This is a genomic window from Streptomyces sp. NPDC058470 (genome assembly GCF_042721055.1).
Classification (GTDB): Bacteria; Actinomycetota; Actinomycetes; order Streptomycetales; family Streptomycetaceae; genus Streptomyces.
The window spans coordinates 90,489-144,975 of record NZ_JBHXMF010000006.1 but is presented as its reverse complement, the minus strand read 5'-3'; the positions used below and the strand labels follow the sequence as shown (position 1 = coordinate 144,975).

Annotated in this window: 51 protein-coding genes and 4 pseudogenes; 32 read left to right on the top strand and 23 right to left on the bottom strand. The window is 70.5% G+C overall.

Annotated elements, in window-relative coordinates:
- Positions 1–264: 264 nt before the first annotated feature.
- Positions 265–531 (bottom strand): hypothetical protein, encoded by a 267-nt coding sequence (locus ACFWP7_RS06625; RefSeq protein WP_384377000.1) that lies wholly within the window; start codon positions 529–531, stop codon positions 265–267.
- Between the two features lie 311 nt (positions 532–842).
- Here ACFWP7_RS06625 and ACFWP7_RS06620 point away from each other — a divergent pair, with 311 nt between their 5' ends.
- The 9 genes from ACFWP7_RS06620 (at position 843) to ACFWP7_RS06580 (ending at position 9,784) form a co-directional block, all read left to right on the top strand.
- Positions 843–1,130 carry an ArsR family transcriptional regulator gene (locus ACFWP7_RS06620; protein ID WP_384376997.1) on the top strand — a complete coding sequence of 96 codons (288 nt, stop codon included), beginning with the start codon at positions 843–845 and terminating at the stop codon, positions 1,128–1,130.
- A gap of 281 nt (positions 1,131–1,411) precedes the next feature.
- On the top strand, positions 1,412–1,906 hold the full coding sequence (gene crcB, locus ACFWP7_RS06615) for a fluoride efflux transporter CrcB (RefSeq protein WP_384376994.1): 495 nt from the start codon (positions 1,412–1,414) through the stop codon (positions 1,904–1,906).
- Positions 1,903–2,277, top strand: coding sequence for a fluoride efflux transporter CrcB (gene crcB, locus ACFWP7_RS06610; RefSeq protein WP_384376991.1), 375 nt, complete (start codon positions 1,903–1,905; stop codon positions 2,275–2,277). The genes crcB (ACFWP7_RS06615) and crcB (ACFWP7_RS06610) overlap by 4 nt, the downstream gene beginning before the upstream one ends.
- A 72-nt stretch (positions 2,278–2,349) precedes the next feature.
- Positions 2,350–3,183 (top strand): undecaprenyl-diphosphate phosphatase, encoded by an 834-nt coding sequence (locus tag ACFWP7_RS06605; RefSeq protein ID WP_384376988.1) that lies wholly within the window; start codon positions 2,350–2,352, stop codon positions 3,181–3,183.
- A gap of 118 nt (positions 3,184–3,301) precedes the next feature.
- Positions 3,302–3,979, top strand: a complete 678-nt coding sequence (locus ACFWP7_RS06600) for a FadR/GntR family transcriptional regulator (RefSeq protein ID WP_384377198.1) — start codon at positions 3,302–3,304, stop codon at positions 3,977–3,979.
- A gap of 118 nt (positions 3,980–4,097) precedes the next feature.
- On the top strand, positions 4,098–5,120 hold the full coding sequence (locus ACFWP7_RS06595) for an asparaginase (protein WP_384377195.1): 1,023 nt from the start codon (positions 4,098–4,100) through the stop codon (positions 5,118–5,120).
- Between the two features lie 773 nt (positions 5,121–5,893).
- The gene (locus ACFWP7_RS06590; RefSeq protein WP_384376985.1) at positions 5,894–6,817 is read left to right on the top strand and encodes a glutaminase; all 924 of its coding nucleotides are present in this window, start codon (positions 5,894–5,896) and stop codon (positions 6,815–6,817) included.
- A gap of 145 nt (positions 6,818–6,962) precedes the next feature.
- Positions 6,963–8,351 (top strand): polyprenol phosphomannose-dependent alpha 1,6 mannosyltransferase MptB, encoded by a 1,389-nt coding sequence (gene mptB, locus ACFWP7_RS06585; RefSeq protein ID WP_384376982.1) that lies wholly within the window; start codon positions 6,963–6,965, stop codon positions 8,349–8,351.
- Positions 8,348–9,784: a glycosyltransferase 87 family protein gene (locus tag ACFWP7_RS06580; RefSeq protein WP_384376979.1), complete on the top strand. Its 1,437-nt coding sequence runs from the start codon at positions 8,348–8,350 to the stop codon at positions 9,782–9,784. Before mptB ends, ACFWP7_RS06580 begins: the two co-directional genes overlap by 4 nt.
- A gap of 11 nt (positions 9,785–9,795) precedes the next feature.
- On the opposite strand, the pseudogene ACFWP7_RS06575 reads toward ACFWP7_RS06580, so the two are convergent.
- From ACFWP7_RS06575 to ACFWP7_RS06565, 3 genes and pseudogenes are all read right to left on the bottom strand, one after another.
- Positions 9,796–10,692: pseudogene (locus ACFWP7_RS06575) on the bottom strand (D-alanyl-D-alanine carboxypeptidase family protein); the annotation flags it as partial.
- 89 nt (positions 10,693–10,781) lie between these two features.
- Positions 10,782–11,921, bottom strand: coding sequence for a transcription termination factor Rho (rho, locus tag ACFWP7_RS06570; protein WP_384376976.1), 1,140 nt, complete (start codon positions 11,919–11,921; stop codon positions 10,782–10,784).
- A gap of 304 nt (positions 11,922–12,225) precedes the next feature.
- Positions 12,226–13,083: a class I SAM-dependent methyltransferase gene (locus ACFWP7_RS06565; RefSeq protein WP_384377192.1), complete on the bottom strand. Its 858-nt coding sequence runs from the start codon at positions 13,081–13,083 to the stop codon at positions 12,226–12,228.
- Positions 13,084–13,208: 125 nt separating this feature from the next.
- On the opposite strand from ACFWP7_RS06565, the gene ACFWP7_RS06560 reads away from it, so the two are divergent.
- Complete coding sequence (locus tag ACFWP7_RS06560) at positions 13,209–13,979, top strand: nuclear transport factor 2 family protein (RefSeq protein WP_384376973.1); 771 nt, start codon at positions 13,209–13,211, stop codon at positions 13,977–13,979.
- A 96-nt stretch (positions 13,980–14,075) separates the two neighbouring features.
- Here the strand turns inward: ACFWP7_RS06560 and ACFWP7_RS06555 are convergent, their stop codons facing one another.
- Positions 14,076–15,665 carry an alpha-amylase family glycosyl hydrolase gene (locus ACFWP7_RS06555; protein ID WP_384376970.1) on the bottom strand — a complete coding sequence of 530 codons (1,590 nt, stop codon included), beginning with the start codon at positions 15,663–15,665 and terminating at the stop codon, positions 14,076–14,078.
- A gap of 54 nt (positions 15,666–15,719) precedes the next feature.
- On the opposite strand from ACFWP7_RS06555, the gene ACFWP7_RS06550 reads away from it, so the two are divergent.
- The 3 genes from ACFWP7_RS06550 (at position 15,720) to ACFWP7_RS06540 (ending at position 19,340) form a co-directional block, all read left to right on the top strand.
- Complete coding sequence (locus ACFWP7_RS06550) at positions 15,720–16,820, top strand: methyltransferase domain-containing protein (RefSeq protein WP_384376967.1); 1,101 nt, start codon at positions 15,720–15,722, stop codon at positions 16,818–16,820.
- A 281-nt stretch (positions 16,821–17,101) separates the two neighbouring features.
- Positions 17,102–17,896, top strand: a complete 795-nt coding sequence (locus tag ACFWP7_RS06545; protein ID WP_384377189.1) for an acyl-CoA thioesterase — start codon at positions 17,102–17,104, stop codon at positions 17,894–17,896.
- A complete protein-coding gene (locus ACFWP7_RS06540) occupies positions 17,886–19,340 on the top strand; it encodes an MFS transporter (protein ID WP_384376964.1) in 1,455 nt (484 codons plus the stop codon). The genes ACFWP7_RS06545 and ACFWP7_RS06540 overlap by 11 nt, the downstream gene beginning before the upstream one ends.
- A gap of 104 nt (positions 19,341–19,444) precedes the next feature.
- Here ACFWP7_RS06540 and ACFWP7_RS06535 read toward each other — a convergent pair whose 3' ends face one another.
- The 3 genes from ACFWP7_RS06535 to ACFWP7_RS06525 all read right to left on the bottom strand — a co-directional run bounded on the left by ACFWP7_RS06535 (position 19,445) and on the right by ACFWP7_RS06525 (position 23,004).
- Positions 19,445–20,266 (bottom strand): alpha/beta fold hydrolase, encoded by an 822-nt coding sequence (locus tag ACFWP7_RS06535; protein WP_384376961.1) that lies wholly within the window; start codon positions 20,264–20,266, stop codon positions 19,445–19,447.
- A 667-nt stretch (positions 20,267–20,933) separates the two neighbouring features.
- The gene (locus tag ACFWP7_RS06530) at positions 20,934–21,659 is read right to left on the bottom strand and encodes a GntR family transcriptional regulator (protein ID WP_384376958.1); all 726 of its coding nucleotides are present in this window, start codon (positions 21,657–21,659) and stop codon (positions 20,934–20,936) included.
- 178 nt (positions 21,660–21,837) lie between these two features.
- The gene (locus ACFWP7_RS06525) at positions 21,838–23,004 is read right to left on the bottom strand and encodes a serine hydrolase domain-containing protein (RefSeq protein WP_384376955.1); all 1,167 of its coding nucleotides are present in this window, start codon (positions 23,002–23,004) and stop codon (positions 21,838–21,840) included.
- A gap of 194 nt (positions 23,005–23,198) precedes the next feature.
- On the opposite strand from ACFWP7_RS06525, the gene ACFWP7_RS06520 reads away from it, so the two are divergent.
- Positions 23,199–24,239, top strand: coding sequence for a phosphatidylinositol-specific phospholipase C domain-containing protein (locus ACFWP7_RS06520; protein ID WP_384376952.1), 1,041 nt, complete (start codon positions 23,199–23,201; stop codon positions 24,237–24,239).
- A 16-nt stretch (positions 24,240–24,255) separates the two neighbouring features.
- Here ACFWP7_RS06520 and ACFWP7_RS06515 read toward each other — a convergent pair whose 3' ends face one another.
- Positions 24,256–25,221, bottom strand: a complete 966-nt coding sequence (locus ACFWP7_RS06515; protein WP_384376949.1) for an acetylxylan esterase — start codon at positions 25,219–25,221, stop codon at positions 24,256–24,258.
- A gap of 309 nt (positions 25,222–25,530) precedes the next feature.
- On the opposite strand from ACFWP7_RS06515, the gene ACFWP7_RS06510 reads away from it, so the two are divergent.
- Positions 25,531–26,424: a universal stress protein gene (locus tag ACFWP7_RS06510; RefSeq protein WP_384376946.1), complete on the top strand. Its 894-nt coding sequence runs from the start codon at positions 25,531–25,533 to the stop codon at positions 26,422–26,424.
- Here ACFWP7_RS06510 and ACFWP7_RS06505 read toward each other — a convergent pair.
- Positions 26,403–26,844, bottom strand: a pseudogene (locus tag ACFWP7_RS06505) (oxidoreductase); the annotation flags it as partial. The gene ACFWP7_RS06510 and the pseudogene ACFWP7_RS06505 overlap by 22 nt on opposite strands.
- 331 nt (positions 26,845–27,175) lie before the next feature.
- Between ACFWP7_RS06505 and ACFWP7_RS06500 the strand changes: the two are divergent.
- Together ACFWP7_RS06500 and ACFWP7_RS06495 are read left to right on the top strand one after the other, a co-directional pair.
- On the top strand, positions 27,176–28,096 hold the full coding sequence (locus tag ACFWP7_RS06500) for an NADP-dependent oxidoreductase (protein ID WP_384376944.1): 921 nt from the start codon (positions 27,176–27,178) through the stop codon (positions 28,094–28,096).
- Entirely contained in the window at positions 28,093–28,785 is a 693-nt protein-coding gene (locus ACFWP7_RS06495) for a GNAT family N-acetyltransferase (protein WP_384376941.1), read from the top strand. The genes ACFWP7_RS06500 and ACFWP7_RS06495 overlap by 4 nt, the downstream gene beginning before the upstream one ends.
- 34 nt (positions 28,786–28,819) lie before the next feature.
- Here ACFWP7_RS06495 and ACFWP7_RS06490 read toward each other — a convergent pair whose 3' ends face one another.
- A complete protein-coding gene (locus ACFWP7_RS06490; RefSeq protein WP_384376938.1) occupies positions 28,820–29,308 on the bottom strand; it encodes a MarR family winged helix-turn-helix transcriptional regulator in 489 nt (162 codons plus the stop codon).
- A 274-nt stretch (positions 29,309–29,582) separates the two neighbouring features.
- Between ACFWP7_RS06490 and ACFWP7_RS06485 the strand changes: the two genes are divergently transcribed.
- The 3 genes from ACFWP7_RS06485 to ACFWP7_RS06475 all read left to right on the top strand — a co-directional run bounded on the left by ACFWP7_RS06485 (position 29,583) and on the right by ACFWP7_RS06475 (position 33,077).
- Positions 29,583–30,356, top strand: coding sequence for a putative protein N(5)-glutamine methyltransferase (locus ACFWP7_RS06485; RefSeq protein WP_384376935.1), 774 nt, complete (start codon positions 29,583–29,585; stop codon positions 30,354–30,356).
- 129 nt (positions 30,357–30,485) lie between these two features.
- The gene (locus tag ACFWP7_RS06480; RefSeq protein WP_384376932.1) at positions 30,486–32,501 is read left to right on the top strand and encodes an FAD-dependent oxidoreductase; all 2,016 of its coding nucleotides are present in this window, start codon (positions 30,486–30,488) and stop codon (positions 32,499–32,501) included.
- Between the two features lie 30 nt (positions 32,502–32,531).
- Positions 32,532–33,077: a PadR family transcriptional regulator gene (locus ACFWP7_RS06475; protein ID WP_384376929.1), complete on the top strand. Its 546-nt coding sequence runs from the start codon at positions 32,532–32,534 to the stop codon at positions 33,075–33,077.
- Positions 33,078–33,134: 57 nt separating this feature from the next.
- Here ACFWP7_RS06475 and ACFWP7_RS06470 read toward each other — a convergent pair whose 3' ends face one another.
- Together ACFWP7_RS06470 and ACFWP7_RS06465 are read right to left on the bottom strand one after the other, a co-directional pair.
- Positions 33,135–33,668 carry a hypothetical protein gene (locus ACFWP7_RS06470; RefSeq protein ID WP_384376926.1) on the bottom strand — a complete coding sequence of 178 codons (534 nt, stop codon included), beginning with the start codon at positions 33,666–33,668 and terminating at the stop codon, positions 33,135–33,137.
- Positions 33,669–33,883: 215 nt separating this feature from the next.
- Positions 33,884–34,861, bottom strand: a complete 978-nt coding sequence (locus tag ACFWP7_RS06465; protein ID WP_384376923.1) for a fibronectin type III domain-containing protein — start codon at positions 34,859–34,861, stop codon at positions 33,884–33,886.
- A gap of 410 nt (positions 34,862–35,271) precedes the next feature.
- On the opposite strand from ACFWP7_RS06465, the gene ACFWP7_RS06460 reads away from it, so the two are divergent.
- Positions 35,272–35,973: a glycoside hydrolase family 75 protein gene (locus ACFWP7_RS06460; RefSeq protein ID WP_384376920.1), complete on the top strand. Its 702-nt coding sequence runs from the start codon at positions 35,272–35,274 to the stop codon at positions 35,971–35,973.
- A gap of 27 nt (positions 35,974–36,000) precedes the next feature.
- Here ACFWP7_RS06460 and ACFWP7_RS06455 read toward each other — a convergent pair whose 3' ends face one another.
- The 4 genes from ACFWP7_RS06455 to ACFWP7_RS06440 all read right to left on the bottom strand — a co-directional run bounded on the left by ACFWP7_RS06455 (position 36,001) and on the right by ACFWP7_RS06440 (position 39,070).
- The gene (locus ACFWP7_RS06455; protein ID WP_384376917.1) at positions 36,001–36,435 is read right to left on the bottom strand and encodes a PTS-dependent dihydroxyacetone kinase phosphotransferase subunit DhaM; all 435 of its coding nucleotides are present in this window, start codon (positions 36,433–36,435) and stop codon (positions 36,001–36,003) included.
- A complete protein-coding gene (gene dhaL / locus ACFWP7_RS06450; RefSeq protein ID WP_384376914.1) occupies positions 36,428–37,027 on the bottom strand; it encodes a dihydroxyacetone kinase subunit DhaL in 600 nt (199 codons plus the stop codon). Before dhaL ends, ACFWP7_RS06455 begins: the two co-directional genes overlap by 8 nt.
- 46 nt (positions 37,028–37,073) lie before the next feature.
- Positions 37,074–38,066, bottom strand: a complete 993-nt coding sequence (gene dhaK / locus ACFWP7_RS06445) for a dihydroxyacetone kinase subunit DhaK (RefSeq protein WP_384376911.1) — start codon at positions 38,064–38,066, stop codon at positions 37,074–37,076.
- Positions 38,067–38,698: 632 nt separating this feature from the next.
- Positions 38,699–39,070, bottom strand: coding sequence for a winged helix-turn-helix transcriptional regulator (locus tag ACFWP7_RS06440; protein ID WP_384376908.1), 372 nt, complete (start codon positions 39,068–39,070; stop codon positions 38,699–38,701).
- Positions 39,071–39,153: 83 nt separating this feature from the next.
- Between ACFWP7_RS06440 and ACFWP7_RS06435 the strand changes: the two genes are divergently transcribed.
- Positions 39,154–40,062, top strand: coding sequence for an NAD(P)-dependent oxidoreductase (locus ACFWP7_RS06435; RefSeq protein WP_384376905.1), 909 nt, complete (start codon positions 39,154–39,156; stop codon positions 40,060–40,062).
- Positions 40,063–40,271: 209 nt separating this feature from the next.
- Here ACFWP7_RS06435 and ACFWP7_RS06430 read toward each other — a convergent pair whose 3' ends face one another.
- Positions 40,272–41,180: a DUF3152 domain-containing protein gene (locus ACFWP7_RS06430; protein ID WP_384376902.1), complete on the bottom strand. Its 909-nt coding sequence runs from the start codon at positions 41,178–41,180 to the stop codon at positions 40,272–40,274.
- Positions 41,181–41,341: 161 nt separating this feature from the next.
- On the opposite strand from ACFWP7_RS06430, the gene ACFWP7_RS06425 reads away from it, so the two are divergent.
- The 5 genes from ACFWP7_RS06425 (at position 41,342) to ACFWP7_RS06405 (ending at position 45,701) form a co-directional block, all read left to right on the top strand.
- Positions 41,342–42,040 carry a response regulator gene (locus ACFWP7_RS06425; RefSeq protein ID WP_384376899.1) on the top strand — a complete coding sequence of 233 codons (699 nt, stop codon included), beginning with the start codon at positions 41,342–41,344 and terminating at the stop codon, positions 42,038–42,040.
- Positions 41,937–43,601, top strand: a complete 1,665-nt coding sequence (locus tag ACFWP7_RS06420) for a sensor histidine kinase (protein WP_384376896.1) — start codon at positions 41,937–41,939, stop codon at positions 43,599–43,601. Before ACFWP7_RS06425 ends, ACFWP7_RS06420 begins: the two co-directional genes overlap by 104 nt.
- Positions 43,598–44,116, top strand: coding sequence for a hypothetical protein (locus tag ACFWP7_RS06415; RefSeq protein ID WP_384376893.1), 519 nt, complete (start codon positions 43,598–43,600; stop codon positions 44,114–44,116). The genes ACFWP7_RS06420 and ACFWP7_RS06415 overlap by 4 nt, the downstream gene beginning before the upstream one ends.
- 140 nt (positions 44,117–44,256) lie before the next feature.
- Complete coding sequence (locus tag ACFWP7_RS06410) at positions 44,257–44,679, top strand: PPOX class F420-dependent oxidoreductase (RefSeq protein WP_384376890.1); 423 nt, start codon at positions 44,257–44,259, stop codon at positions 44,677–44,679.
- A gap of 131 nt (positions 44,680–44,810) precedes the next feature.
- Positions 44,811–45,701: an NAD(P)-dependent oxidoreductase gene (locus tag ACFWP7_RS06405; protein WP_384376887.1), complete on the top strand. Its 891-nt coding sequence runs from the start codon at positions 44,811–44,813 to the stop codon at positions 45,699–45,701.
- 83 nt (positions 45,702–45,784) lie between these two features.
- On the opposite strand, the gene ACFWP7_RS06400 is transcribed toward ACFWP7_RS06405, so the two are convergent.
- Together ACFWP7_RS06400 and ACFWP7_RS06395 are read right to left on the bottom strand one after the other, a co-directional pair.
- Positions 45,785–46,480 carry a type 1 glutamine amidotransferase domain-containing protein gene (locus ACFWP7_RS06400; protein WP_384376884.1) on the bottom strand — a complete coding sequence of 232 codons (696 nt, stop codon included), beginning with the start codon at positions 46,478–46,480 and terminating at the stop codon, positions 45,785–45,787.
- Between the two features lie 157 nt (positions 46,481–46,637).
- Positions 46,638–47,225, bottom strand: a complete 588-nt coding sequence (locus ACFWP7_RS06395) for a PadR family transcriptional regulator (protein WP_384376881.1) — start codon at positions 47,223–47,225, stop codon at positions 46,638–46,640.
- A 102-nt stretch (positions 47,226–47,327) separates the two neighbouring features.
- Here ACFWP7_RS06395 and ACFWP7_RS06390 point away from each other — a divergent pair, with 102 nt between their 5' ends.
- The 3 genes from ACFWP7_RS06390 (at position 47,328) to ACFWP7_RS06380 (ending at position 49,460) form a co-directional block, all read left to right on the top strand.
- On the top strand, positions 47,328–47,720 hold the full coding sequence (locus tag ACFWP7_RS06390; RefSeq protein ID WP_384376878.1) for a nuclear transport factor 2 family protein: 393 nt from the start codon (positions 47,328–47,330) through the stop codon (positions 47,718–47,720).
- Between the two features lie 57 nt (positions 47,721–47,777).
- The gene (locus ACFWP7_RS06385; RefSeq protein WP_384376875.1) at positions 47,778–48,152 is read left to right on the top strand and encodes a ferredoxin; all 375 of its coding nucleotides are present in this window, start codon (positions 47,778–47,780) and stop codon (positions 48,150–48,152) included.
- A 129-nt stretch (positions 48,153–48,281) separates the two neighbouring features.
- A complete protein-coding gene (locus ACFWP7_RS06380) occupies positions 48,282–49,460 on the top strand; it encodes an acyl-CoA dehydrogenase family protein (RefSeq protein ID WP_384376872.1) in 1,179 nt (392 codons plus the stop codon).
- Here ACFWP7_RS06380 and ACFWP7_RS06375 read toward each other — a convergent pair.
- Both ACFWP7_RS06375 and ACFWP7_RS06370 read right to left on the bottom strand, forming a co-directional pair.
- Positions 49,417–49,935: a hypothetical protein gene (locus ACFWP7_RS06375; RefSeq protein WP_384376869.1), complete on the bottom strand. Its 519-nt coding sequence runs from the start codon at positions 49,933–49,935 to the stop codon at positions 49,417–49,419. The two genes, ACFWP7_RS06380 and ACFWP7_RS06375, sit on opposite strands and share 44 nt — an antisense overlap.
- A gap of 558 nt (positions 49,936–50,493) precedes the next feature.
- Positions 50,494–51,342: a patatin-like phospholipase family protein gene (locus ACFWP7_RS06370; protein WP_384376866.1), complete on the bottom strand. Its 849-nt coding sequence runs from the start codon at positions 51,340–51,342 to the stop codon at positions 50,494–50,496.
- A gap of 83 nt (positions 51,343–51,425) precedes the next feature.
- Here ACFWP7_RS06370 and ACFWP7_RS06365 point away from each other — a divergent pair, with 83 nt between their 5' ends.
- A complete protein-coding gene (locus tag ACFWP7_RS06365; RefSeq protein WP_384376863.1) occupies positions 51,426–51,986 on the top strand; it encodes a TetR family transcriptional regulator in 561 nt (186 codons plus the stop codon).
- 185 nt (positions 51,987–52,171) lie between these two features.
- On the opposite strand, the pseudogene ACFWP7_RS06360 reads toward ACFWP7_RS06365, so the two are convergent.
- Positions 52,172–52,927: pseudogene (locus ACFWP7_RS06360) on the bottom strand (IS5 family transposase); the annotation flags it as partial.
- A gap of 784 nt (positions 52,928–53,711) precedes the next feature.
- On the opposite strand from ACFWP7_RS06360, the pseudogene ACFWP7_RS06355 reads away from it, so the two are divergent.
- Positions 53,712–54,487 (top strand): annotated as a pseudogene (locus ACFWP7_RS06355) (PE family protein); the annotation flags it as partial.

Here is a 54,487-nt window from a genome sequence, read left to right as displayed (position 1 = left end):
TACTTGAGCGTGCAACTAGTGCAGTTGCATCCAGTTCTGATGCGGTCCCAGGGTCGGCGGATGGCGGCGAGGGCGGGGGTGGCCGCGGTGGCGGCGGGGGAGTCGTCGAAGTCGCCGGCCGACACGTCCTCGGGGACCCGGCGGCCGGCCTTGCGCCGCGCGGCCAGGGCGCCCTGAGTGACGTACTCGGCCTGACCGTCGAGAAGTTCTCGCCGCCGCTGCAGGGCGACCACGTCCCGATCACCGGCCCGGACGGCTCCTCACTCACGTCTCCACCCGTCGCGATCCGCCGGTCGTGTTGCACGGCATCTTGATCTGGTCGGTGGTGAAGATGCCGCGTTGGGCGGTGGTGGCACTGCAGTAGTACTGCCACTGGCCGTCGAAGGCCGCACCGGAGGCGGCGCCCGCCGTCGGCTCGGAACCTGTGGTCGCCGGGCCGGTCGGCCCCTTCGGTGCGGTGGGGAGTTGCTGGGGCTGCTGCGCGGACCTGTTATCGATGTCGGTCGACTCGACGGGCACGGCCGCGGCCATACGCTCGGGGGTCCAGTACCGCGCCGTACGGGCTGCGGCGGCAGCGGGAACCGGTGTGTGCGACCGACTCGGCGGCGGAGGCGATCAGCGAGGGCTGCGCTTCCGCGGCCGCCGTGGTGACGGAGGAGAGAGGAACAGGACTGCGGCGAAGCCCACAGCCAGGGAACATCTGTGACGCCGACGGCATCCAGCGGCAGCCGGACCCGGGCTTTCCCGGCGGCGTTCGGCCTTCGCGAGCGTCGCCGAAGCCCGTGCGCGTCGCCCCGGGCTGCGGGACAGTGGCGGGAGACCGCCGTGACGGAGGGGACGAGATGCTGAAGTTTCCCGTCAGTGGGCAACGCCTGGAGATCCTGGAGTGGCTGCGCGACCCCGTGGCGCACTTTTCTCCGCAGCGGCACGGCGACCTCGTCGAGGACGGCGTCACCCCGGCGACCCTCGCCGCCAAGCTCGGTGTGCGCCGTGCCGTCGCGCGCACCCACCTCGACCTCCTTGCCGGGATCGGGCTGCTGCGCACCAAGAAGATCAGACGTCGCACCTACTACCGCCGTGACGAGTACCGCATCGCCGAGGTCAGTCACTTCTTCGAGAAGGGCTGGTAGGAGCCGCCCGTTTCACGGCTCCTGCCGGGTGTGCGGGGCCGGTCGCCCCGGCGTTACGCTGTTCACCGGCCGTGATCTTGTCTCGCGGCGCGGCGGTGGGGCCCGCCGTACCCGAACCGCGGCGCGACAGAGCCGCCAACGGTCCCTGCTTGCGAACGAGCGTGCTCGGGTAACCGGGCCCCGGCGAGTAGGAGACGTACGCACATGACAGCCCGGCGACAAGACGCGAGCAGGCGTACGCACGTGACGGCCCCGCGACAAGAGCCAGCAGGCGTACGGACATGACAGCCCCGGGACAAGAGCGAGCCGACCGGGCCGGGATGCCCGCACGGCAGGTGTCCCCGTGGCAGGGCCAGGGACCGGTCGTCGCGACGGTCGCGCTGGGTGGCGCGATCGGCGCCACGGCCCGCTACGCCGTGTCGCTGCTGTGGCCCTCCCCGGCGGGCGGATTCCCCTGGACCACATTCTGGGTCAATGTCGTCGGCTGCGCGGTGATCGGTGTCTTCATGGTGGCTGTCACCGAGGTGTGGGCGGTTCACCGGCTGGTGCGGCCATTCTTCGGCACCGGGGTGCTGGGCGGCTTCACCACGTTCTCGACGTACGCCGTCGACATCCAGAAACTGCTCGACGAGGGCAATCCCGCGACCGGCCTCGCCTACCTCGCCGCGACCCTGCTCGCCGCGCTCGCAGCGGTATGGCTGGCGATGGTGGCGTCGCGTCGCGCCCTGGTGTGGAAGCGGCGACGAGCAGGCGAGGAAGGTAAGAACTGGTTGTGAACTGGCTGCTGGTGATCATCGGTGCCGTGGTCGGCGCGCCCCTGCGTTATCTGACCGACCGCGCGGTGCAGTTCAGGCACGGCACGGCCTTCCCCTGGGGCACCTTCACCGTCAACGTCAGTGGCTGTCTGGTCCTCGGCGTCCTGACGGGCGCGGCCTCGGCGGGCCATGCCTCCTCCCACCTGCAACTCTTGATCGGCACGGGCCTGTGCGGGGCGCTGACCACGTACTCGACGTTTTCGTACGAGACGCTGCGGCTGAACGAGACGGGCGCCGGGTTCCTCGCCGTCGCGAACGTGGTCGCGAGCGTCATGGCGGGCCTCGGGGCGGCGTTCGCGGGGGTTTCGTTCGCGGAAACTGTGTGGTCCTAGGCGACGGGCGAGCGCCCGCGCGTAGTAAGACTGTCTACAGCACTGTCGACCAACTCCCCAGAACTGGATCCCATGAGCGTCATCAACGTCGGGCAGGCCGTGGTCCTCGGAGTCGTCGAGGGGGTGACCGAATTCCTCCCCGTCTCCTCGACCGGCCACCTCAAGATCACCGAGGGGCTGATGGGTATCCCCGTCGACGACAACGCGGTGGTCGGCTTCTCGGCGGTCATTCAGGTCGGCGCGATCGCCGCCGTCCTCGTGTACTTCTTCAGGGACATCGTGCGGATCGTCTCCGCCTGGGGGCGTGGCCTGCGCCACCGCGAGGAGCGCTACCACCACGACTACAAGTTCGCCTGGTGGGTCATCTACGCGACCATCCCGATCGTGATCGTGGGCCTGGCGGCGAAGCCGCTCATCGAGGGGCCGCTCGCCTCGCTGTGGGTGGTCGCGGCCTCGCTGATCGTCGGCAGTGGCGTGATGTGGGCGGCGGACCAGATGGGCCGGCACAAGCGCGGCGAGGACGACACCACGTTCAAGGACGCGATGCTGGTCGGCTGCTCCCAGATCCTCGCCCTGCTCTTCCCGGGCTTCTCGCGCTCCGGCGCCACCATGTCCACGGCGCTCATCCTCGACCTCGACCGCGTCGCCGCCACCCGGCTCTCCTTCTTCCTCGGCATTCCCGCCCTGACCGGCGCCGGGCTGTACGAGCTGAAGGACGCCCTGGGTACGGGTGTCGGCGCCGCCCCGCTCGCCGTCGGCACGCTCGTCTCCTTCGTGGTCGCGTACGGCTCCATCGCCTGGCTGCTGAAGTTCATCGCCAGGCACTCCTTCAACGCCTTCGTGATCTACCGGCTCGTGATCGGCGTCGCACTGTTCGGCCTGCTCGGAGCGGGTGTGCTCAGCTGAGGCCGCCCGGGTGAACCCTTCCGCCGGTTGACAGCCGTCTCCTCTTCCGCGGAGGATCACCCTCGTGAACCTGTCAGACAGCCAGACAGGTGGTTCGGTGCCGCGGCGCGTCAGCGCCATGGAAGCGGTGCTCACCCACCTGCGCGGCGCCATCGAGCGCGGCGAGTACGCCATCGGCGACAAGCTCCCCTCCGAGGCGGAGCTCTGCCGCCGTCTGGAGGTCAGCCGCCCCGTGCTCCGCGAGGCGCTGCGGGCCCTGCAGGTGATGGGTCTGACCGTGTCCCGTACTGGCAAGGGCACCTTCGTCCTCGCCCACGCCGTCGAGGAACCCACCTTCGGCGACTACGCGGCAGGCGACCTCCTCGAAGTGCGCCGTCATGTCGAGATCCCCGTCGCCGGATACGCGGCGCTGCGCCGTACCCCGGAGAACCTCGACCAGCTCACCCATCTCCTGGCGCGCATGGAGGGGGAGACCGACACCACCGCGTGGGTGGCGATGGACACGGTCTTCCACATCGCCGTCGCCGAGGCCTCCCAGAACCCGGTCTTCCGCAAGGTCATCGAGGAGATCCGGGACGCACTGGCCCGCCAGTCGGCCTTCCTGAACGAACTCGGCGGCCGCCGTGAGCAGTCCAACCGCGAACACCGGGCGATCGTCGAGGCGCTGGTCGACGGAAGCGAGCACGACGCCGTGGAGGCCATGTCCCATCACCTCGACCGCGTCGAGACCACCCTCACCTCCATCGTGCATCCCGAGCGCGCGGACACCCCCAGGAAAGGCGGACCCGAGGCGTGAGCAAGCGGTCCCTGAAGCAGGAAACACCGGCGACGGCAGGCCATGTCGACGCCGGCCGGTACGGAGTGCGCACCCGGTTCCTTGGGATACCTACCGGAGCGGGCCCGTGAACCGGCCCATGCAGTACGGCAGTTCCCTCGCGGCGGCACCGGTGATCCGCGAGCCCCTGCACGCGCCCGTCGCCCATCTCGTACGCGGCGGGGTCATCGAAGGCATCCACTACGGCTCGGTGGTCGTGCTGGCCGCCGACGGCACCGTGGAGCTCCAGATCGGCGACATCGAGGCCGCCTTCTATCCGCGCTCGGCGGTCAAACCCTTCCAGGCGGCGGCGATGCTGAGGGCCGGGCTGCCGCTCGACGGCGAGCTGCTCTCGCTGGCCGCGGCCAGCCACTCCGGCGAGGAACGCCATCTGGCCGGGACCCGGCGGATCCTGGAGCTGGCCGGACTGACGGAGGACCGGCTGCGCAACGTCCCGGACCTGCCGTTCGACCCCGTCGTACGCGAGGCTTGGATCCGCGAGGGACGACTGCCCTCGCGGCTCGCGCAGAACTGCTCGGGCAAGCACGCCGCCATGCTGTACACGGCCAAGCTCAACGGCTGGTCGCTCGACGACTACCTCGACCCCGCGCACCCGCTCCAGCAGGCCATCGCGGAGGTCGTCGAGGACCTCACCGGACAGGCGATCGCACGGGTGACCGTCGACGGCTGCGGCGCGCCCCTGTTCTCCGTCTCGCTGCACGGACTCGCGCGGGCCGCGGCAGGGATCACCACCGCGGCCCCGGGCACCCCCGAGGCGCAGGTGGCCGACGCGATGCGCGAGCACGCCGAGATGGCATCCGGCTCAGGGCGCGACGTCGCCGCGCTGATGCGGGCCGTACCGGGGCTGCTCAGCAAGGACGGCTTCGAAGGCGTCCAGTTCGCGGCGCTGCCGGACGGCCGGTCCGTCGCCGTGAAGATTGCCGACGGCGCCGACCGGGCGCGGATCCCCGTGACCGCGGCTGCCCTGGCCCGCGCGGGAGTCGACCCGGCCGCCCTTGCCGGGTTCGGCGGTGCGCCGCTCCTCGGGGGTGGTGTGGTGGTCGGTCACATCCGCGCTGTGCGTGCGCTCGATCCGCTTTCGGCACGTGACATGTGCGCCTGAGCACTGTGTGAGGAGGGTTGTGGGGCGGGTGCGGGCCTGTTGTGGTTGGTCGCGCAGTTCCCCGCGCCCTCTTGGGGCGGCTGCCTCGTGGCCCGCGCCGGGGGCGGCCAGGTCGCCCTTGCCGAGCGGTGCGCCGCTCCTCGGGGGTGGTGTGGTGGTCGGTTGCATCCGCGCTGTGCGTGCGCTCGATCCGCTTTCGGCGCGTGACATGTGCGCCTGAGTGCTGTGTGAGGAGGGTTGTGGGGCGGGTGCGGGCCTGTTGTGGTTGGTCGCGCAGTTCCCCGCGCCCTCTTGGGGCGGCTGCCTCGTGGCCCGTGCCGGGGGCGGCCAGGTCGCCCTTGCCGAGCGGTGCGCCGCTCCTCGGGGGTGGTGTGGTGGTCGGTTGCATCCGCGCTGTGCGCGCGCTCGATCCGCTTTCGGCGCGTGACATGTGCGCCTGAGCGCGGCGCGAAGGGGACTTTGGGGCGTGCAGGCCCGCTGTCTCTTGCCTCCGCCTCTGTGCCTCACTCCCGCCGGCGCCGGCACGCGGTGCCGATCACGCCCGGGCGGGGCTTCTCGTCGTACGCCTTGATGCTGGACGGAGACCGCAACCGGCCCCGGAGGTGTCGAACTCGGCCTGGAGAACGGCCTGTTGCCCGCCGAACGCCCTGCGGATGCGTTCCGTCCCGAGGCACTCGCGGGCAGCGGTACCCGAAGGCCACCTCGCAGACACCGTCCTGCGGGCGGTCCGAGCCGCTGAGCACCAGGACCGGCCGCGCGGCACAATAGTGATCATGTCCCCGTCGCTGACCTTTCAGCCGGTCCTGGAACGCATCGCCGTCGAGATCGCGCAGACTCCCGGGCGCGGGCGGCCCGCCGACTACATCCCGGCGCTCGCCGCCTGCGACCCCCGCCGCTTCGGCATGGCCGTCGCCGAGCTCGACGGCACGGTGTACGGCGTGGGGGACTGGCGTCAGCCGTTCTCCACGCAGTCCATCACCAAGGTCTTCACCCTCGCCCTCGATCTGGCCCGTGAGGGCGACGAGTTGTGGGAGCACGTCGGCCGCGAGCCCTCCGGCAACGCCTTCAACTCCCTGGTGCAGTTGGAGTACGAGAACGGCATCCCGCGCAACCCGTTCATCAATGCGGGCGCCCTCGTGGTCACCGACCGGCTCCAGACCCAGACCGAAGACGCGGCAGGGTCCCTGCTCGCGTTCCTGCGCGCCGAGAGCGGCAACCAGAGCCTCGACTTCGACAAGGAGGTCGCCGCCTCCGAGGCCGCGCACGGCGACCGCAACGCGGCCCTCGCCCACTTCATGGCGTCGTACGGCAATATCGACAACCCCGTTCCGGTGCTGCTTGACCAGTACTTCCGGCAGTGCTCGATCGAGGCCTCCTGCGCCGATCTGGCGCTGGCCACCGGATTTCTGGCCAGACACGGCATCCGGTCCGACGGTTCCCGGCTGCTCACTCAGAGCCAGTCCAAACAGGTCAACGCGGTGATGCTCACGTGCGGCGCCTACGACGCGGCCGGCGAATTCGCGTACCGCGTGGGGCTGCCGGGCAAGAGCGGTGTCGGCGGCGGGATCATCGCGGTCGTACCGGGACGTTGCACGCTGTGCGTGTGGAGTCCGGGCCTCGACCAGCGCGGCAACTCCGTGGCGGGCGTCGCGGCACTCGACCGTTTCACGACGCTGACAGGGGTGTCCGTCTTCTGATCAGGCACCGCGACGGGGCTGTCCGCGCCAGGAACCGGCTCCCGTCGCGCGCGTCTCACACGGAGGTCACGCATAGGCCGCCGTACGGAGGGAAGTACGTCGCTTTACGGTCACCCGGCGTTGACACGCTTTCCGAGTGTTGGCCATGGCCTTTCCCGTCGATCTCCGCCGCTGTCAGGCTCTCGGTCTGGCCGGCTCCGCCTTTCTCGCTTTGGGGGGTGAGACGGCCGGAGCCCTGCCCGTGCGGGAGTTCCTCGCCCCCGAGTCCGCCGAGGCCGTACTCGGCCTGGTCGGCGTGTACTTCGGCGTCGTCCTGCTGATAGCGGCGTGGGCGCTCCTCGGCACCGTCGTACGCGGCCCCGAACCGCCGACTCCGCGCTCCCTGCTGCTCGTTCTGGCCGTCTGGGCGGCGCCGCTGCTGCTCGCGCCGCCGCTGTTCAGCCGGGATGTGTACAGCTACCTCGCGCAGGGCGCGATGGTCGACGCGCACATCGACGTGTACGCGCACGGACCCGCCCAGCTCGGCGGTCCACTCGCCGACGAGGTGGCGCCGGTGTGGCAGCAGAGCACGACGCCGTACGGCCCGGCCTTCCTCGCCGTCGCCTCCGCGCTGTCCGGACTCACGCGCGGGGAGATCCCCGCCGGACTGCTCGGCATGCGCCTGGTCGCGCTGCTCGGCGTCGCGCTGATGGCGGCGGCGCTGCCCCGCCTCGCCCGGCACAGCGGTGCGGATCCGGCCGCCGCGCTGTGGCTGGGCGCTCTCAACCCCCTCGTCCTGCTGCACCTGATCGCCGGCGCGCACAACGACGCCATCATGCTCGGACTGCTCGGCGTCGGACTGGTGGCCGCACGCGGCCGGTGGCCCGTCCTGGGCGTCGTCCTCATCACCCTCGCGGCGCTGGTCAAGGCACCCGCCGCACTCGGCCTGCTGGCGGTGATCGCGCTGCGCGGGCGGCGGGGGCTGGTGCCGTCCGTCCTGACCACCACCTTCGCCGCTCTCGCCACCACGGCCGTGGTGACCGCCGTGACTGGTACGGGCTACGGCTGGATCGCGGCTCTCAAGACCCCCGTGTCCCCGCAGAACTGGTCGCTCACCAGCCTGCTCGGCCGAGCCACCGGCACCCTGCTCGAAAGACTCGGCAGCGGACTCGCCCCTCTGGCCCTCCCCGCCTGGCACACCGCCGGACTCGTGCTGACCGTGCTCATCGTCCTCTTCATATGGCTGCGCCTCAGGCCCGGACCGATCTACGCACTGGGCCTGAGTCTGGCCGCCGTGGCCGTGTTCGGCCCGGCGATCAGGCCCTGGTACGCGCTGTGGGGGCTGTTCCTCATCGCCGCCGCGGCGCCCAGCGGCTCGGTACGCCACCGGGTCGCGGCCGCGAGCGGAGTGCTCGCCCTCGCCGTGCTGCCCAGCGGGTACGCGCCGGACGCCCAACAGGTGATCCTGGCCGTCTCCGGCGGTCTGCTCGCCCTCGTCGTGCTCTGGCAGGCCCATCAAGCGGCGCAGGCGCCGGTACTGGAGCGCACCGCATGAGACGCCCCCGCACCTTCCCCGGCATGTCCTGGAGGCTTCCCTCGGCCTCTCCCCGGCGTCCCCGCACGGACCGGGGACGCCTGTTCCTGGTGCTGGGACTCGCCGCCGCCGTCACCGTGTTCACCACCACCGTGCCGCTGCTGCGCGACTGGTTCGACCTGCGCGTCTACTACGGGACGATCGACGCCTGGGCACACCATGACGGCCGGATCTACGACTACCTCGTGCCCGGGACGACGTACGGCTTCACCTATCCGCCGTTCGCGGCCCTCAGCATGCTGCCGATGGCGCTGGTCGGACTGCACACCGCGATCGCCATCGGGCTGCTGCTCAACCTGGCCGCGCTCGCCGCCGTGGTGTGGGTCCTGGCCGGGCCCGCGCTGCGCCGGTACGGCTGGTTCGGGTTCGCCATGGCGGCCTGCCTGCTGGCCCTGTTCGAACCGGTCCGCGACACCTTCAGCTTCGGCCAGGTGAACCTGCTGCTCCTGGCCCTCGTCCTGAGCGACGCGTGGCTGCTGTCCACCGGCCGGGGCCGCCGCGCGGGCGTCGGAATCGGCCTCGCCGCCGCCATCAAGCTCACCCCCGCGATCTTCATTGGCATGCTGTTGCTCGCCCGTCGATGGCGCGCCGCGGGCGTCGCGACGGCTGTCGCCGCGGCGGCCACCGCCCTGGCTGCCTGGGTGGCGCCGGACGCCTCGCGTTTCTACTGGACCCACGCACTGTGGGACACGGACCGCATCGGACGCCTCGGCTATGTCTCCAACCAGTCGCTCCAGGGCGTACTGGCGCGGCTCGCGGCACCGGGCGAACCGAGCATGGCGCTCTGGGCGACGGCCGCCGTGCTGGTCCTGTGCGTATGGGCCCGGCGGACCTCGCGTGCCGTGGCCGACGAGGACTGGATCGCCGCGTTCGCCCTCACCGGCCTCACGGCCTGCCTCGTCAGCCCGATCACTTGGGTGCACCACCTCGTCTGGCTGCTGCCGTCCTTCGCCGTGCTGCTGCGCGGCAGCCGGGTGCGGACCGCGGGAATCCTGTACGCGATCCTGTGCAGCAGCGTGGTGTGGCTGTGGTTCCACGACGCGTCCGGCCTCGACGGTTTCATCGGCAGCAACGCCTATACGTGGATCACGCTCGGGCTGCTGCTGTGGCTGCCCGTTGGTCAGCCGGGCGTCGGCCGTCCGCCCCTGTTCCGCAGGGCCAGGGCCACAATTCCCGCGCCCAGACAGGCCGCGCCCGCAATCGCGGCGGCAGCCCAGGGCCGGCCGGGTCCGTCGGCCGCGGGCAGCGCGGCCGGGAGAGCGGCCGGCGCCGCCGTCGGCACGGGACGCGTGTCGAGGAGCGAGCCGACGGGTTCGACGCGTCCGGACGCCTTGAAACCCCAGTCGAGCAGTGAGCGGGCCTCCTCGTACACCGCGAACCCGCCGCCCTCCTGAGGGTTCATCACCGTGACGATCACGGTGTGGCCGCCCCGGCGCGCGGCGGCCACGAGTGTGCTGCCCGCGTTGCTGGTGGAGCCGTTCTTGACGCCGACCAGGCCCGGGTACGGCTCCACCCCGTCGGCGCCGGTCAGCAACCGGTTGGTGTTCTCGATCTCGTACGACCAGCCGCCCCCGCCGGGGAACCTGGCCTCGGCGGTGGAGCAGTACCGCGCGAACTCGGCGTTGCGCAGCCCGGCCCGGCCGAACACCGCGAGGTCGTACGCCGACGAGACCTGCCCCGGCGTGTCGTATCCGTCGGGGGACAGGACGTGCGTGTCGAGGGCACCCAGAGCGCGGGCCTTGGCCTGCATGTCGGCGGCCGTGGTGCGCCAGCCGCCGTTCATCGCGGCCAGCACATGGACGGCGTCGTTTCCGGAGTTCAGGAAGACACCGCGCCACAGGTCCGCCACCTGGTAGGTGTGTCCCTCGGCGACGCCCACCAGGCTGCTGCCGTCGCCGATGCCCCGTAGTTCCTTCTCGGTGACGGTGTGCCGGATACCGCCGGGCAGCAGCGGGAGCACCGTGAGGGCGAAGAGGGTCTTCAAGGTGCTGGCGGGCGGCAGTTTGCGGTGCGCGTCGTGGGCGGCGAGTACTTCGCCGGTGCGGGCGTCGGCCACCAGCCACGACAGTGCGGAGACGTCGTCGGGGATCTCGGGCGCTCCGGGCCGTGGCCGTACCTGCGTCCCGGCCCGGTGCAGCGGCGGCTGTGAGGCCGAGGCTTTGGGTGTCCCCGGGTCCGTACCGGCTTGGGCAAAGGCCGCACTCGGTGCGAGAGCCGCGGCGCTCGGCGCGAGGGCCAGGGCGCCGGCCGCGCAGACGGCGGAACAGCAGACGGCGGCGCGGGAAGAGAATCCGATGGTCATTCCGCAAACGTAGGAACCGGCACGCCCTGCGCCTGGCTGCCAGGCCACAGCGGCGGGATCGAGCACCCGGATGCCGCATGTGGGCAAGGTCAGGAGGGCAGCGTCGGGTGGACCTGGCGGAGGAAGGCCGCGTTGTCCGGGGTGGCGCGCATCCGCTCAAGGAGGGTTTCCAGGCCGGCCTGGCCGTCCCGTGTCTGCAGGGCGCGGCGCAGTCCTCGTACGGTGTTCAACTCGGCGGCGGGTACGAGGAGTTCCTCGCGCCGGGTGCCGGAAGGAGTGATGTCGACGGCCGGGAACACTCGCCTGGAGGCCAGGGTGCGGTCGAGGCGGAGCTCCATGTTGCCGGTGCTCTTGAGCTCTTCGAAGAAGTAGTCGTCGGCACGGGAGCCGGTCTCCACCAGGGCGGTGGCGAGGATGGTGAGGGAGCCGCCCTCCTCGGCCAGGCGTGCGGCGCCGAAGAACCGCTTGGGGCCGTGCACCGCGGCCGCGTCGACGCCGCCGCTGAGGGTGCGGCCACCGGAGGCGGCCGCGTTGTTGTGCGCCCGGCACAGCCGGGTGAGCGAGTCCATCAGGATGACGACGTCCCCGCCCTGTTCGACGAGCCGCTTGGCGCGCTCGATGACGAGTTCGGCGAGTGCGATGTGGTGCTTGGGCGTCTGGTCGAAGGTCGAGGCGAACACCTCGCCCCGGACGGAGCGCCGCATGTCGGTCACTTCTTCCGGCCGCTCGTCGAGCAGCAGCACCATCAGGTGGATCTCGGGATGGTTGCCCGCGATGGCCGCGGCGAGCTGCTGGAGCAGTACTGTCTTGCCGGTCTTGGGCGGGGCGACGAGCAGTCCGCGCTGGCCCTTGCCGACCGGTGCGACCAGGTCGACGACGCGTCCGGCCAGACCGCTCGCGGGGTGCTCCAGGCGGAGCCGGTCACGGGGGTGCAGCGGGGTGAGGTCATGGAAGTGCGGGCGGCGGCGAAGCTCTTCGGGCGTACGCCCGTTGATCCGCTCCACCTCGGTGAGGGCGCGGGCCCCGCCGCGTACGCCTTCGACGGTGTCGCCCTTGCGCAGGCCGTAACGGCGGATCAGCGCGGCGGACACCTGGACGTCGGTCGGTGTGGGCAGGCAGCTCGTGGCGGCGCGCAGGTACCCCTGACCGTTGTTCGCGATGTCGAGGACACCGCCCGCGTGCGCCGGGAGCTGCTTCTGTCGTACTGGAGGTTCGAGTGTGGTGGTCATGATGTGGGGTCCTTTCGAGGACGGGTTCATGAGGTCATGAGGAAGGGAGGGGGATGTGCCGGGGGAGGCGGCGTGCTCACGCCTCCGTGCGGCGGGGAGACATCACCTCGCGTACGGCGGACGGCAGGATCTGCCGGTGGCCGCGCTCAAGAGGTGATGTGCTGGAAAGCTGTTCCGCCGGTCGGCAAGCGAGGGGCGTGTCAGCGAGAAGAAGTGGAACAGGCACCGGCGCCCGAGACGGGGCGTACACAAGTGCTGATGGCACTGTAGCACCCCGTGGCCGGGCTCGGCTGTGATGTGAGTCTCAGAGGCCCGCGAGCAGGCCGTACAGCAGCGGGATACGCGGTTCGGTCTCCGGCAGCCGCCACCATCCGGACGGGGTACGGGTCATCTGCGGCCACCGTGGCCAGGGCAGCTCGTCGCTCTCCCGCAGCCGCCGAATCCGCAGGCCCGCCCCGATCAGCGCGTTGACGACGTCGTCCAGCCCGTGCATCCACTCGTAGCTGTCGGTCGCGCCGTTTACGGCCGGACCGTCCGTGTAGGTGTACGTCGCATCCCGGTGGACGGCGTCCCGGCCGCCCAAGTAGTCGTGCCGCAGGAGCAGTTCACCCCTCTCGCCCTCGGCCGGCTTGGGGCCCAGCGAGTTGAGCAGGGGATGGAACTCGGCGATGTACAACCGCCCCTCGGGGCAAAGGAGTTCGGCGATGGTGGTGGCCCAGCGGTCCAGGTCGGGCAGATAGCACAGGGCACCCTTGCCGGTGTACACGACGTCGAACTTCCGCCCTCCCAGGGCCTCGACGGCGTCGTACACATTGGCCCGTACGTACGCGACGTCGGCGCCCGCCCGTGCCGCGATGTCCGCCGCGGCCGCCACGGATGCCTCGGAGATGTCGAGGCCGACGGCGCGGGCGCCGCGTTCGGCGAGGGCGATCGTCTCGGTGCCGAGATGGCATTGGAGGTGGAGCACATCGAGGCCGGCCAGTTCACCGAGGTCCTCCCACTCGAAGGCGGCGAACCAGCGGGCCGGGTCGAGTTTCTCGTGCAGCCCGTAGAAGCGGCTGGCGAGGTGGATGGGGGTGCGCGCGTCCCAGTTGGCCTGGTTGGCCCGCATCATCCGCTCGTGCTCGTGCTCGTGCTCGTGTCCGTCGGCCGTCTCGGTCATCTCGGTCATGGGGACATCCAATCGTGCGCGGCCCGGGTGCCGTGACGAGAACGCCGGATGCGTCCGGTCGTACGCACGCGAACCTGGAAGGGTGTCGATTCGGCGCCGACCCGTTCGTTGGTGGGGTGCAGCAAGTTCATGAACACCGGGAGGAACCCATAAAGGACATGCTGCTGGTCTGTGGTGACGACACCCTGGACGCCTCCGGCATGGCGCCCGTCGAACCCTGGGTCGAGGAGCTGGGCGCCGAGCGCGGCGTACGGCTGCACGGCCACCGGCTTCGGCTCCCCGCCGACGCGGTCACCGTCCGGGTACGCGATGGTGAAGTGCTGCGCACCGACAGGCCGTTCGCGGAGACCAAGGAGCACATCGCCGGTTACGACATCCTCGAGTGCGACACCCTGGAGGAGGCCGTGGAGGCGGCCGCCAAGCACCCCGTGGTGAGTGTCGGTGCCATGGAGGTGCGCGCCTTCTGGGACGACGAGGACGCCGAGGCGGAGATCCGCCGGATCGACGCGGAGCTCACCGCCGCCGGCCGGGAGCGGGACTTCGACCGGGCGATGGCCTGTTACGCCCCGGACGTCGAGGTCTTCCACCCCGTGAGCGGTCTGGAGCAGAGCGGGATCGAGGCACTCCGCAAGGCGGAGGAGCTGTGGTTCTCGACGCTGACCGGGCCCGTGGAGCGTGAGGTGCTCGACTTCCACGTCCGGGTCGACGAGAGCGTCGCGTTCAGCCACGCGCTCGTGCGGATGCGCGCCACGCTGGCCGGCGGTCAGTCGCTGGACACCACGGCGCGGGTCACCACGGGCTACCGAGCGGCGGGCGACCGCTGGCAGATCGTCCACCAGCACACATCGGTCCCCTTCGACGCCGGAATCACGGGGAGCCCGTCATGAAGTACGCGCTGTTCATCAGCACAACTCGGAGCGCGCGGATTCCCCAGGGCATCCGGCGCGCTCAGTCACTGCCTCAGCGTCTCGCCGTCGGATTGGCTATCGCCCGAGGTCGAAGATCCCGTACGCGAAGCCTTCCGCGGTGAGGGCCCCTCCGTCGGCACGGACGCCGGACACCTCAAGCGGTCGTGGCTCCGCCGGGATGTCGTACGTGTAACTCACCGCATTGCGCTGCGGATTGACGACGACGAGGTATCGCCCGCCCCGGACGTAGACGAACGGGTATCCGGCGTGCAGGACTTCCACCGAGCCGTCGGAGCCGAGTTCCGGTGTCGCTTTGCGCAGGGCGATGAGTCGGCGTACGAAATGGAGCAGCGAGGTGTCGTCGGCGCGTTGGGCGGCGACCGTGGGGCGGTCGGGCGCCGGATCGAGCGGGAGGTAGAGGCGGTCGGCGGGGGCGGGGGAGAAACCGGCGTTCGGGCCGTCGTCCCACTGCATCGGGGTACGGGAGCCCGCGCGGTTGTAGCGGGGACCCAGCACGCTGCCCTCCTTGTCGGGGAGGCCCGGGACGTAGCGCATGCCGATCTCGTCGCCGTAGTAGATCGCCGGAAGGGTCGGCCAGGAGAGCTGGAAGGCGAAGGCGGCGGGGAGCTGTTCGGCCGAGCGGGGGCCGCAGTTGAGGCGGGAGAAGTCGTGGTTGGCGGTCGGGAGGGAGATGAAGCCGCGGTCGGCCACGGCGGCCGACGCCTCGCGCCAGGCCTCGACGAACGGGCGGGGCGAGCCCTTGCCGCTCGGGTCGAAGAAGCAGTCGAGCGGGTCCCAGGACTCAGTGACCGTGCCGGCCGCGTTGCTCCACAACGAGCGCAGGGCGCCTCCGTCGGTGGGGCCGCCGAACTGGAGGAAGAAGTCCGCGTGGAAGCCCGCGGGAACGGACACCTCGGGTTCGCCCCACTCGGAGAGCAGCACCGCGTCCGGATGTGTGTTGTCCAGCCAGTGTCGCAGCTCCGTCCAGATGCTCGCCGTCTCGGTCCTGCCCGGGTCGTCCTTGACGAGCGATGCGGCCATGTCGACACGGAAGCCGGACAGGCCCAGGCCGAGCCAGTGGTCCATGATCGAGCGGAGTGCGGCGCGATTCGCCCGCGGGCCGTCGGCGTCGACCGGCTGACGCCACGGCTCCGCCGGATTCTCGCGCCCGTAACCGAAGTTGAGGGCGGGCTGAAAGGCGAAGAAGTTCGGGAGGTACGCGCCGGGGCGGCTGCCGGGGGAGGGGATGAAACCGTCCTGGTGGGCGTCCGGCGCCCAGATGTACCGGTCGTCTCCCGGGACGTCCGCCGAAGCCGTGAACCACGGGTGCTCGTCGGAGGTGTGACCGGCCACGAGATCCAGCAGTACGCGGATACCGCGGCAGCCCGCCTCCTCGACCAGCTTGGCGAACTCGTCGTTCGAGCCGTAGCGGGGCGCGACGCTCAGGTAGTCGGAGACGTCGTATCCGGCGTCCCGGAACGGTGAGACGAAGCAGGGGTTGAGCCAGACGGTGTTGACGCCCAGCCACGCGAGGTGGGCGAGACGCTCGGCGATTCCGTTGAAGTCGCCGATGCCGTCGCCGTTCGAGTCGGCGAACGACTGCGGGTAGATCTGGTAGAAGACGGCGTTGGCCAGCCAGGCGGGCGCGGCGCGGAACGAAGTCATGAAGTGGACCATAAGCCAGCACACGGGGCACACGCTGCCCCTAAGGTGAGCTGGATGTTCACCCCTCAGGGTCCCACCCTCCGCGAACTGGCCGTGCAGGCTCTTTCGTCCATCGAGCACGGCTACGACCTGCTCGCGCCGAAGTTCGACCACACGCCATTCCGGACACCGGACTCGATCCTCGACGCCGTGGCCTCGGCGCTGGACCGGATCGGCCCCTTCGACCACGGGCTCGACCTCTGCTGCGGAACCGGCGCGGGGATGCAGGTACTGCGCGAGCTGTGCCGGGGGAGTGTCACCGGGGTGGACATCAGCGCGGGGATGCTCGCCGTGGGGCGGGAGCGGGCGGATGCCGCCCGTACGTGGGATCGCGCGGAGGGTGAGGTGCCGAGGCACGCACTTCCCGGTGGGCAGGACCGGGCGGACGCCGACGGGCAGGGCGGCGCCGACGTGCAGGGGCATGGGAGCTCCGGTGGGCAAGGGCACGTGAGCCCCGGCGTCCGGGGGCAGACGGGCCCCGGTGCGCAGGGTCATGTGAGCCCCGGCGCGCAGGGTTGCGTGAACCCGAGCGTGCAGGGGCAGGCGGGTGCCGGACTGCAGGGCAACGCGAACCCCAGCACGCAAGGACACTTGACCCCCGGTGGGCAGGAGCCGGTGAGTGCCGGTGTTCGGCAGCACGTGAGTCCTGGTGGGCGCGAGCAGGCGCGCCCCGACCACGCGCCTCGCGTCACGTGGGTGCGCGGTGACGCGCGCGCCCTGCCCTTCGCGGCCGCCTTCGACCTGGTGGTGAGCTTCGGCGCGTTCGGGCACTTCCTGCCGCGTGAGTTGCCGGGGATGTTCGCCCAGGTCCACTCCGTGCTGAGGCCGGGCGGTCGCTTCGCGTTCCCGATCGTGGCTCCGCACCGGCCGAGCTCGCCCTGGTACTGGGCCCTGCTGGGCTTCGACGCGGCCATGCGGGTGCGCAACGCGTTGTGGCGGCCGCCGTTCGTCATGTACTACCGGGCGTTTCGGCTCGACGAGGTACGTCGGGAGCTGACACGGGCCGGATTCGACGTCGAACTGCAGACCCTGCCCGAGTTCGGCAGGCGGCCGGACGGCAGCCCGCGGTGCCGGCTGGTCGTGGCCACACGGGAGAGCGACCCGACGCCCGCGTAGATCCCCAGATCCCCAGATCCCCAGATCCCCAGATCCCCAGATCCCCAGATCCCCCGGTCATGGCGGACGCTTGACCAGAGTAGCGTTTGTTTTTCCAACTCACTCGGCTATGGTGAGTCTGCTTTCCAAACCAAGCAGCTCGAGACCCCGTCTCAAGGCTCACTCCAGAACCGACTGTGCGAGGAACCGCGATGAGGGCCGCACCACCCGACAGCACACACGCCACGAACGCCACGAACGCTACGAACGGCACGCACGACACGTATGACGCCGTGACCTCTATAGACCCCCTGTGGTGGTCCTGGGAGGGCGCACACGGTGGACACGTGGCGGCCACCGTGCTCGCCGCCGTACGCGATCGCGCAGCCGCCGTAGGGATACGCCCCGCGCGTGCCCTGACCACCCACTTTCTGGCCCCGGTCGACGCACGCCCGATCGCTCTCTCCGTGGCTGTCCCGTCGGCCGGGCGCCGCGCCGCGACCTGCGCGTTCACCGGCCACCAGGACGGGAAGCCGGTGCTCGCCGGCTCGGCGCTGTTCGGCCAGGCCCGCCCGGGACCCTCGTACGAGGGAAAAACCGCCCCCGAAGTGCCGAGTCCGGCGGACTGCCCGCCCCTCGACCTGCCCGCCGGGCTGGCGCCCTTCGCCGAACAGGTGGAGCTGCGCCCCGCCACCGAGGACCTACCGCTCGCCGGGGGCGAGAAGGCCGAACTCCTCGCGTGGGTGCGGTTCGCCGACGGCCGGCCCCTGGACGCGGGCGCGGTCGTGACCCTCACCGACGTCCTGCCGCCCGCCCTCTACGCGCGATGGCGCACCCCGCGCCCCGTGCCGACCGCGGAGCTGACCGTTCATTTCACCGACGCACTGGATGCGGGCGCTCCGGAGGGCTGGGCCCTGGTCCGGATCCGTACCGAGCAGGCCGGCAGCGGCTGGGCCATCGACGACAGTACGGTGTGGTCGGTGGACGGCCGGCTGCTGGCCGTGGCCAGGCAGGCGCGCGTGGTCCGGAGCACGCAGGACCAGGAGCCCGGCGACGGCCGGACCGCGGTGTCGGGTGGGTTGAACCATGGCAACTGATCTCCGCGAGAAGACCGGTGCCCACGTCACGCACGGCAGCCGCCCCTTGCCGGTCCTGGTCGCCGCCTGCCTGGGCCTGTTCACCGTCTTCCTTCAGACCACCCAGACCATCGGCACCCTCAGCGCCGTACAGGACGACCTCCACATCGCCTCGGCGGACCTCGTGTGGGTGGCCAGCATGTATACGCTGGTGGTCGCGTCCTGCGTGCTGGGCGCGGGTGCGCTCGCCGACCGATGGGGGCGACGGCGCGTCTTCCTCGCCGGGGCCGCAGCGATGGCGGTGGGCGGAGTGATCCTGGTCTTCGCCGGGAGCCTGGCCGTCGTTCTCGTCGGGCAGGCGGTCGCAGGGCTCGGCGGCGCACTGATCACCCCCAGTTCCCTCGCGCTCATCACGCACGCCGTGCCCGACCCCCGGCGCCGCGCCGGAGCAATAGCCGCCTGGGCGGCCACCTCCGGGCTCGGCCTCGCCATCGGCCCCGTCACCGCGGGGCTCGCCCTGCGCTGGTGGAGCTGGCACACCGCGTTCTGGCTCAACCTCGTCGTCGCCGCGCTCGGGGCGGCGGTCGCACTCCGCTCTGTGCCGGAGTCCCGGAACTCTGCCCAACGGTTCGACTGGACAGGACAGTTGACGTCCATGGGCGGGCTCGCCCTGATGGTCTTCTGGCTGATCGACGGCGGCCATCACGGCTACGGCTCGGGTCGGGCGCTCATGGCCGCTGCCGGGGCGGTCGTGCTCCTCGCCGCCTTCGCGACGGTCGAACTGCGCCGCACCGCCCCGATGATCGACCTGCGCCTGCTGCGCGACCCCTCCTATGCCGGCTCGCTGCTGCTCGCCGCGACCGTCATGTTCGCCTTCGTCGGCCTCGCCGTCCTTGAGGTGCTGTGGCTGCAACGGGTCCGGGGGCTGAGCGCGCTCCAGGTGGGCACCCAACTCCTCGCGGAATTCGGCACGTTCATCGCCGCCTCGGTGCTCGCGGGACTGCTCCTGCGCCGTCTCGGACCGCGCACGCTGATCACTGTGGGGATGCTGATCGCGGCCGTCGGAGCCACGCTCTTCGCGCGCGTGGACGCCGGCACGACCTTCAGCGGATACGCCGCGGCCCTCGTCCTCTTCGGCCTCGGCTGCGGTCTCGTCAACGCGCCGTCCACCGCACTCGCCGTCAGCCACGTCCCGCGCGGCCGCGAGGGCGAGGCGGGCGGCACGGTGAACGCCGCCCGGCAGATCGGCGCCGTCCTGGGCACCAGCATCCTCGGCACGCTGATGACCTCGCGCTTCGACGACCACGCCACCCAGGTCAGCGACCCACGGGTCGCCTTCAGTAACGCGATCGGCTATGCGGCGTGGGTCGTGGTGGGGGTGCTGGTGGTCGGCACCGCGCTGTCGCTCGGGCTCTCCGGATGGGCCCGGCGCGCCCCCGCACCACGCCCGGCCGGGCAGCACTGACGACAAACCGCCCTGTCCCCCGGCCCTGGGTCGCAGGGGCAGGCCGATCGGGCACCACGCCCGCCGAGGACCGTCAGTCCGCCGTCCCGCTCCGCGTCGTCAGGTCAGCCACGGACGAAGTCGAGAAGGTAGCCGTTGAAGGCCTGCTCGTACGCGCCCACAATGCCGTGGGAGCCGCCCGGATAGACCTTCAGCGTCGCGTCCTTGACGAGCTGGGCCGTCTTGAGGGACGCCGCCGCGATCGGCACGATCTGGTCGTCGTCGGCGTGCACGACGAGCGTCGGCACATCGATCCGGGCCAGGTCCTCGGTGAAGTCGGTCTCCGAGAACTGCTCGACACAGTCGTACGCCGCCTTCAGCCCGGCCTGCATGCCCTGGAGCCAGAACTCGTCACGCTTGCCCTGCGAGACCGTGGAGCCCTCGCGATTGGCGCCGTAGAACGGTGAACTCAGCTCCTGGAAGAACTGCGAACGGTCCGCCGCGACCCCGGCACGGATCTCGTCGAACGCCTCGATGGGCGTGCCCTCCGGATTGGTGTCCGTCTTCAGCATCAGCGGTGGAACCGCTCCCACCAACACCGCCTTGGCGACCCGCGCGGAGCCGTGCCGGCTGATGTACCGGGCCACCTCGCCGCCGCCGGTCGAATGCCCCACCAGGATCGCGTCGTTGAGATTGAGCGACTCGATGAGTTCGGCCAGGTCGTCGGCGTACTGGTCCATGTGGTTGCCCTGCCACGGCTGCGCGGAGCGACCGTGGCCGCGGCGGTCGTGCGCCACGGCGCGGAAGCCGTTGTCGGCGACCAGCTTCAACTGCCCGTCCCAGGCGTCGGCATTGAGCGGCCAGCCGTGACTGAAGACGACGGGCTGACCGGTGCCCCAGTCCTTGTAGTAGAGGTCGGTCCCGTCAGAGGTGGTGAACGTGCCCATAAGGCTTCCCTTTCGAGAGTTCGTCGAGGTGACCGACGAACGTCGGTTCGCGCCAGGCGAAGCGGGCGGATCACCTCCGGCGCCGTGACCACGACCTCCCGCCCTCCGTGGTCGATGGCCGGCACGCGTCCGTGGCCCGGGTTCTCGGCATCGACCTTCACCTCGTACAATTATGCGCTTATGTCATAGTCTCCAGGATCCCCGGAGTGTGCAACGCGTCCCGCAACGCCGAACGCGGCCCAGGAGTAGTGGATCATCGAGCAGCTTCTCGAAGGCGCCCGCGCGACCCTGGCCTGACTGGTCGGGCGCACCCGCGCATAGGCACGGTCGCCCGGGGTTCGAGACACGGAAGCGGGCGCGCTACGAGTCACTGCACCGACCCGGCCGACTTCTACGCCGCGTGCGACACCGGCCGCCCGGCCGTGCGCCATACCGACGGCGCCGGCGGCATCCCCTTCGGGCGGGGCAGGCCGGCTGCCGTGCGCGTGGCCCTCGCCGCCTACGCCCGCCGCTCGGGACTGCCCGAGCAGCGGACGTACGACGAGGCGGTGGTCAACGCCGTGCGCTCACGGCATGTGGGTGGTGCGGCGGTTGAGCGACCTCGTCGCCGAGGATCTCGGTCCCTCGGGCTCAGTCGTACGCATGCACTTCCGCCGTCCAGAGGATCTCACCCAGCCGCCGGCAGGGTGAACTCGTAGACGAGTGCGTCCTGTTGGGCGTCCACGACAAGGTCGGTGATCTCCAGTGGCCGGTGGTACTGATCGTGCACGCGCCGGGTGACCTTCACCGACTCGGGGAGTTGGGTGATCGAGTCCCGGTGGTGCAGGGTCAGCCCTGCCTTGCGCATCCAGTCGTAGGCGCGCCCCAGTTGCGCCGACGCGGTGCCGTCGGCCCGGTCACGGTAGCGGGCCAGCTCCTCCACCTCGGTCACCGCGACGGCGGAGAAGGACGTCACGGCCGTACGCTGACCGCTCCCGTCCGCCGCGGCCGACTCGTAGCGGTGCACCAGCGTCGGCAGCCGCGGGGGGAGTCCCAGGGCGTGCGCGTGTTCCGGTGGCGGAGCCTCCCAGGTCACGGTGGTCCGCGGGATGCTGCCCGGTTCGGGGGTGTGCGCCCCCAGCGGAAAGTCCAGTGACGGGACGTGCTCAGCCGTGCTGCCGGGCAGTGTCGCGTGGCTGCCGCGCCGGTCGGTGGAGACCAGACCGCCGCGCCGCAACATGTTCAGCGCCTGGCGTACGGTCTCGCGGCTCACGCCGAACCGATTGGCCAACTCCCTTTCTCCCGGCAGGCGCTCGCCGGGCGGAATGGTCCCGTCGCGCAGATCGCCGAGCAGCTGAGCGGCGATCCGCGAATAACGGGGCTCGTGGTCGGATGGGTGGACGGTGCGGGCCATGTCCGCGCCCCTCCTGCGTGTGAAAACAAACGTGTAGTGACAACCCAGACGTGGTGACGAAACGTAGCCGTGCGGGCTCATTGCGCGACCAGTCTATGCATTGGTCTAAACCACCAGGGAAGGGTGGTCGGGCAGTTCGGCCGATTTCAGTCCGCGGCCTCCGCTTGGCCAGACGCGTTCACAGCGTGCCGTACAGGGCGTCCACAAGCGCCATCTTCCTTGGGTCGTCGGCGATGTGCGGGCCCATGCGGTTCATGACGTACCCCAGGGAGATGCCTGCCTCCGGATCGGCGAGTCCGCAGGAGCCACCGAAGCCGTCATGTCCGAAAGCCCTCGGGTTGGGCCCGAACGAACCGTTGGGTCCGCTCAGCCACAATCCGAGCCCGATCTCCGTCTCGTACTGGAACCCGGCGCCCACCACCAGGTCACGGCAACTGCCCTGCCCCTCGCGCACCCGCTCGGCGGCCTCGGGTGAGAGCACCCGCCGTGAGCCGTACGAGCCCCGCCCGGCGAGGATCCCGTACAGCGCGGCGATCGCTCGCGCCGTGCCATGGCCGTTCGCGGCCGGGATCTCGGCGGCCCGCCACCGGGAAGTGTTGGCCTCGGTGGCGGCGATGAGCGGATTGCTGAGGGCCGCCAGCGCCACGGGCGTCAACTTCGCGAGGAGCGCCGCCTGTTCGCTGGTCGTAGCGGACCGCTGACGCACCAGCTCGGCTGCCCGCCCCGACTCCTTCTCCGGCAGCCCGATGGTGAAGTCGATCCCGAGCGGCCCGGTCACCTCCCGCTCCAGGAACGCGCCCGGCAGCAAGCCCGAAACCCGCCGCACCACCTCACCGACCAGGTGGCCGAACGTGATCGGGTGATAGCCGGACCGCGACCCCGGCTCCCACCAGGGTTCCTGCGCCGCAAGGCGTTCGACGGTCAGCTCCCAGTCCAGGAGCTGGGCGAGAGAGTGCGGCTCGCGCAGCCCGGCCAGCCCGGCGCGGTGCGACAGCAGGTGTCGTACGAGCACCGACTCCTTGCCCGCCGCCGCGAACTCCGGCCAGTACGCGGCCACCGGGGCGTCGAGGTCGAGCAGCCCGCGGTCGGCCAGGATGTGCGCGCACAGGGCGGTCGGACCCTTCGACGTCGACCACACGTTGACCAGGGTCTCCCGCTCCCAGGCCCGGGTGCGCGCCCCGTCCGCCCAGCCGCCCCAGAGGTCCACCACGGTCTCGCCGTCGAGTGTGACCGTCACGGCCGCGCCCAGCTCGCCTCGGTCGCGGAAGTTCTCCTCGAACGCGCCGCGCACCGCCGAGAAGCGCGGGTCGCAGTGGCCTTGAACGTGCGGCGCGTACTGGGACATGGGACCTCCGTCGCCCGTGGGGAGGCCCGGAGCCGGATCCGGGCGGGTCGACCGTACCGCAGGGAACGTACCGACTGGTTGGACGGGTTGGCGGCGGCCGGACCGCATTCGTCATCGCGTGATCTCCCGCAGGCCACCCAACACCCGTACTGTGCTGCCCAGTTGACCGATCAGTCGCAGGAGGCACGGGAACAATGCGGAGACATGTGAAGGTGTTGGCACGTATCGGAATCGCGGTGGCGACGGCGAGTGTGCTGGCCCTTGCCACCGGCCCCCAGGCGACGGCCGCGGACCTGTCGTACTCGTCCAGCACCTCCGTGGGCGTCCACAACGCCTACGACAAGGCGAAGTACCCCTACTTCGCCGACGCCCTCGACTCCGGCGCCGGAATGCTCGAACTCGACGTGTGGACCAATGTGTTCGGCGTCTCCTGGCGGGTCTCGCACGACAACCCGTTCGGCAACGACAACAACTGCGTGAACGCGGCCAAGGCTTCCGAACTGCGCACCAAGGCCACCAACAGTGACCTCGCAGGCTGCCTCGCCGACATCAAGGCCTGGCACGACGCGCACCCCGGACACCGGCCCATCCAGCTGAAGATAGAGATGAAGGACGGCTTCCTGGGCACCAGTGGCCGTGGGCCCGCCCAGTTGGACGCCCTGCTCACCTCGAAGCTCGGCGACGCCCTGCTCCGCCCCGCCGACGTCGTCGGTTCCCACTCCGACCTGGACACGGCCGTCCGCGCCGACGGCTGGCCCGCGCGCTCCGCCCTGGCGGGCAAGTTCATCGTCGAGCTGATCCCCGGCACCGTCGAGGAGGGCAACCCCTTCGACACGCTGTGGACGGACCGCGAGTACGCCACCTACCTGCGCGACTTCGCCGCCGCCGGACGCCTGCGCGAGGCGGCCGCCTTCGCCGCCGTGCACGGCGCGGCCACCGGCGACCCCCGCACCCGCTACACCGACGCCACGATCCGCCCCTGGCTCGTCGTCTTCGACGGCGACGCGGCCACGTACGCGAACGGCACGATCGACACCGCCTGGTACGACGACCGCCACTACCTCGTGGTCATGACCGACGCCCAGAACGTGGCCCCGGCCATCGACGGCACCAATCCCACTCAGCAGCAGGCCCTCGACCGGCTCGCCCTGCTGGCCGGGCAGCACGCCACCGTCGTCTCCGCGGACTGGTACCCGCTGCCCGCCGTCCTGTCCACGGTCGTACCGCGAGGGTGAGCGGGCAAGGACGACCTCAGAGGTAGGACGGCAGCCAGCGCAGTTTGGCCGCCTCCTGGTAGGTTTCGCCGCCCTCGTGGTCGTTGAAGTCGTACACCTCGATCGCCTTGTCCTGTGCCGCCCACGCGTTGAACGCAGCGAAAACCGTGGAGGGCGGGCAGGTCTGGTCCTCCAGGGCGACCGAGAAGAGAGCCGGTGCCCGGCCGCGCGCGGCGAAGTGCACGCTGTCGAAGTAGGAGAGTGTGTGCAGCACTTCGTCGGTGCGGCCGCGGTACGTCTTGAGGTAGTTGCCGATCTCCCGGTAGGGGTTCCGGTCCGTCAGCTTGATGGCGCGGGGGAAGTCGCACAGGAACGGCACGTCCGGCGCGATCGCCGCCAGGTCGGGGACCAGCCCGCCCACCGCGATCGTGATGCCGCCGCCCTGACTGACGCCGATGGCCGCCGTACGCGCCGCGTCGACCAGGTCGTGCGAGCGGGCCGCCTCCACGGCGCGCACCGCGTCCGTGAACACCCGGCGGTAGTAGTAGTTCTCGGGGGCGTCGACACCCCGGGTCATGGATCCGGGGTACGCGGACGCGCTGCCCACCGGATCCGGCGTCCCGCCGCCGCCCCAGGCACTGCCCTGACCGCGCGTGTCCATGACGAAGTGCGCGAATCCCGCCGACGCCCACAGCAGATGCGTGTGCGGAAGGCCACGTCCGCCGCCGTATCCGACGAACTCGACGACCGCGGGCAGGGGTGAGTTCGCCCAGGCCGGCAGCGTCAGCCAGCCCTTGACCGGGTGGCCGCCGAACCCGGCGAACGTGACGTCGTACACCTTGACCGTCTTCAGGTGCGTCTCGACCGGCTCGAAGCGGGCGGCGAGGTCGTGTTCGCGGGTCTCCTGGAGTGTTTTGGCCCAAAAGGTGTCGAAACCCTCGGGCTCGACGGACGCGCTCCGGTACTCGCGGAGTTCGTCGAGAGGAAGGTCGAACAGGGCCATGAAGGTCCACCTTTGGCATCGGGGTGCGGATGATCACACCGTACGTCGCTCATCGGCGGGGCCGCCAGGCCCGGTCTTCCCCCGCCGCGACTCACGAGCGAATCCGTCCCCGCACGACTGATCGGCGCCCGCCGTGGAACCCACCCAGCACCGGCAAGGCCCGGCCGCCGGCTGCCCCGCCCCGGTACCTGAGAGCCACCTGCCGCGACACCTGAAAGGTATCCGCCCCGACACCCGAAAGGCCCTCCACACCCGAAAGGCCCCCCACACCCGAAAGGCATCCGCCCCGACACCTGAAAGGCACCCGCCATGAACTCCGGCACCCGCACCATCACGGTAGGCATCGACGGTTCGCGGGCGAGTCTCGACGCGGCGGACTGGGCCGCCCGCGAGGCCCAGCGCCGCCGCCTTCCGCTGCGTCTGCTGCACGCGGCACCGGGACCGGACGTGTCCGTACGGATCCCGGACGTCGACGTTCCGGCCGGGTACACCCGTAGGGCGCTCGACCGGGCCGCGATCCGACTGGCGTACGCCCACCCCGCGTTGGACATCATCGCGCGGAGCACCGACGCACCCGCCGTACCGGCACTGCTCGCGGCGGCGCTGGAGGCCGAGACCCTGGTGCTCGGGTCACGCGGTCTGACCGGGTTCGCGGGTTTCCTGGTCGGCTCGGTCGCCCTCGCCGTCACGGCCCGCGCCGAAGGCCCGGTCGTCGTCGTGCGGGCGGGCGAGCTGCCCGAGGACGAACGGATGCCGACAGTCGACGGCACACCGCCGAACGCGGCTCCCTATCTGCCGGTGGTCCTCGGCCTCGATCTGACCCACCCGGCCGACGACCTGATCGGGTACGCCTTCGACAGGGCCGCCGTCCGCTCCGCGCCTCTGCACGTCGTGCACACCTGGACCGTGCCTCCGCCGCGCGGCCCCGCGGCCGTCGTGCCACTGTCCGGTGCCACGGCGCAGCGGGCGGACGGCACCTGGCACGTGCTGACCAGCACTTTGCAGCCGTGGCGTCACAAGTTCCCGGAGATGACCGTCTCCGAGCAGGTGATCTACGGCCATCCCGGACACCATCTGCTGATGGCCTCCGCCCGGGCCGGCCTGCTGGTCACCGGCCGCCGATCGGGCAAGGGTCTGGGCCGAGCCGTGCGCTCGCTCGTCCAGCACGCGATGTGTCCGGTCGCGGTGGTGCCGCACACATAGGCTTCCCAGCCACCAGGCGGCTGCTCGGCCAGGAGCGGTGCCACATGTGCCGCCGCCATACGTCCTACCGGCTACCGGCTACCGGCTACCGGCACACCGTCCGGCGCACTGCGCGTGAAGACGGTCGTCGTCCCCTCGCCGTACTCCCGCGCGTGGATGAGGTCCTCGGGGCCGCGCGCCGAGACGAGGCAGGCGCAGCGGCACGTCCAGACCGAGCGCGTGATGGTCTCGCAGCATCGACATCAGCGGTACGGCACCGAGCCGCGGCGCCGATGTGCAGCGCGGGCCGGTCGCCGGGTCAGGCGAAAAAGCCGCTCAGCGGGCCTCGCACCTGCACCGAGCCGCCGGGTTCGGCCACGGCGTGGAACCAGCCGGAGACCTCGCCACCCTCACACGGTCCAGCGTCAGTTCGTCGGGTCCGTCGCCCTCGTACGCCGCCGCGGACAGGACGGGCCGGTTGTCGCCCGCGTCGTACGGGCCGGGCGGCAGTCCGGTGATGGGGCAACCTCCCATGTGCCTTAAGAGCTATGGGGGAGCCTGCGCGTACGTCCGTCGAAGTCTCCGGTGACCGTCATACGGGTGTAGCCCCGAGCGCCCTCGATCGTTGCGGACACATGAACTCTGCCGGGGTCCGGGAATAGCCGTGCCGTGATCTTCCTTGCCGCTATTGCCGACGTCGGTGGCCCCAGCTGCTACAGCAGGTGACAGTGGTCCCGGCAACCGGTGACAGCGAAGGAGAGTGAGGGAGCACATGCCCAAGGCGTACGTCTTCACGCGGTACGGCGGCCCGGAGGCCGAGGCCCTGGTGGAGCTGGACCGGCCGACGCCGGGCCCCGGCCAGGTACTCGTCGCGGTACGCGCGGCGGGCGTCAACCCCGTCGACTGGAAGCAGCGGACGGGCTACGGCCCCGCGGGCGGCGCGGCGCGCGAGCTGCCCGCGGTGTTCGGCAACGAGGTAGCGGGGGTCGTCGAGGAGGTCGGCGCCGACGTGACCGGCTTCGCCGTGGGGGACGAGGTCTTCGGTAACCCGGTGACCGGCGGATACGCCGAGTACACCCTGCTTCCGGTGGCTGTCACCGCGCACAAGCCCACCGAGTTGGCGTACTCGGACGCCGCGACTTTGCCCGTCGCGGCGGCGACCGCGTACGACGGGATCCACCAGCTGGGTCTGCCCGCGGGCGCGACCCTGCTGATCACCGGTGCGGGCGGCGGTGTCGGTGTCGCGGCCACGCAGATCGCGCGCGCCTTCGGGGTGCGGGTCGTCGGCGTAGCGAGCGACGGCAAGAAGGACTTCGTCGAGTCGCTCGGCGCCGTGCACGTCCCCTCGGGGCCTGGCCTCGCGGAGCGCCTGCGCGGGGCGGCGCCGGACGGCGTGGACGGCGTCTTCGACCTGGTCGGGGACGAGGTCCAGGAAGCTGCGGCGACGCTGCTGACCGACCCCTCGAAGCTGATCACCGGCGCCGACCGGCAGACCGCCGCACGGCTCGGAGGCGCGCCCGTCGAACGGGCCCGCAACGCCGCCGTACTCGACGAGGTGGCGAAGCTCGTGGTCGAAGGCAAGCTGAAGCCCTTCGTCACGCAGACCTTCCCGCTCGACCGCGCCGGCGAGGCGCTGCGCACGGTCGAGGAAGGCCACGCACGCGGCAAGATCGTCATCGAGGTCGGCGCATGAGCGCGCACCCCCTGGACAATCCGGCGCTCGGCGCGCTGACCGGCCCGCACGCCCACTTCGCCGAACGCCGCGGCCGCGTCCTGCGTTACCCCGTGGACGTATCGCCGTGGCTGGCCCTCCCCGACGACCCGGGCGCCGAGGACTGGGCGGACCTCGCCGCCCTGGTCGGCCCGGGCGGCGACGCACCGCTGGCCGGCTACACCGGGCAGACCCCGGACGGCTGGGAGGTGACCTTCAGCCTGGAGGGCGTGCAGCTGGTGGACGACGGGATCGCCGCGGCGCCGGATCCCGAAGCGGTACGGCTCGGCCCCGCCGACGTACCCGAGATGCTGGGCCTGGTGGAGCGGACCCGGCCCGGCCCCTTCCTGCCGCGCACCGTCGAGCTCGGCACCTACCTCGGGATACGCCGGAACGGCGCCCTGATAGCCATGGCGGGGGAGCGGCTGCACCCGCCGGGCTGGACCGAGATCAGCGCGGTCTGCACCGACCCGGACTTCCGCGGCGAGGGCCTGGCCACCCGGCTGATCCTGGCCGTCGCGCACGGCATCCGCGAACGCGGTGAGACCCCGTTCCTGCACACCGCCGCGAGCAACACCAACGCCATCCGCCTCTACGAGTCCCTGGGCTTCCGGCTCCGGCGCAGCACCCTCTTCTCGGCGGCACGCGTGCCGGAGCACGCCGAGGCCTGATCAGGCGCTCGTGCCGGAGCACGCCGAGGCCCGACTACGCGTGCGTGGACGAGTCGCTGACCGGCTCGTCCGTCGCCGCCGCGTTGTACCGCAGCAGATACGAGGCGAAACGCGCGAGATCCTCCTCGGGCCAGCCCGCGAGCCGCTCACGGAACGCGACCCGGCGGCTCGCGGTCACCTGGGCGAGGATGTCCGTGCCCCTGTCCGTCAGATGCAGCACCTGTACGCGGTGGTCCTCCGGGTCGAGCCGCCGCCCGATGAGCCCGGACCGCTCCAGCGCGGCCACCTGCCGGCTCACCGTGGACTTGTCCAGCGCGTAGTGCGCCGCGAGGTCGGTGGCACTACAGCCGCCACGCTCCTCCAGATGGCCGAGCAGGGTGTACGAGACCAACGACAGTTCGGGGTGCATACGGCCGGCCGTCGCCCTGGCTCGCCGGGCGAAGGCGGTCATCTCGCGCTGGATGGTCTCGACGGCCGCGTCGGCGGCGGTGACACTCTCGTCGGGCTCTTCGGCCGGCTTCATGGAAACCTCCCTCGCACTACTGGTTGCACAGTACAACCTGACCGGTGGGAGCGCCCTGCCGAGGAAAAGCGGAGGAGCCGGTCGCCGTTCGACCGACCCTGTTACTGTGTGCCGCGTCGGCTGTGGATCGCCCCAGCCAAGGAGTTGCCCAGGAGGTGAGCCCCATTACCGCCAGGTCAGGTCGGGTGCTCTCATCTCAAGGCAACGCGGCTCACCGCCCGTAGGCGGCCGCCGCGAGAGCGCCCTTCGGCTCACCGAAAGGCTCTCGGCTTTCATGCCCCCTGTTTTCGATTCCGTTGTCGCCGTACTCCGCTCCGCCGGCTGTGTCTTCGCCGAGGACGAGGCGGAGTTGATCCTCTCCACCGCCAGTAATCCGGACGACATCGCCACCATGGTGGACCGGCGCGTCGCCGGACTTCCCCTTGAACACGTCCTTGGCTGGGCCTGGTTCCATGGTCTGCGCATCGCCGTGGAACCAGGCGTCTTCGTGCCCCGCCGCCGCACCGAGTTCCTCGTCGACCAGGCGGTCGCCCACGCACGCGACGCGTCCCTCGTCGTGGACCTGTGCTGCGGCTCCGGCGCGGTGGGCGCCGCCCTGGCCGCCTCCCTCGGCGGGCCCGAACTGCACGCCGCCGACATCGACGCGGCCGCCGTGCGCTGCGCCCGCCGCAACGTCGCGCCCTTCGACGGACACGTCCACGAGGGCGACCTCTTCGCGGCGCTGCCCGACTCCCTGTGCGGCCGCATCGACATCCTGGCCGCCAACGTGCCGTACGTCCCCACCGACGAGGTCGGCCTGCTGCCCGCGGAGGCCCGCGAGCACGAACCCCTCGTCGCTCTCGACGGCGGCTCCGACGGACTCGACGTCCTGCGCCGCGTTGCCGCCGAGGCCCCCCGATGGCTGGCCCCCGGCGGCTGCCTCCTCATCGAGACGAGCGAACGCCAGGCGCCCCGGGCCGTCGAGGCCTTCACCCGCGGCGGCCTGACCGGCCGACTGGCCGTCTCCGACGAGCTGTACGCCAACGTCGTGATCGGCACCAGGGCGTAGTCACGCCCTTCGGCTCCTCCGGCATCTGGCGCCTGCGAGAAGTGAGCTACGGCATTATGCAACTAGTTGCACAAGGTGCGCCCCGTCGTCTACAACAGAGACACGACACCGCGCACGGAGGGCTGCCCGATGAGCCGTTACCCGCACCTGCTGACCCCGCTCGACCTGGGCTTCACCACGCTGCCCAACCGTGTGCTCATGGGCTCCATGCACGTGGGCCTGGAGGAGGCCGAGCGGGGCTTCGAGCGGATGGCGGAGTTCTACGCCACCCGGGCCCGCGGCGGTGTCGGCCTCATCGTCACCGGCGGCATCGCACCCAATGAGGCGGGACGGCCGTACGAGGGCGGCGCCAAACTGACCACGGAGGCGGAGGCCGGGCAGCACGCGGAGATCACCGCGGCGGTACACCGTGAGGGCGGCAGGATCGCCCTGCAGATCCTGCACTTCGGGCGGTACGCCTATCACCAGGACCTGGTCGCGCCGAGCGCACTCCAGGCGCCGATCAGCCCCTTCGTCCCCCGCGCGCTCACCGACGCCGAGGTCGAGCAGACTATCGACGACTACGTCCGGGCCGCCCGGCTGGCGCGGCAGGCCGGCTATGACGGCGTCGAGATCATGGGCTCCGAGGGCTACCTGATCAACGAGTTCATCGCCGCCCGGACCAACAAACGCGAGGACCGCTGGGGCGGCTCGTACGAGAACCGCACGCGCTTTCCCCTGGAGATCGTCCGGCGGGTGCGTGAGGCGGTCGGCGAGGACTTCATCATCATCTACCGGCTGTCGATGCTGGACCTGGTGACGGGCGGCTCATCCCTGGCGGAGGTGATCACGCTCGCCCGGGCCGTCGAGGCCGCCGGAGCGACGATCATCAACACCGGCATCGGCTGGCACGAGGCCCGCATCCCCACCATCGCGACCTCGGTGCCGCGCGGCGCGTACACCTGGGTGACCAAGAAGGTCATGGGCGCCGTCTCGATCCCCCTTGTCACCACCAACCGCATCAACACCCCTGAGCTCGCTGAGCAGTTGCTCGCCGACGGCCACGCCGACATGGTGTCGCTGGCCCGACCGATGCTCGCCGACCCCGACTTCGTCGCGAAGGCGCGGGCGGGCCGGCCCGAGGCCATCAACACCTGCATCGGCTGCAACCAGGCCTGCCTGGACCACACCTTCAGTGGGAAAATCACCTCCTGCCTGGTCAACCCGCGTGCCTGCCACGAGACGGAACTCGTCCTTTCACCGACCAAGCTGCGCAAGCGGGTTGCCGTGGTCGGCGCGGGTCCCGCCGGACTCGCCTGCGCGGTCTCCGCCGCCGAGCGCGGCCACGACGTCACACTGTTCGACGCCGCGCAGGAGATCGGCGGACAGCTCAACGTGGCCCGCAAGGTCCCCGGCAAGCAGGAGTTCGACGAGACGATCCGCTACTTCCGTACCCAGCTCGAACTGCACGGCGTGGACGTGCGGTTGAACACCCGGGTCACCGCCGAGGACGTCTCCGGCTACGACGAGGTCGTGGTCGCGACCGGCGTCGGCCCACGCACCCCCGAGATCCCCGGCGTCGACCACCCCAGCGTCGTCGGCTACTTGGACGTGCTCCGCGACGGCGCCCCCGTCGGCGACCGTGTCGCGATCCTCGGCGCCGGCGGCATCGGCTTCGACGTCGCCGAGTACCTGACCGACAGCGGCGACAAGGCGAGTGAGGACCCGGCGGCGTACTTCCGGAACTGGGGCGTCGACATGGACTACCGGCTCCCCGGCGGCCTCGGCGCCCCCGAGCGGCCCGCCCCGCCGCGCACCGTCCACCTCCTCCAGCGCAAGGCCTCCAAGGTCGGCGCCGGACTCGGCAAGACCACCGGCTGGATCCACCGCGCCGAACTCAAGCACCGTGGCGTCACCATGGTCCCGGGAGTCCAGTACGACCGGATCGACGACGCCGGACTGCACGTGACCGTCGACGGGCACAGCCAGGTCCTGGACGTCGACACGATCGTGCTCTGCACCGGACAGGACCCGCGCCGCGACCTGTACGAGGAACTGCTCGCCGCGGGCGGGAACGTGCACCTCATCGGCGGCGCCGACGTGGCCGCAGAACTGGACGCCAAGCGTGCCATCAAGCAGGGCACGGAGCTGGCGGCGGCCCTGTAGGGGCCTGCGACCCGTCCCTAGGATGACCCCATGTCACTCCCGCATGCGATCCTCACGGCCCTGCTAGAGAGGCCGTCGTCGGGCCTCGAACTGACCCGGCGGTTCGACAAGTCGATCGGCTACTTCTGGTCGGCGACGCATCAGCAGATCTATCGCGAGCTGGGAAAACTGGAGGCCGAGGGTCACATCCGGGCGCTGCCGTCCGAGCAGCCGGCCCGGGGACAGAAGAAGAGCTACGAGGTACTGCCCGCGGGCCACGACGAACTCACCCGCTGGACGGCCGCGTCCCAGGAGCCGAAGCCCCTGCGCGACGCGATGCTGCTGCGGCTGCGCGCCTCGGCCGTCGTCGGCACCGCGGGCATCGAGGCCGATCTGCGCCGCCATCTCGGCCTCCACGAACGGCAGTTGGCCGAGTACGAGGAGATCGAGACGCGCGATTTCCCGCCCGGCAAGGACACCCCGCAGGACCGCCTGCGGCACCTCGTCCTGCGCGCCGGAATCGACCTGGAGACCTTCTGGACGCAGTGGCTGACCCACGCACTGGAGGAGTTCGAGCAGTTGCCCGCGCACGAGTAGGCGGCCGCCCCGCCGACCGGAGTCGGGTGGACGGCCGCCGTGGTGACGAACCCCGGATCAGAGCCGGTGCGGCTTGGCCCGGCGGCGCAGGAACCAGGCCCCCGCGATCGTGCCCGTGGCCACCAACGCCGCGCCGCCCACCAGGGTGACGGCGCCGTAGTCCTTGGCGGCTCCGCCGAGACCGCCCATGACCCCGAGCGACGGCGTCGCGGAGACCCTGGGTGTCGAGGCGGCCGACGCGACGATGGACTGGGTGCCCGCCGTCGTCCCGTCCTGGCAGACCACGATGACCGTGTAGGTGCCGGCACTCACAGCCGACCAGGACGCCGCCTGACTGGTGCTCGTCCCGGTCAGGGCCACCTGTTTCCCCTGGGCGAAACTTCCCTGTCCACTGGAGAGCAGCGAGGCGTTGCCGAAGCTGCTGCCCTTGCTGGGACAGGCACTGGTCGTGACCGAAACCGTGGAACCGCTGGTGCTCACCGAGATCCCCGAACCCACTGCGACGGCCGACGAAGCGGCCAGGGTGAGCGGAAGCGCAGCGGCGGCGGCCACGGTCAGGCCGGAGCGGAGAAATATCTGAGTAGTACGCATAGGACTGCCCTCCAGCGGCACGGTTGGCGGTACATCCGATGCGCCGCCGAGGATTGGAAAGGCCCGTGCTGCCTTCAGGGAGAGCCAACGTGTCTTTGACCCGGCCCGCATGCGGACGGGGACCGGGCAGGTGACGGATTCCATCGTCCGGCCGACGGCTGAGTACCGCGAGAAGGTACGCGGCAGGGGGAGGTCCGAGGAACTCGGGGCCGCGACTATCCCTCGCTGCCCGTCGTCACCGTCCGCTCCACCGAGTACCCGCCCCATGTACCGTCCGGCAGCTTCGCCCGGATCCGCACCCGTTGGGTCTCGCCGGCGTCACGTCCCACATAGAAGCTGTACGTCGCCTTCTTGCTCGGCGCGGTGCCACCCCAGACGAGCGAGGTCGCGTCCTGCCCGTCGAGGTCGATCTGATACTCCGTGATCACCCCGCCCGCGTCCGGCGGAACCCACGACAGATCGAGGTAGTACGCCCCGTCCGCGAGGTGTGTGGTGGCGCGGAAGTCGGTCGGCGCGGTGCCCTTCCCGTCGTCCGAACCGGGAGCGGTGGTGAGCCGCACGGCGCCGCTCGCGGGCGAGACGTTGTCCGCCGCGTCACGCGCCTTCACGGTGAAGGAGTAGCTGGTGCCGGGCCGCAGCCCGGTCACCACGGTCGCGGTCTGCCCGCCGCCCACGCTGTGGATCTTCGAGCCGCCCTGATAGATGTCGTACGAGGCCACGCCACGGTTGTCCGTCGACTTCTCCCAGGACAGCTGTGCCGCTCCGCTTCCGACCGCCTTTCCGCTCGGACTGCCCGGGCGTGACGGGGCCTTGTCGTCGGCCGCGACGGCTGCCGGTGTGGTGGCGCGGACCTGTTTGCTGGGCGGACCGGGATTGCCTTCGGTGTTCAGTGCGCGGACCGTGAGGACGTACGTCGTGGACGGCTTGAGCCTGGTGATGTCCACCATGTACTCCGCACCGGGTACTTCCTTGAGCTTTGTCATGCCGTGATAGACCACGTACCGGGAGACCTCGGGATCTCCGGAAGCCCGGTTCCACATGACGTGCACGCTGGTGGCGCTGCCCGCCGCGGCGGTGACGCCCATCGGTGCCGAGGGCAGCTTTCCGCCCTGGATGTCGCTCTGTCCGCCCAGCCCGCAGGACGTCAGGACGAGCAGCGAGCCGCAGATCAGCGCGTGGGGGACGCGTCGCACGGTCCTGCCTTCCCTCGACGGGATTGGTCTGTACCTATAAGACACCGCCGACGCGATCACATCAAGAGGGCGGTGGCCGTTCGTCGCACCGCCGCGGGGTACGTATGCTGATTCTTGACGCGATGCGAACTCGGCCCTTTCCCAGGGGAGTTCGTGTCCACGGCGCGGACCGCTGTCGTCGCTGTTCCCGCGCCGGCGAAGGCGGTCGAGTGGCCGGAGCCCCTGCGGCTCGGGCCCTCGGCCGCACACCGGCTGCGGCGGAGGCCGCACACCGCCTGTTGCCGAGGCCGCACACCGTCTGTCGCGGTGGGCCGTGCTCCGTCCGGACCCCTCCCAGTGGACGGGCCGTCAGATACGCACCAGATTTGGGCGAGTGACCGTCAATGTCCCCCAGGAGAGGGTCTCTCATCGTGCGTGTCCAGTCGCTGACGCTGGCCGTGGCAGGCGCCGCCCTGCTCGCTCCGGCCCCCGCCTCCGCGGCGCTTCCCGCCGCCGCCCGCCCGAGCGCTCCCACGGTGGTGCGTGAGGGGGATGTCCAGGCCGCCGACCTGCTCGCGAAGCTACGCGGCTGCGCCCAGGTCTCGAACGGGCGCTACCGCAGCGACGACGGCGCCCGCGCGAACATCCCCGTCTGCGGAAAACAGGGCGCGGTGTTCTGGAAGGCCGACATGGACATCGACTGCGACGGCCGCCCCGGCCCGCGCTGCAACAGCCGTACCGACCCGCTCTTCTCCGACGCCACCGCCTACCAGCAGTCCGACGGACGCCAGCTGGCCGCCGAGACCCTCCCGTACATCGTCGTCCCCGGCGTCAGCAGCATCTGGAACCACCGGGACCACGACGTCCGCGCCGGTTCGGTGGCCGCCGTGATCTACCGGGACCGCGTCCAGTACGCGGTCGTCGGAGACATCGGACCGCGGCACATCATCGGCGAGGCCTCGTACGCCACCGCCAAGGCCCTCGGCATCCGCCCCGACCCGACCGGCGGCGGGACGGACGCCGGAGTCACCTACCTGGTGTTCAAGGACTCCCGGGTCGCACCCATCGAGAGCCACCGGGCGGCGGTGACGCTGGGGGAGGGCCTGGCGCGCACGTTCCTCGACGAGAACTGAGCAGGTGGGCGCCCGGCGGAGCCGACGTCACTTCTTCCGGTACGAGTACGCCTCCGCCGCGGCCGCCTCCACCGCGGCGAGGTCGGCGCCGGCCGAGGCCGTGACGACCGCGGCCACCGCGCCCTCGACGAAGGGCGCGTCCACCAGCCGGGTGTCCTCGGGGAGTTCGTCGCCCTCGGCGAGCAGGGCCTTCACGGTGAGGACCGCGCTGCCGAGGTCGGTGAGGACGGCGACGCCGGCGCCGCGGTCCACGGAGGCGGCCGCGGCGGCGATCAGCTCGGCACTCGTACCGAGACCGCCGTCCATCGTGCCGCCCGCCGGAGCGACGGGAGCCGTCCTGCCGCCGCCCGCCAGACCCGCCGCCAGCTCGGCGACCGAGGCGGCGACGGCCGCACTGTGGGACACCAGGACGATGCCGACGAGCTGAGGGCCGGCATCGGCGGAGCCCGTTGCGTCACTCATCGGCCGCCTCCTCCAGCGCCGCGATCAGCAGCGCCGAGGACGTGGCACCGGGATCCTGGTGCCCGATACTCCGCTCGCCCAGATAGCTCGCCCTGCCCTTGCGGGCCTGCAGCGGGATCGTCGCGGCGGCGCCCTCGTCGGCGGCGGCCTTCGCCGCGGCGAAGGACTCGGGGAGCGCGTCGACGGCGGGCACCAGCGCGTCGATCATGGTCTTGTCGCCGGGTGCGGCTCCGCCCAGCGTCATCACCGCGTCCACGCCCGTACGCAGCGCCTCGGCGAACTGCTCCTCGGTGACCTCGGCGGCGTCCCCGAGCGCCTTGCCGGTACGGCGCAGCAGCGTGCCGTACAACGGTCCGGACGCGCCCCCGACCGTCGAGATCAGCTGCCGTCCGGCGAGCGTGAGGACGGCGCCCGGAGTCTGCGGGGTCTCCTTCTCCAGCGTGGCCACCACGGCGGTGAACCCACGCCTCAGATTGCTGCCGTGGTCGGCGTCGCCGATCGGCGAGTCCAGGGCGGTGAGCCGCTCCGCCTCGCGGTCCACGGACGCGGCGGTGGCCGTCATCCAACGGCGGAAGAAATCGGCGTCGAGCACGGAATCTCCTTGCGTGGTACGAACGTTGACCAAGCTGGCGCTGGCGTCAGACGCCCCAGCGCAGGCCTGCTGTCTTCACCGGCGCGTTCCACAGCCGCAGCAGCTCCTCGTCGATCTGGCACAAGGTCACCGAGGCACCGGCCATGTCGAGCGAGGTGACGTAGTTGCCGACGAGGGTGTGCGCCACGACCACCCCGCGCTCGGTCAGCACCCGCTGCACCTCCGCGTTGAAGCCGTACAGCTCCAGTAGCGGCGTCGCGCCCATGCCGTTGACCAGGACCAGCACCGGATTGCGCGGATCGAGGTCCTCCAGGATGGCGTGCACCGAGAAGTCGGCGATCTCCCGCGAGGTCATCATCGCGCGTCGCTCCCGGCCCGGCTCGCCGTGGATGCCGACGCCCAACTCCAGCTCGCCGGGAGGCAGGTCGAAGGTGGGGCTGCCCTTGGCCGGGGTGGTGCAGGCGCTGAGGGCGACACCGAAACTCCGCGAGTTCTCGTTGACCTGTCGTGCCAGCGCCTCGACCCGCTCCAGCGGTGCGCCCTCCTCGGCGGCGGCGCCCGCGATCTTCTCCACGTACAGCGTCGCGCCCGTACCGCGCCGCCCGGCCGTGTAGAGGCTGTCGGTGACGGCGACGTCGTCATTGACCAGGACCTTGGCGATCCGGATGCCCTCGTCCTCGGCAAGCTCGGCCGCCATGTCGAAGTTGAGCACGTCACCCGTGTAATTCTTCACGATGAACAGCACGCCCGCGCCGCTGTCCACGGCGGCCGCGGCCCGCAGCATCTGGTCCGGCACCGGCGACGTGAAAACCTCGCCGGGACAGGCCGCCGACAGCATTCCGGGGCCCACGAAACCGCCGTGCAGCGGCTCATGCCCCGACCCGCCGCCGGAGACGAGGCCCACCCTGCCGGCCACCGGGGCGTCCCGCCGTACGATCACCCGGTTCTCCACGTCCACCGTCAGCTCCGGATGCGCGGCAGCCATACCCCGCAGGGCATCCGCGACCACGGTCTCCGCCACGTTGATGAGCATCTTCATGGGTGCCTCCTGATGAGATAAGCAGCTGAGCCGTTGACCGGTATCTGTCCTGGTCAGTGTGGGTGTTGCCGGTTTTCGATCTTGGCGGTCCGTAGCGGTTGGAAGTGGGGGTCCGGCGGGGCTGACGCCGACCTGATGCCGACTTTCGCGACGGGGTGTCAGGTGCTGATGTCATGCACGTGGGTCAGCCGAGCGGTCCACTCTTTGCAGTATCGGCGTTCAGAGTGTGGTGGTCACCTGTAGCGACACCCTTGGGTCCGTGGGAGATGGATCAGGTCGTGACGGTCGACGCCGCCCGGCCGGCATACGTACGAGCGGCCACGGTCGCCGGCACTTCCGGTACGGACCGGCGGAGGGACGTAGGCGCAGGCCGCCACTCCCCGGCCGTCGATGAGCTGGAACCCGCCGGGGGCGCTGACATTGGGCCTGTGACCTGTGCCGGAGGCCCTTTCCGATCTTTGAAGGGCCAGCCGCGTTGGCGTCGCGCTTTCACGGAGCCGGCCTTCCGGTAGATGACAGGGGAAGCAGGAAGCGCCCCTGACCTGCGACGATAGGAGGGGGTCCTGCAGATCAACCCGGCCCGTCGTCCGTTGACCGCAAGTCGTCAGCGCAGGGTTGGTCGCCGGGGATGCCTAGCTGTGTGATGGCTCGGCTACTTCGACCACTTCGGAACCTTCCCGACGTATCCGCTCAACGCCCCAGGCACCGAGCGGCCCGAGCGCCTGATTGAGCGTGCGTCCGTGCTCGGTCAGGGTGTACTCCACCCGGGGCGGCACCTCGGCATAGACCTTCCGGTGTACCAGTCCGTCCTTCTCCAGCTCGCGCAGGTGCTGCGTCAGCATCTTCTCGCTCACTCCCGGCAGACCGCGACGGAGCTCAGCGAAGCGGCGTACGCCATGGGCGTCGAGTTCCCAGAGGATCAGCCCCTTCCACTTGCCGCTCACCACGTCGAGCGCAGCGTCGATGCCGCAGATGTAAGGCCCGCATCTTGGCGCCTTGGCCATCGCTGATCCCCTTACTAAAAGGTAAGTACCGCAGAAAATAGTGGGTACTTCCAAGAATAGTGGCGCTCTCCGAGTATGGAGAAGTGAACGAACAACAGCACTACACCACCAGGCAAGACAGCGCTGTCACCGTGATCGGGCTTGGCCCGATGGGACAGGCGATGACCCGCACCCTCCTCGCCGCCGGCCGCCCGGTCACCGTCTGGAACCGCACTGTCGGCCGGGCCGACGGCGTCGTCGCCGACGGAGCAACGCTCGCGGCGACACCTGGCGAGGCGGTCGAGGCGAGTGACCTCGTGATCCTCAGCCTCACCGACTACCAGGCGATGTACGACATCCTCGACAGCGCCACCGCATCGCTCGCCGGCCGGACACTGGTCAACCTGAGCTCTGACACCCCCGACCGCACACGCAAGGCAGCATCCTGGGCAGCGGGCCACGACGCCGCCTTCCTCAGCGGTGGCGTCATGGTCCCGGCACCGATGGTCGGTTCGGAGGCGGCCCATGTCTACTACAGCGGCCCCGACGAGGTGATGGAGCACCACCGGGCGGCGTTGGCACTGTTCGGCACACCGAAGCATCTTGGCGAGGATCCGGGTCTCGCCCAGATGATGTACCAAGCCCAACTCGCGGTGTTCCTCACCACCCTGTCGGGACTGATGCACGCCACCGCGATGCTGGGTACCGCAGGAATGAAGGCCGAAGAAGTGCTGCCGGAGTTGCTCGCCTCCGCCGACTCGATCGGCGACATCCTGAGGGCCGGTGAAGAGAGGCCTGGTGCCGCGCTTGATGTCGGCGAGCATCCCGGCGACCTCAGCACGGTCAACATGATGGGCGCGACGTCCGATCACATCGTCGAAACCAGCACGTCACTCGGCCTCGACCTCGCGCTCCCGCTGGCTGTGCAGGCCCACTACCAGCGTGCGATCGAGAACGGGCACGGCAGCGACAACTGGACCCGCATCATCGACAGCATCCGAGAGCCACGCTGACCAAACGCAGGACTGATGAACACCCTCCCGGCCGCGACTCCGCCCGGAGCACGCCGCCTACTCCCGCCCTCGGCGGACCGTGACCTGGCACCTGACCCGGCTCGGAGGGCGACAGCAGGAGGGGCAGCGGGTCTGACGGGGACTCCCGCCACGCCTGAGGCCGGACAAGGTGCGGCAGGTCAGGTCAGGTCAGGGCGCGGCGGGCCAGGTCAAGGTGCGGCAGGTCCGGTGATGAGACGGCCCTTGGTGTCGTACGGCCAGACGTTGGGGGTGCAGCCGTGCATGCCCTTGATCTGCTGCATCATCGCCGGAGCAGGCCTGCCCGCGCCGGGGCAGGTCACGTGGCCGTGGCCGAGGAAGTGGCCGACCTCGTGGTTGATGATCAGCGCCCGGTAGGCGTCCACCTCGTCGGCGTACACCGGAGTCGCCAGCACCCAGCGCCTGAGGTTGACCACGACGTCCTTGCCCACGCTGCAATTGACCTCGCCGCCGGTGTCCAGTCCGTACCTTCCGCAGATCTTGTCCACGGTGGCCGGTGTGGCGAGCCGTACGACGAAGTCGGGTGTACCGCCGGAGATGCGCCGGAACGCGGACTCGCCGTCGGCCGTCCAGCCGCGCGGGTCGGCGAGGATGCCCTCCACCTGAACGGCGACGTCGGCGGGCGACTGCGTGAGGCCGTCCTCGACGACGACCTCGTAGCGCAGCAGCCGGCTGCCCTGCCCGACGGTCTCGCTCCCGCCTGTGGCGGTGGTGAACGTGCCGGGGCCCGAGGGCGGGACGGAGGACGAGGGGGAGGAAGGGGAGGACTCCGGTGACGGGCCGCCCGTCCTGCTCGGCTCGGCGCCGGCCGCCGTGTCGCTCGGCTTCGCGGACCGGTCGGGGACCGGCCGGGAGGGTGGTGCGGCGGCCGCGGTCGGCCCGTCGTCGCTTCCGGAGGCGCCCGGCGGTGTCCAGTTCACGGCCAGGGCGGTGGCGGTGGCGAACACGGCGAGCGCGGTCAGGCCTCCAGGCAGCAGCCAACTCCTCTTCTGGTCACGCCCGTTGGCGTGCGCGGGGCCTCTACGACGACGATGGGAACGCGAGGTCGAAGGCGTCGCACGGTCGTGGGTCGTGGTCATGGCCGTCAAGATTGTGTGTGCGATGTGATGGGACTTGGCCCGTGAGATAACGAAACGGTGACGCCCATGTCTCGGTCGGGCAATGTGATCGTCCCGTAACAGTTCCCCGGGCGGACGCCGTCCCTGCCTCAAGTCCCCTGATTCGTACGGATACTGAGCACATGTCACGTGTCCTGCTGATCGAAGACGACCGTGCCGTGCGGGAAGGTGTGCTGCTCGCGCTGCGCCGTCAGGGGCATGACGTCAGCACCGCCGGGACCGGCGAGGACGGACTGGCCCGGCTGCGGTCCTTCCGGCCCGACGTCGTCGTACTCGATCTGATGCTGCCCGGCCTGAGCGGGCTCGAGGTGTGCCGACGGATCCGGACCGAGGACCAGGTGCCGATCATCATGGCGACTGCCCGGGGCGACGACACGGACATCGTGGTCGGGCTCGAAGCCGGCGCGGACGACTACGTCGTGAAGCCGGTGCAGGCGCGTGTACTGGAGGCCCGTATCCGAGCCGTCCTGCGCCGGGTGGGCGGCGCGCCCGCAGTCGGCGGGATACCGAAGATAGAAACCCATGGCGAACGCGGCGAACTGGCTATCGACCGGGCCGGTTTGACCGTCACCCGGCAGGGCGAGCCGGTCTCCCTCGCCCCCTCCGAACTGCGGCTGCTGCTGACGCTCTCGGCCTCGCCCGGCCAGGTGTTCAGCCGTCAGCAGTTGCTGGAGGCGGTCTGGGAGCACAGCTACCACGGTGACTCACGGCTGGTGGATGCCTGCGTCAAACGGCTGCGCACCAAGATGGGCGAGCCGGCGGGACAGCCGCGCTACATCCAGACCGTGCGCGGCTTCGGCTACCGGTTCCAGTCCCGGTGAACGTGCACCTGGCGTGTGCCCGCGCGGACGAACGGGCGATCCGTTGAAGCTGCCGTTGCGCGGCCTGCGCGGCCGACTGCTCGTGGCGTTCGTGCTGGTCGCCGGGGTCGCCACCCTGACCACGGGTGCCCTGACCTTCCGGGAGGCCCGCACCGGGGTGCTCCAGCAGAGCCAGGACGCCGTGATCAAGCGCCTCCGGAATCACGTCAACGCCATTGCCGTGGGCATCAGTTACCCCCCGAGCCGGGCCGAGCTGCAGTGGGTCGCCACGGAGGTGGCCCGCGCCGAACCGGGGCAGAACTGGCGCGTGCTGGCCACCTATGGCGAACTGCGCGCCACCTCCACGCCGCAGGACAGCTTCACCGAGCTGAAGCCCGCCATGCGGTCGGCCGTGGCATCCCGCCGGGCCGCGGTCTTCCAGCGGGTGTCGACGGATGGCCACTCCTCACTCGTCGTCGGCCTGCCGGTCACCTTCGAGATGCCCGGTGAGCACCCGGCGTCCGGGGTCGCGGTCTTCCTCACGGTGCCGCAGACCGGCGAACAGGGGTACGTCGACGCCCTGGTCACCGCCATCGGGCGCGCCGTCGTGCCCGCGCTCGGCCTGGCCGTACTGCTCGCCCTGCTGGCCGCCCGGGGCGTGCTGCGCCCGGTACGGGAGCTGCGCCGCGCCACCCGGAGGATGGCCGAGGGGCATCTGGACACCCGACTCGCCGTCAACGGCTCCGACGAACTCGCCGACCTGTCGCACGCTTTCAACGAGACCGCCGCCGCGCTGGAGGAGTCCGTGGCCGAGCTGCGCCGGATGGAAGCCCGCGCCCGCCGCTTCGTCGCCGACGTGTCGCACGAGCTGCGCACTCCGCTGGCCGCGATGTCGGCGGTCACCGACATCCTCGACGAGGACGCGGCGGGCCTGCCCCCGGACACCGCCACGGCCGTACGGCTCATCAGCGGGGAGACCCTGAAGTTGGCCCGCCTGGTGGACGACCTGATGGAGATCTCCCGCTTCGACGCGGGCGCGGCCGGCCTCCAGCTCGACGAGCTCGACCTCGCCGAGTCCCTTCGGCGTACGCTCGCCGCCCGCGCCTGGCTGGACATGGTGGACACCCGGCTTCCGCCGCCCGGCGAACTGCGCGGCCGGGTCGACCCGCGCCGCCTCGACGTGGTCGTCGCGAACCTGGTCGGCAACGCGCTCCGGCACGGGGCACGGCCCGTACAACTGCGTCTGCACGCAAGGGAGATGGCGCCCGCAGACGCAGCGCAGTGGGCGGTCATCGAGGTGCTGGACAGCGGGCCGGGTATTCCGTCCGACGTCCTGCCGCACGTCTTCGACCGCTTCTACAAGTCGGACAGCGCCCGGAGCAGAACGGAGGGCAGCGGCCTCGGACTCTCGATCACGGCCGAGAACGTCCGTCTGCACGGTGGCACGGTCCGGGCGACGAACCGGGTGGAGGGCGGCGCCGTGTTCACCGTCGAGATCCCCCTGCAACGACCTCCGCACGGTCCTTTGCCGCTGCCTCTGCGGCAGCCCCCGGACCGGTCCGGTGAAGGGGAAGAGTCATGAGACCTCCATGCCGGGTTCTGCGGACCGCGTTGCTGGTCACGACCGCCCTCCTGCTCTCCTCCTGCGGCATCCCCGAGACCGGTGTGGTGGAGGCCGGAGAACCCGCCACCGGCATCCGGCCGGTCCAGATCCTCTACTTTCTCAGCGCGGGAGACCTGCTCGCCGTCCGTCGCCGGACCGTCGGCCCGATCGGCATCGAGACGGTCATTGAGCTGCTGTTCCGGGGACCGGACGTCCGGGAGCGCAGCCAGGGCATGACCACCGAGCTTCCGTCGCTGACGGGCGATCCCAGGGTCCGGACGGACGGCGGGCAGGTATCCATCGAGCTGCCCCGGGACATCGGGCCACTGACCGCAACAGCCGTCACCCAACTGACCTGCACAGCCGCCGAGGCGGACCTCGATCCGGCGTCCGGCACCGACACGGCATCGACAAGGGTGACCATCACGGTCCCCGACGCCTGGTCCGCCGAAGGTTCCAGCGAGACGTGCCCATCCGCAACGGGCGCCGACTGACGACGTAACTCCTTGCCGATGTCCAGTGGGGCGGTGCGGAATACCGCTCCGGGTATGTGGCAGCGTGGATGCGTGCTCGATGGATCAACCCCGGAGTTCCACCGCTGCGGGGCCGCGCAAGACGACGTAGAGGAGAACCCATGTCCAAGCCGCCGCTTCCCGAGGCCGCAGTCGCCATGTTGGGCAAGCCCAACCATGCGGTCATCACCACCCTGCGGTCCGACGGGCAGCCGGTGTCCACGGCCACCTGGTACCTCTGGGACGACGGGCGCGTACTGGTCAACATGGACGAGGCCCGCAAGCGGCTCGACCACCTGCGCAACGACCCCCGGGTCACGCTGACGGTGCTCGACGAGGCCGACTGGTACACCCACGTGACGCTCATCGGACGCGTCGTCGAAATGCGCGACGACGAGGGGCTGGCCGACATCGACCGGCTGTCCCTGCAGTACCTCGGCAAGCCGTACGCGCGGCGCGACCGGCGTCGCGTCAGCGCGTGGATCGAGGTCGACCGCTGGCACGGCTGGGGCGGCCTGCGGGACAGCGACCAGACGTCCGGCTAGCCACCGGTCGAGCAGCCAACGCCCCGCACGGACCAGGAAAGTTCCGCCGCCCCGCATGGACCAGGACGTTCCACATCACTGCAGGGACCAGGAATGTTCCACCGCACCGCATGGATCAGGAAGTTGACGACATGACCGACAAGCTCACCGTGAGTGTCCTGGGCACCGGAATCATGGGCGCCGCGATGGCCCGCAACCTCGCCCGCGCCGGGCACGCCGTCCGCGCCTGGAACCGCAGCCGGGACAAGGCCGAGCCGCTCGCCGCCGACGGCGCCCACATCGCCGACACGCCCGCCGAGGCGGTGGAGGGCGCCGACGTCGTCCTCACCATCCTGTACGACGGTCCCGCCGCACTGGACGTGATGCGGCAGGCCGCTCCCGCGTTGCGCCCCGGCACCGCCTGGGTGCAGTCGACGACCGCCGGGATCGAGGCCATCGGCGAGCTGGCCGGCTTCGCCCGCGAGAACGGGCTGGTCTTCTTCGACGCCCCGGTGCTCGGGACCCGGCAGCCCGCGGAGGCCGGCCAGTTGCTCGTCCTGGCCGCGGGCCCGAGCCAGGGCCGGGACGCCGTCACGCCCGTTTTCGAGGCGGTCGGCGCTCGCACGGTGTGGACCGGCGAGGACGCTGCGGCGGGCAGCGCCACCCGGCTCAAGCTCGTCGCCAACAGCTGGGTCGTCGCGACCAACAACGCGGCCGGCGAGGTCCTGGCCCTGTCCAAGGCCCTCGGAGTGGACCCGCAGAGCTTCTTCGACGCCATCGCCGGAGGCCCGCTCGACATGGGCTATCTGCGGGCGAAGGCCGGGCTGATCCTGGAGGGCCGACTGACCCCGGCAGCCTTCGCCGTGTCCACCGCCGCCAAGGACGCCCGGCTGATCGTCGAAGCCGCCGAGCGATACGGTGTCCGTCTCGACATCGCGGCCGCCGGCGCCGAGCGCCTCGCCCGCGCCGCGGCCCAGGGGCACGCCGACGAGGACATGGCAGCCGCCTACTTCGCCAGCTTCGACGAGGGGCGTGAGCCCTGACCCCGGACAGCGACAACTGATGAGCGGGCGGCGCTCCCGACCCGAGTGCGGTCGTACTCCTCGAACGGGCCGCCGGCCGTCGCTCAGGCCAGCTTCTTCAGCAGTTCGGCGGCGAGCGGGGCGGCGGAGGCCGGGTTCTGGCCGGTGACCAGATTGCGGTCGACGACCACGTGCGGGGCCCACGGCTCGCCCTCCTGGAAGTCGACGCCCGCCTCCACGAGACGGTCCTGGAGGAGCCACTTGGCCTTGTCGGCGAAACCGGCCTGCGTCTCCTCGACGTTGGTGAAGCCCGTGATCCGGTAGCCCGCGAACGCGTTGGCGCCGTCCGGGCCGCTGGCGGCGAGCAGCGCCGCCGGGCCGTGGCACACCACGCCGAGCGGCTTGCCCGACGCCAGCGCGCGGGTGAGCAGCCGACCGGACTCCTCGTCGACCGCGAGGTCCTCCATCGGACCGTGACCGCCCGGGTAGACAACCGCGGCGTAGCCGTCCAGGTCCACTTCCTCCAGCTTGACGGGCTTCTGGAACTCGTCGAACGACGCGAGGGCCGCCGCGACCCTGTCGGAGCCCTCCTGCCCGCCGTTGAACTCGGGCGCCAGGCTCCCCTGGTCCACCGTCGGCACGACACCGCGCGGTGTGGCGACGACGACCTCGTGGCCCGCGGCCTTGAACGCCTCGTAGGGTGCGACGGCCTCCTCGGCCCAGAAGCCGGTGGGGTGCTGGGTGCCGTCGGCGAGCGTCCAGTGGTCGACGCCGGTCAGTACGAACAAGATCTTCGACATCTGCGTTTCTCCGGGGGTCGGGCCCTGACGGGCATGGACAGCGAAGGGGATCTGCTTCACTCACCTGCCCTGACACTCCGTGTTCACGTCATCAGGGCGGTGACATCCTCGACGCTATGCCGCCCGGAGACGAGCGGCCAGCAGGGACCCCGGGCGGTCACCCGACATCCAACGGTCCGGCCTGCTGCCGCACCGCGGCGCGCTGCTCCAGAACGCGCAGGGCGCGTTCGGCCCACCTGATGTTTTCCTCCTCGAAGGAGCGGCCCCGCATCAGCGTGAGATACGGGCCGACGCGTTCACTGCGCGCCAGGAACTCCTCCTCGTCGCGCCCGTCGAGGAGCCGGTCGCGCATCCGCTCGTAGCGGGCCAGCTTGGCGCGCGCCCACGCCAGCCGTTCGGCGATGGCCGCCCGTACGGCCTCCTCGTCCCCCGCGTCGACGGCCTGGACCTTGACCAGCAGCTCGTCGCGGATGGCCGTGGGCTTCGGGAGCTCGGCGGTGAAGGCGCGCAGGGCGCCGAGACCCGCCTCGGTGAGGGAGAAGACCCGCTTGTTGGGGCGCCGCTCCTGCCGTACGAGCCGGGCCTCGATGAGTCCCTCCGACTCCATCCGGTCGAGCTCGCGGTAGAGCTGCTGCGGGGTCGCCATCCAGAAGTTGGCCACCGACCCGTCGAACCCCTTGGCCAGGTCGTAGCCCGACGCCTCGCCCTCCAGAAGCGCGGCCAGAACCGCGTTGCGCAGTGCCATACCCCAAGGCTAGACGGCACTCGCGCTCGCGACTAATCTGTTCCACACTTAATCAATTAGTTGAGTATCGGTATGAGTGTTCGAGTCAGAGAGGCGAGCGTGATGAACTCCTTCCGTAAGGCCGTGGAGGCGGGCGACCTCGCCGCGATCGAGGATCTGCTGGCTGACGACGTCGTGTTCACCAGCCCCGTCGTCTTCAAGCCCTACCCGGGCAAGGCGATCACCGCGGCCATCCTGCGCGGCGTCACCCGCGTGTTCACCGACTTCCGCTACGTCCGCGAGATCGCCGACGCCGGCGGCCGCGACCACGCGCTGATCTTCAAGGCGACGGTGGGCGGCAAAGAGATCGAGGGCTGCGACTTCCTGCACTTCGACGACGACGGCAGGATCGACGAGCTGACGGTCATGGTCCGTCCGCTGTCGGCGGCCCACGCGCTCGCCGAGGCGATGGGGGCACAGTTCGAGCGGATCGCGCAGGAGGCGGCGGACGCATGACCGGGGCCCAACGCTCCTCCTGGGTTTGACACGGTTCCCTGCGGCTACCCGCGCGTTGTGACCACGACGACATCCCAACAGGAGCTCTTCCGATTCCTGGAAGACCGCTTCGCCTGCGCCCAGGCCTGCACCGAATGCGCCCGGGCGTGTGCGATCTCCGCGAGCTGCGTGAATCCGGACGGGCCGAAGGAACACCAACTCATGCGACGCGAGGGCATCCTGTGCGCGGAAGTGTGCGACGCGACCTGTCGTGTGCTGTCCGAGCAGCTCCACCAGGACGAGGCCGGCATCAGAGTCCAGGTGGAGTGGTGCCGCGCGGTCTGTCTGGAGAGCGCTCAGGCCTTCGACGAGTTCGCCGGGGCCGAGGACGCGGCGAAGGCGTGCCGTGAATGCGCCCAGGTGTGCGTGGAGTTCATCGCCACGCTGAGCTGAGCGCCCCTCAGCCCGGGACCCGATATCTGTGAAGCCGTCACCGGCATTCCCAATTTCTGCAACGCGTTCTACCGTGTGCGCCGTCAAGCCCGGGAGAACCAGCTCGTTCAGTGGGAGCCAGGAGGCGCCGTGCATCTCGAATACACGCCAGAGCAGCAGCGGTTGCGCACCGAACTGCGCGGCTACTTCGCCGAGTTGGTACCTGACCACGCCTACGCCCGGTACGCAGACCCGGTCGCGCAGAAGCGCTTCTACCGCGACACCATCCGCCGACTCGGCACGGACGGCTGGCTGGGCGTGGGCTGGCCCGAGGAGTACGGCGGGCGCGGGCTGAGCCCGATGGAGCAGTTCATCTTCTTCGACGAGGCGGCCCAGGCGGTCGTGCCCCTGCCGCTGATGGCCCTGAACACGGTGGGCCCGACGATCATGCAGTTCGGCACGGAGGAGCAGAAGAAGTACTTCCTGCCCAGGATCCTGTCCGGCGAGATCGACTTCGCGATCGGCTACAGCGAGCCGGACGCGGGCACGGACCTGGCCGCCCTGAAGACGAAGGCGGTCAGGGACGGTGACGACTACATCGTCAACGGGCAGAAGATCTGGACGACGAACGGCGACACGGCCGACTGGGTCTGGCTCGCCGTCCGCACCGACCCCACCGCACCGCCGCACAAGGGCATCACGATGCTCCTGGTCCCGACCTCCGACCCCGGTTACTCCTGCACCCTCATCAACACCCTGGCCTCGCACGACACCACCGCGAGCTACTACGAGAACATCCGCGTCCCCGTCTCGCGCCGTGTCGGCGAGGAGAACAAGGGCTGGCGGCTGATCACCAACCAGCTCAACCACGAGCGCGTCACCCTCGCAGCGCACGGCACGATGGCGATCCGAGCCCTGCACGACGTCCAGCACTGGGCGATGGAGACCAAGCTCGCCGACGGCCGCCGCGTCATCGACCTGCCCTGGGTGCGCCGCCGGCTCGCCCAGACCCACACCAGGCTCGACGCCATGAAACTCCTCAACTGGCAGATGGTGAACGCCGTCCAGCACGGCACCCTCACCCCGCAGGACGCCTCCGCCGTCAAGGTGTACGGCTCCGAAGCCCGCCGGGACGCCTACGCCTGGCTGATGGAAGTCGTCGCCGCCCCCGCCGCCCTCAAGGAGGGCTCCGCGGGCGCGGTCCTGCACGGCGAACTCGAACGCGGCTACCGGTCAGCGGTGATCTTCACCTTCGGCGGTGGCAACAACGAGATCCAGCGGGAGATCATCTCGTGGATCGGTCTGGGGATGCCACGGGTACGGCGTTGAGCCGGCCGTTGGGGAGGTGGAGCGAGAGCAGGTGCCACTGCCAGGCGTCGAGGGCGACGAACAGGCCCCGGTCGAGCAGTTCGCCGCCCTCCCGACCGTAGGTGATCTCGGCGAGTAGTTCGGTCAGTTCGCAGGACTGGCCCGGAAGGTCGGTCCACGGCAGCGGAACCTGCCTCTGGGCCGGCCGGTCCGAGTAGTTGATCACGACGAGGTGCCGCTCCTGGCCGGCGGTCCAGCACCAGGCAAGCAGGTTGTGGCGGGTGTCGTTGTCCGGCCAACCCGTGCGGGTCAGCAGCTGCCAGTCGCCCTCGCGGACCGGGGCCACGGTGGTCACCAGGCGGCCGTAGAAGTCACGCAGTGACGCGTCGGCCGGTTTCTGGGGCCGACGTGAGAGGAACACGGGCGGGCGGACCCGGCGTCCTTCGAACTGGCCCTCGTGCCGCAGTGTCGCGCCGGGCAGAGTGGCGATGGCCACGGCGGCCGCGCGTTCCCGTCCGTCGGGCGGGGGTGGCGGCGGCCCTGGGTTCGTCGTGGTTCTCCAGGAAGCGGACGAGCCCGCGCTGGTAACCGAGGTCTGCGCCGAGATGGTCGCGGACGGCTCCGGCGTCCTCGTGGACCAGCCAGTCGTTGAGCCGTTTGTCGTAGCAGTGGTCGAATCCCTGCTGCTGGAGGTCCCATTCGAGGTCCCAGTACGCCTCCCCGACGAACAGGAGGCCGGGGTGCCGGGCGCGGACGCGGGGAATGACGTACGGCCAGAAGTCCTCGGCGGGTGCCGGTCCCGCCCTGCCTCCGGGCTTGAGAGGTCGCGCAGATAGGCGTGGTGGGGCTACCCCGGAAGTAAGACAGGCGCAGGTCTTGGTGATCATGGAGTTGCGACGCTCTGTGATCACCGGGGAGACCTATGCCTGTACTTCCGTCATGGCAGGCTGAGCCACCTTGGGGTCAATTCGGCTGTGCTGCCGGAGGGGTTGGCCTACGCGGCGACTCATCCGCTGGGCTGCCACCGCCCACGCATCACCGACCTGATCGGCGGTCAGTCCGTGTCGGCTTCTGTCCTCCACGTGGAGTGGAGTTGCGCGTCGATGTCGCCGGCCTGGCGAAGACCCGCTTGGTAGGCCGGTTCCCAGGCTGCCAAGTCGCTCATGTCCGAGCCGAAAGCGCGCACCGAGGCCGGATCGGGGCTGATGGTCACCACGGTGTCCGCCCCCCCGGCCGCCAACTCCTGGTTGAGCGGCTCGCGGGGAAACAGGTGCGCCATCGGCTCGACCACGACCAGCGTGCGGGCTCCGGCAGCGAGATCGGCGTTGGTGCCCGACCGTAGCGCACCGTCCATGTACCGCCGGCCGTCGATGGCAACCGGCGGCGCTGCGCCTGGGAATGCGCTGCTCGCCGCCACCGCGTGCACCAACGGCACGCCGCTTTCGCGGTCCCACACCACGGCCTCACCAGTGGCTGCGTCCACCGCGGTGATCAGCAGTCGCCGCTCCGGCCACGCGTCCGCACCGATCAAGGCGGCGCGCCCCGCGATCAGCGCCTCATCGGCTTCGGGGTCGGTGCTGTCGAGAGCGAGCCGGCCGACGCGACGCCTGGCCTCGCCGGGTTCCAGGCTGCGGTCGCCGAGCACGGCGAACACCTTGCCCATCCGTGCCGGGTCCGCCTCGAGTCGGTGAGCGGGCTGGCGATGCGAGGTCGCGAGCCGCCCCGGGTCCTGGCCGGTGGCGAGTAGTGCTCCGACGATCGCGCCGGCCGACGTGCCGATGATCAGGTCGGCCTCGCCCAGATCCACGCCGTCGCGGCGCAACCCGTAGGCCAGCCCGGCCATCCAGGCCGTGCCGACGTGACTCCCGGGGCCCAGGACGAGTGCTCGGTCGAAGGTGTGCATGGTGGTCTCCCTCGTTATTGAAACAGTCGTACCATATACTCGCTAACGCTGTTTCGGTCCGAGTTGCTGAGAGGAGATCCACCGTGGGGCGACCCGCAGATCCCGCCCGGCGGGAGCGCACACTGGCGCGGGCGACCGACTACGTGCTGGCGCACGGGTTGGCCGGGCTGAGCCTGCGACCACTGGCCGCGGCCCTCGACACCAGCCCACGAATGCTGCTCTACGATTTCGGCAGCAAACAGGAGTTGGTCGCGGCGGTCCTCGCCGAGGCCCGCCGCCGAGGTGCGATGCGCTTGACCGAGCACCTTCCGTCAAAGACGGGCTCCGTGCAGGAGCGACTGCGTGGCATCTGGGCATGGATCAGCGCAGACGAACGTGCGCCGTTCGTTCAGCTGTTCTTCGAGGTGCACGCCGACGGCCTGGTCCACCCCGAGACCTACCCCGACCAGGGGCAGGCGATCACGGACTGGTTCGACACGCTCGGTGCCACATTCCGTGACGTCTCCACCGGTCCTGACGACGCTGTCACGCCCACGTTGGTCATGGCCGTTGTCCGGGGTCTGCTGTTCGATCTCACAGCCACCGGCGACCGCCGCCGCTCCGATCGTGCGCTGGAACGCTTCGCTGAACTCCTGGAGCAGTGAACGCACGAGAGGCGTGGGGCGACGCCCGGGTGGCACCGCCCCGGTCAAGGACGGAATCCGGTCCGATGTCGGGGCCGGGAACATCGCCGAGTCCGAGCGATGCCGCGACCGCATCGGGCGGGCTGATGCCGGGCTTCGCCCAAGGGTTGGAGTCTGGTCAGGGGCGGCGGTTCGGGCGTTCGTCCGAGGTCGAAGAAGGCGTCGATGACGGTGGCGCGGCGCTCGTAGCAGCGGGCGAGGCGGTGGAAGGCGTTCTGCCAGGCGTGGGTGCGTTCGACGTGCCACCTCTGGCTTGCCTGGATCGGTGCCTTCTCGCCCTTGTGTGCAATGCGGCCGTGCAGGCCGCGTTCGTCGAGGACGGCGCGGGTCCTGTCCGAGTCGTAGCCGGCGTCCAGGTACACGATGATGTCATCGGGTAGCGGTCCCAGGTCGTCCAGGCGGTCCAGCGTCGGAGCGAGCAGCGAAGGGTCGTGACGGTTCGCTCCAGCCAGTACGCGGCCCAGCGGAATTACATAGCCGTCCGTCATGCCTGAGCGTTTCAGGCCCTGTCTACCGCGATCGACCGGCGACCGCCCTGCGACCTCGCCGCCGCCGGGGGCTTTGGTGACGGAACCGTCGACGGCGATCTGGTCGAGTACGAGGCCGACGATCCGGTCGTAGGCATCTAGCGCGATCTGCTTGAGCTTGGCGAAGACGCCGAGCAGGATCCACTCGTCGCGGCGGTTGCGGATCGTGGTGGCCGAGCAGGTCGTGTCGGCGATCGCCTGGTAGGAACAGCCGAATCGCAGGAGCTGCGGCATCTTGTCGAAGACGAGCCGGTCGGTGATGCGTGGGCGGTGGCAGCCCAGCGGATGAGTCGCCGCGTAGGTCGGTCGCTCGGGCAGTAGGGCGGCGAATCGGCCCCAGAGTGGTTCAGTCAGCCATGACGGAAGTACAAGCATAGGTCTCCCCGGTGATCACAGAGCGTCGCAACTCCATGATCGCCAAGACCTGTGCCTGTCCTACTTCCGAGGTAGCCCCACCGCGCCTATCTGCGCGACCTCTAAGAGGGATCAGGGCCTGATTTTCGACGCGGCGTGCCGCACAAGGCCTCTGGGCGCCTTTTTGGCGGGTCACCTGACGGCAGTCTTGCCGTCGATATTTTCGGCAGGAATCCGAACAGAGACATGAGGTCTGCAACTTCTAGTTACAGGAATACGAGGTCTGCAACTCGTTTGACCGCGGTTGGCCGAAAATGCCGAAATTCACTTGATTCGGCACCGCCGGATGCAGAACAGAAAAGTGCACGGCCGATGTAAGGGCGCACCACCAGCCAACCTCTGCCTCGCTCCGGTGCTGCACCGGTGTGCACACCGGGTGGCCGAAAGTGCCTCTTCAGCTACCTGATCTGGCGAAATCTGCAGGTCGGCGGCCATGGACTCAGAAATCCGAGAAGTGCGGGGCGTCGCGGCCGAATCGGCGAGTATCGGCCAAAACACTCTTTTTGGATGAGTTTACGTACTGCAAACAGAGGGCTGCCCTCTCAGGCAAATGTCGATGAATATTACACTCCCCATTTATCGGAAATATCAGAAACTGCGTGTCTCATGGAGGCAGTCCGGAATTTCACCGGACACTCAGCGGCGTGGGCACGGAATTTTCAGGGACCGACTATTCCCATTCCCTTGTCGGTTTCGCATCGATCTGCTGCAGCGCCCGCTTCACCGATCCAGAGGAAACCCCGTCATGAACAGGAAACAGACCGCAGCTCTTTTCGCCCTGCCCACGCTCTTCGCCGGCGCAACACTCTTCCTCGGCTCTCCGGCCGGCGCTTCCGCTCTCGCCTGTACCGCCGGTACCAGCGGCATCGCTGGTGCCAACGGCACCGCTGCCCACCCCAACGGCTTTCCCGGCACCGTGGGTGGCCCCGCGACCGGGACCGGGGACTGCGCCGGCGGTGCGGGGGGCCCTGGGGGCGACGGGGTCCTGGGCGGGGTCGGTGGTGCGGGCGGCAACGGTGGCGCGGGACTCGGCGGCGGTTCCGGCGGTGCGGGCGCTGTCGGCGGCAACGCCGGCCCCAACGGCGCCGCGGGCGGCACCGGTGGCACCGGTGCCGTCGGCGGCCTGAACGGCGCCGGCGGTGCGGGCGGAGCTGGTGGCGTGGGCACCCACGGCGGTGCAGGCGGTACCGGTGGCCCCGGCGGCAACTCCGGCGCCAACGCCGGCACAGGTGGCCGCGGCGGCCTCGGTGGCGTTGGCGGATCGGACGGTGGTGCGGGCGGCAACGCGGGCAGCGGCGGCATCGGCCACGGCGGCGGTGGGGGTGGCAACGGCGGCGCCGGTGGCATCAACGGCGCCGGTAATGGCGGTAAGGGCGGTCAGGCCGGCAACGGAGGCAACGGCAGCTCCGGCGGCGCCTATCCGGGCGGTGCCGCGGGCATCGGCGGGGCCGGTGGCCTGAGCTTCGGAGGTGTCAACAACTTCGGCGGCAACGGCGGCACCGGAGGCAACGGCGGCGCCAA

Bases quoted from the DNA above. Each gene is read 5' to 3' on its own strand.
- ACFWP7_RS06625 (WP_384377000.1), bottom strand. From the start codon at position 531: ATGGCCGCGGCCGTGCCCGTCGAGTCGACCGACATCGATAACAGGTCC.
- ACFWP7_RS06620 (WP_384376997.1), top strand. From the start codon at position 843: ATGCTGAAGTTTCCCGTCAGTGGGCAACGCCTGGAGATCCTGGAGTGG.
- crcB (WP_384376994.1), top strand. From the start codon at position 1,412: ATGACAGCCCCGGGACAAGAGCGAGCCGACCGGGCCGGGATGCCCGCA.
- ACFWP7_RS06605 (WP_384376988.1), top strand. From the start codon at position 2,350: ATGAGCGTCATCAACGTCGGGCAGGCCGTGGTCCTCGGAGTCGTCGAG.
- ACFWP7_RS06600 (WP_384377198.1), top strand. From the start codon at position 3,302: ATGGAAGCGGTGCTCACCCACCTGCGCGGCGCCATCGAGCGCGGCGAG.
- ACFWP7_RS06595 (WP_384377195.1), top strand. From the start codon at position 4,098: ATGCAGTACGGCAGTTCCCTCGCGGCGGCACCGGTGATCCGCGAGCCC.
- ACFWP7_RS06590 (WP_384376985.1), top strand. From the start codon at position 5,894: ATGTCCCCGTCGCTGACCTTTCAGCCGGTCCTGGAACGCATCGCCGTC.
- mptB (WP_384376982.1), top strand. From the start codon at position 6,963: ATGGCCTTTCCCGTCGATCTCCGCCGCTGTCAGGCTCTCGGTCTGGCC.
- ACFWP7_RS06580 (WP_384376979.1), top strand. From the start codon at position 8,348: ATGAGACGCCCCCGCACCTTCCCCGGCATGTCCTGGAGGCTTCCCTCG.
- rho (WP_384376976.1), bottom strand. From the start codon at position 11,921: ATGACCACCACACTCGAACCTCCAGTACGACAGAAGCAGCTCCCGGCG.
- ACFWP7_RS06565 (WP_384377192.1), bottom strand. From the start codon at position 13,083: ATGACCGAGACGGCCGACGGACACGAGCACGAGCACGAGCACGAGCGG.
- ACFWP7_RS06555 (WP_384376970.1), bottom strand. From the start codon at position 15,665: ATGACTTCGTTCCGCGCCGCGCCCGCCTGGCTGGCCAACGCCGTCTTC.
- ACFWP7_RS06550 (WP_384376967.1), top strand. From the start codon at position 15,720: ATGTTCACCCCTCAGGGTCCCACCCTCCGCGAACTGGCCGTGCAGGCT.
- ACFWP7_RS06540 (WP_384376964.1), top strand. From the start codon at position 17,886: ATGGCAACTGATCTCCGCGAGAAGACCGGTGCCCACGTCACGCACGGC.
- ACFWP7_RS06535 (WP_384376961.1), bottom strand. From the start codon at position 20,266: ATGGGCACGTTCACCACCTCTGACGGGACCGACCTCTACTACAAGGAC.
- ACFWP7_RS06530 (WP_384376958.1), bottom strand. From the start codon at position 21,659: ATGGCCCGCACCGTCCACCCATCCGACCACGAGCCCCGTTATTCGCGG.
- ACFWP7_RS06525 (WP_384376955.1), bottom strand. From the start codon at position 23,004: ATGTCCCAGTACGCGCCGCACGTTCAAGGCCACTGCGACCCGCGCTTC.
- ACFWP7_RS06520 (WP_384376952.1), top strand. From the start codon at position 23,199: ATGCGGAGACATGTGAAGGTGTTGGCACGTATCGGAATCGCGGTGGCG.
- ACFWP7_RS06515 (WP_384376949.1), bottom strand. From the start codon at position 25,221: ATGGCCCTGTTCGACCTTCCTCTCGACGAACTCCGCGAGTACCGGAGC.
- ACFWP7_RS06510 (WP_384376946.1), top strand. From the start codon at position 25,531: ATGAACTCCGGCACCCGCACCATCACGGTAGGCATCGACGGTTCGCGG.
- ACFWP7_RS06500 (WP_384376944.1), top strand. From the start codon at position 27,176: ATGCCCAAGGCGTACGTCTTCACGCGGTACGGCGGCCCGGAGGCCGAG.
- ACFWP7_RS06495 (WP_384376941.1), top strand. From the start codon at position 28,093: ATGAGCGCGCACCCCCTGGACAATCCGGCGCTCGGCGCGCTGACCGGC.
- ACFWP7_RS06490 (WP_384376938.1), bottom strand. From the start codon at position 29,308: ATGAAGCCGGCCGAAGAGCCCGACGAGAGTGTCACCGCCGCCGACGCG.
- ACFWP7_RS06485 (WP_384376935.1), top strand. From the start codon at position 29,583: ATGCCCCCTGTTTTCGATTCCGTTGTCGCCGTACTCCGCTCCGCCGGC.
- ACFWP7_RS06480 (WP_384376932.1), top strand. From the start codon at position 30,486: ATGAGCCGTTACCCGCACCTGCTGACCCCGCTCGACCTGGGCTTCACC.
- ACFWP7_RS06475 (WP_384376929.1), top strand. From the start codon at position 32,532: ATGTCACTCCCGCATGCGATCCTCACGGCCCTGCTAGAGAGGCCGTCG.
- ACFWP7_RS06470 (WP_384376926.1), bottom strand. From the start codon at position 33,668: ATGCGTACTACTCAGATATTTCTCCGCTCCGGCCTGACCGTGGCCGCC.
- ACFWP7_RS06455 (WP_384376917.1), bottom strand. From the start codon at position 36,435: ATGAGTGACGCAACGGGCTCCGCCGATGCCGGCCCTCAGCTCGTCGGC.
- dhaK (WP_384376911.1), bottom strand. From the start codon at position 38,066: ATGAAGATGCTCATCAACGTGGCGGAGACCGTGGTCGCGGATGCCCTG.
- ACFWP7_RS06440 (WP_384376908.1), bottom strand. From the start codon at position 39,070: ATGGCCAAGGCGCCAAGATGCGGGCCTTACATCTGCGGCATCGACGCT.
- ACFWP7_RS06430 (WP_384376902.1), bottom strand. From the start codon at position 41,180: ATGACCACGACCCACGACCGTGCGACGCCTTCGACCTCGCGTTCCCAT.
- ACFWP7_RS06425 (WP_384376899.1), top strand. From the start codon at position 41,342: ATGTCACGTGTCCTGCTGATCGAAGACGACCGTGCCGTGCGGGAAGGT.
- ACFWP7_RS06420 (WP_384376896.1), top strand. From the start codon at position 41,937: ATGCCTGCGTCAAACGGCTGCGCACCAAGATGGGCGAGCCGGCGGGAC.
- ACFWP7_RS06415 (WP_384376893.1), top strand. From the start codon at position 43,598: ATGAGACCTCCATGCCGGGTTCTGCGGACCGCGTTGCTGGTCACGACC.
- ACFWP7_RS06410 (WP_384376890.1), top strand. From the start codon at position 44,257: ATGTCCAAGCCGCCGCTTCCCGAGGCCGCAGTCGCCATGTTGGGCAAG.
- ACFWP7_RS06405 (WP_384376887.1), top strand. From the start codon at position 44,811: ATGACCGACAAGCTCACCGTGAGTGTCCTGGGCACCGGAATCATGGGC.
- ACFWP7_RS06400 (WP_384376884.1), bottom strand. From the start codon at position 46,480: ATGTCGAAGATCTTGTTCGTACTGACCGGCGTCGACCACTGGACGCTC.
- ACFWP7_RS06395 (WP_384376881.1), bottom strand. From the start codon at position 47,225: ATGGCACTGCGCAACGCGGTTCTGGCCGCGCTTCTGGAGGGCGAGGCG.
- ACFWP7_RS06390 (WP_384376878.1), top strand. From the start codon at position 47,328: ATGAACTCCTTCCGTAAGGCCGTGGAGGCGGGCGACCTCGCCGCGATC.
- ACFWP7_RS06370 (WP_384376866.1), bottom strand. From the start codon at position 51,342: ATGCACACCTTCGACCGAGCACTCGTCCTGGGCCCCGGGAGTCACGTC.